The sequence below is a fragment of the Cupriavidus sp. MP-37 genome (assembly GCF_020618415.1).
Classification (GTDB): domain Bacteria; phylum Pseudomonadota; class Gammaproteobacteria; order Burkholderiales; family Burkholderiaceae; genus Cupriavidus.
The window spans coordinates 2,268,180-2,325,850 of record NZ_CP085345.1 but is presented as its reverse complement, the minus strand read 5'-3'; the positions used below and the strand labels follow the sequence as shown (position 1 = coordinate 2,325,850).

At 67.0% G+C, this 57,671-nt stretch carries 49 protein-coding genes (1 of these 49 only partly in view); 19 read left to right on the top strand and 30 right to left on the bottom strand.

Translation table 11 applies throughout. The features are described 5' to 3' along the window. The 8 genes from LIN44_RS26800 to LIN44_RS26765 all read left to right on the top strand — a co-directional run. A protein-coding gene (locus tag LIN44_RS26800) for a 2-aminoethylphosphonate--pyruvate transaminase (RefSeq protein WP_227315260.1) crosses the window boundary here: on the top strand, positions 1-1,058 show its 3' portion. The gene continues 76 nt to the left of window position 1, outside the view; the window shows 1,058 of its 1,134 coding nt (coding positions 77-1,134); the start codon falls outside the window, past its left edge; it ends in the stop codon at positions 1,056-1,058. Positions 1,059-1,353: 295 nt separating this feature from the next. After that, on the top strand, positions 1,354-2,205 hold the full coding sequence (locus LIN44_RS26795; protein ID WP_227315259.1) for an EamA family transporter: 852 nt from the start codon (positions 1,354-1,356) through the stop codon (positions 2,203-2,205). 93 nt (positions 2,206-2,298) lie between these two features. Continuing rightward, positions 2,299-4,785, top strand: a complete 2,487-nt coding sequence (locus LIN44_RS26790; RefSeq protein WP_227315258.1) for an FAD-dependent oxidoreductase — start codon at positions 2,299-2,301, stop codon at positions 4,783-4,785. A gap of 344 nt (positions 4,786-5,129) precedes the next feature. Then, complete coding sequence (locus tag LIN44_RS26785; RefSeq protein ID WP_227315257.1) at positions 5,130-7,964, top strand: xanthine dehydrogenase family protein molybdopterin-binding subunit; 2,835 nt, start codon at positions 5,130-5,132, stop codon at positions 7,962-7,964. Next, positions 7,961-8,521, top strand: coding sequence for a (2Fe-2S)-binding protein (locus tag LIN44_RS26780; RefSeq protein WP_227315256.1), 561 nt, complete (start codon positions 7,961-7,963; stop codon positions 8,519-8,521). Before LIN44_RS26785 ends, LIN44_RS26780 begins: the two co-directional genes overlap by 4 nt. Next, the gene (locus LIN44_RS26775; protein ID WP_227315255.1) at positions 8,521-9,804 is read left to right on the top strand and encodes a cytochrome c; all 1,284 of its coding nucleotides are present in this window, start codon (positions 8,521-8,523) and stop codon (positions 9,802-9,804) included. The genes LIN44_RS26780 and LIN44_RS26775 overlap by 1 nt, the downstream gene beginning before the upstream one ends. 388 nt (positions 9,805-10,192) lie before the next feature. After that, positions 10,193-11,713: an aldehyde dehydrogenase gene (gene adh / locus LIN44_RS26770; RefSeq protein WP_227315254.1), complete on the top strand. Its 1,521-nt coding sequence runs from the start codon at positions 10,193-10,195 to the stop codon at positions 11,711-11,713. A 2-nt stretch (positions 11,714-11,715) separates the two neighbouring features. Then, positions 11,716-12,117, top strand: coding sequence for a DUF779 domain-containing protein (locus tag LIN44_RS26765; RefSeq protein ID WP_227315253.1), 402 nt, complete (start codon positions 11,716-11,718; stop codon positions 12,115-12,117). Positions 12,118-12,173: 56 nt separating this feature from the next. On the opposite strand, the gene LIN44_RS26760 is transcribed toward LIN44_RS26765, so the two are convergent. After that, positions 12,174-12,416, bottom strand: a complete 243-nt coding sequence (locus LIN44_RS26760; RefSeq protein ID WP_010812795.1) for a hypothetical protein — start codon at positions 12,414-12,416, stop codon at positions 12,174-12,176. A gap of 190 nt (positions 12,417-12,606) precedes the next feature. On the opposite strand from LIN44_RS26760, the gene LIN44_RS26755 reads away from it, so the two are divergent. The 3 genes from LIN44_RS26755 to LIN44_RS26745 all read left to right on the top strand — a co-directional run bounded on the left by LIN44_RS26755 (position 12,607) and on the right by LIN44_RS26745 (position 17,061). Further along, positions 12,607-13,557 carry an alpha/beta hydrolase gene (locus LIN44_RS26755; RefSeq protein ID WP_227315252.1) on the top strand — a complete coding sequence of 317 codons (951 nt, stop codon included), beginning with the start codon at positions 12,607-12,609 and terminating at the stop codon, positions 13,555-13,557. Between the two features lie 56 nt (positions 13,558-13,613). Further along, positions 13,614-15,740, top strand: coding sequence for a penicillin-binding protein 1A (locus LIN44_RS26750; protein WP_227315251.1), 2,127 nt, complete (start codon positions 13,614-13,616; stop codon positions 15,738-15,740). A gap of 64 nt (positions 15,741-15,804) precedes the next feature. Next, positions 15,805-17,061, top strand: coding sequence for an arsenic transporter (locus tag LIN44_RS26745; RefSeq protein ID WP_227315250.1), 1,257 nt, complete (start codon positions 15,805-15,807; stop codon positions 17,059-17,061). Between the two features lie 7 nt (positions 17,062-17,068). Here the strand turns inward: LIN44_RS26745 and LIN44_RS26740 are convergent, their stop codons facing one another. Then, positions 17,069-17,260 (bottom strand): arsenite efflux pump ArsB, encoded by a 192-nt coding sequence (locus LIN44_RS26740; RefSeq protein ID WP_227315249.1) that lies wholly within the window; start codon positions 17,258-17,260, stop codon positions 17,069-17,071. Positions 17,261-17,554: 294 nt separating this feature from the next. Here LIN44_RS26740 and folE point away from each other — a divergent pair, with 294 nt between their 5' ends. Together folE and LIN44_RS26730 are read left to right on the top strand one after the other, a co-directional pair. Continuing rightward, entirely contained in the window at positions 17,555-18,301 is a 747-nt protein-coding gene (gene folE / locus LIN44_RS26735) for a GTP cyclohydrolase I (RefSeq protein ID WP_227315248.1), read from the top strand. Positions 18,302-18,339: 38 nt separating this feature from the next. Further along, positions 18,340-18,783 (top strand): BLUF domain-containing protein, encoded by a 444-nt coding sequence (locus LIN44_RS26730; protein ID WP_115713643.1) that lies wholly within the window; start codon positions 18,340-18,342, stop codon positions 18,781-18,783. Positions 18,784-18,800: 17 nt separating this feature from the next. Here the strand turns inward: LIN44_RS26730 and LIN44_RS26725 are convergent, their stop codons facing one another. Further along, on the bottom strand, positions 18,801-19,055 hold the full coding sequence (locus LIN44_RS26725; RefSeq protein ID WP_227315247.1) for a hypothetical protein: 255 nt from the start codon (positions 19,053-19,055) through the stop codon (positions 18,801-18,803). Between the two features lie 144 nt (positions 19,056-19,199). Beyond that, positions 19,200-19,364, bottom strand: coding sequence for a zinc ribbon domain-containing protein (locus tag LIN44_RS26720; protein WP_018008406.1), 165 nt, complete (start codon positions 19,362-19,364; stop codon positions 19,200-19,202). A gap of 408 nt (positions 19,365-19,772) precedes the next feature. Here LIN44_RS26720 and LIN44_RS26715 point away from each other — a divergent pair, with 408 nt between their 5' ends. The 3 genes from LIN44_RS26715 (at position 19,773) to LIN44_RS26705 (ending at position 25,406) form a co-directional block, all read left to right on the top strand. Beyond that, on the top strand, positions 19,773-20,420 hold the full coding sequence (locus tag LIN44_RS26715) for a response regulator transcription factor (RefSeq protein WP_227315246.1): 648 nt from the start codon (positions 19,773-19,775) through the stop codon (positions 20,418-20,420). Positions 20,421-20,439: 19 nt separating this feature from the next. Further along, positions 20,440-23,883: an ATP-binding protein gene (locus tag LIN44_RS26710; RefSeq protein ID WP_227315245.1), complete on the top strand. Its 3,444-nt coding sequence runs from the start codon at positions 20,440-20,442 to the stop codon at positions 23,881-23,883. Positions 23,884-24,014: 131 nt separating this feature from the next. Then, a complete protein-coding gene (locus LIN44_RS26705; protein WP_227315244.1) occupies positions 24,015-25,406 on the top strand; it encodes an MFS transporter in 1,392 nt (463 codons plus the stop codon). A 506-nt stretch (positions 25,407-25,912) separates the two neighbouring features. Here LIN44_RS26705 and LIN44_RS26700 read toward each other — a convergent pair. The 26 genes from LIN44_RS26700 to LIN44_RS26575 form a co-directional block, all read right to left on the bottom strand. After that, on the bottom strand, positions 25,913-26,890 hold the full coding sequence (locus LIN44_RS26700; protein WP_227315243.1) for a tripartite tricarboxylate transporter substrate binding protein: 978 nt from the start codon (positions 26,888-26,890) through the stop codon (positions 25,913-25,915). Between the two features lie 95 nt (positions 26,891-26,985). Beyond that, a complete protein-coding gene (locus tag LIN44_RS26695) occupies positions 26,986-27,798 on the bottom strand; it encodes an SDR family oxidoreductase (protein ID WP_227315242.1) in 813 nt (270 codons plus the stop codon). Between the two features lie 50 nt (positions 27,799-27,848). Continuing rightward, complete coding sequence (locus LIN44_RS26690) at positions 27,849-28,778, bottom strand: IclR family transcriptional regulator (protein ID WP_227315241.1); 930 nt, start codon at positions 28,776-28,778, stop codon at positions 27,849-27,851. A gap of 257 nt (positions 28,779-29,035) precedes the next feature. Next, entirely contained in the window at positions 29,036-30,145 is a 1,110-nt protein-coding gene (locus LIN44_RS26685) for a porin (RefSeq protein ID WP_227315240.1), read from the bottom strand. 51 nt (positions 30,146-30,196) lie between these two features. After that, positions 30,197-31,174, bottom strand: a complete 978-nt coding sequence (locus LIN44_RS26680; RefSeq protein WP_227315239.1) for a branched-chain amino acid ABC transporter permease — start codon at positions 31,172-31,174, stop codon at positions 30,197-30,199. Positions 31,175-31,331: 157 nt separating this feature from the next. After that, positions 31,332-32,198 carry a branched-chain amino acid ABC transporter permease gene (locus tag LIN44_RS26675; RefSeq protein WP_227315238.1) on the bottom strand — a complete coding sequence of 289 codons (867 nt, stop codon included), beginning with the start codon at positions 32,196-32,198 and terminating at the stop codon, positions 31,332-31,334. Continuing rightward, positions 32,195-32,890 carry an ABC transporter ATP-binding protein gene (locus LIN44_RS26670; RefSeq protein WP_370641703.1) on the bottom strand — a complete coding sequence of 232 codons (696 nt, stop codon included), beginning with the start codon at positions 32,888-32,890 and terminating at the stop codon, positions 32,195-32,197. Before LIN44_RS26670 ends, LIN44_RS26675 begins: the two co-directional genes overlap by 4 nt. A 14-nt stretch (positions 32,891-32,904) precedes the next feature. Then, on the bottom strand, positions 32,905-33,627 hold the full coding sequence (locus LIN44_RS26665; RefSeq protein WP_227315237.1) for an ABC transporter ATP-binding protein: 723 nt from the start codon (positions 33,625-33,627) through the stop codon (positions 32,905-32,907). 25 nt (positions 33,628-33,652) lie between these two features. Then, positions 33,653-34,942 (bottom strand): ABC transporter substrate-binding protein, encoded by a 1,290-nt coding sequence (locus LIN44_RS26660; protein WP_227315236.1) that lies wholly within the window; start codon positions 34,940-34,942, stop codon positions 33,653-33,655. A gap of 134 nt (positions 34,943-35,076) precedes the next feature. Continuing rightward, a complete protein-coding gene (locus LIN44_RS26655) occupies positions 35,077-35,406 on the bottom strand; it encodes a Rieske 2Fe-2S domain-containing protein (RefSeq protein WP_227315235.1) in 330 nt (109 codons plus the stop codon). A 9-nt stretch (positions 35,407-35,415) separates the two neighbouring features. Continuing rightward, entirely contained in the window at positions 35,416-35,727 is a 312-nt protein-coding gene (locus tag LIN44_RS26650) for a YciI family protein (RefSeq protein WP_227315234.1), read from the bottom strand. Between the two features lie 13 nt (positions 35,728-35,740). Beyond that, on the bottom strand, positions 35,741-36,604 hold the full coding sequence (locus LIN44_RS26645) for an intradiol ring-cleavage dioxygenase (RefSeq protein WP_227315233.1): 864 nt from the start codon (positions 36,602-36,604) through the stop codon (positions 35,741-35,743). Between the two features lie 34 nt (positions 36,605-36,638). Continuing rightward, positions 36,639-37,706 carry a maleylacetate reductase gene (locus LIN44_RS26640; protein WP_227315232.1) on the bottom strand — a complete coding sequence of 356 codons (1,068 nt, stop codon included), beginning with the start codon at positions 37,704-37,706 and terminating at the stop codon, positions 36,639-36,641. A gap of 8 nt (positions 37,707-37,714) precedes the next feature. After that, on the bottom strand, positions 37,715-39,178 hold the full coding sequence (locus LIN44_RS26635) for an aldehyde dehydrogenase family protein (protein ID WP_227315231.1): 1,464 nt from the start codon (positions 39,176-39,178) through the stop codon (positions 37,715-37,717). Positions 39,179-39,222: 44 nt separating this feature from the next. After that, on the bottom strand, positions 39,223-40,251 hold the full coding sequence (locus tag LIN44_RS26630) for a hydroxyquinol 1,2-dioxygenase (RefSeq protein ID WP_227315230.1): 1,029 nt from the start codon (positions 40,249-40,251) through the stop codon (positions 39,223-39,225). A 57-nt stretch (positions 40,252-40,308) separates the two neighbouring features. Next, the gene (locus LIN44_RS26625) at positions 40,309-40,794 is read right to left on the bottom strand and encodes a hydroxyquinol 1,2-dioxygenase (protein ID WP_227315229.1); all 486 of its coding nucleotides are present in this window, start codon (positions 40,792-40,794) and stop codon (positions 40,309-40,311) included. Positions 40,795-40,911: 117 nt separating this feature from the next. Next, positions 40,912-41,841, bottom strand: coding sequence for a LysR family transcriptional regulator (locus LIN44_RS26620; RefSeq protein ID WP_227315228.1), 930 nt, complete (start codon positions 41,839-41,841; stop codon positions 40,912-40,914). Between the two features lie 158 nt (positions 41,842-41,999). Continuing rightward, the gene (locus tag LIN44_RS26615; protein ID WP_227315227.1) at positions 42,000-42,932 is read right to left on the bottom strand and encodes a LysR family transcriptional regulator; all 933 of its coding nucleotides are present in this window, start codon (positions 42,930-42,932) and stop codon (positions 42,000-42,002) included. 163 nt (positions 42,933-43,095) lie between these two features. Beyond that, positions 43,096-43,539 (bottom strand): nuclear transport factor 2 family protein, encoded by a 444-nt coding sequence (locus LIN44_RS26610; RefSeq protein WP_227316436.1) that lies wholly within the window; start codon positions 43,537-43,539, stop codon positions 43,096-43,098. 91 nt (positions 43,540-43,630) lie between these two features. Further along, positions 43,631-44,032 (bottom strand): hypothetical protein, encoded by a 402-nt coding sequence (locus LIN44_RS26605; protein WP_227315226.1) that lies wholly within the window; start codon positions 44,030-44,032, stop codon positions 43,631-43,633. A 12-nt stretch (positions 44,033-44,044) separates the two neighbouring features. Beyond that, a complete protein-coding gene (locus LIN44_RS26600) occupies positions 44,045-44,704 on the bottom strand; it encodes an alpha/beta hydrolase (protein WP_227315225.1) in 660 nt (219 codons plus the stop codon). Between the two features lie 25 nt (positions 44,705-44,729). Continuing rightward, positions 44,730-46,502 carry an FAD-dependent oxidoreductase gene (locus tag LIN44_RS26595; protein ID WP_227315224.1) on the bottom strand — a complete coding sequence of 591 codons (1,773 nt, stop codon included), beginning with the start codon at positions 46,500-46,502 and terminating at the stop codon, positions 44,730-44,732. 88 nt (positions 46,503-46,590) lie between these two features. Continuing rightward, positions 46,591-47,850 carry a DUF1329 domain-containing protein gene (locus LIN44_RS26590; RefSeq protein ID WP_227315223.1) on the bottom strand — a complete coding sequence of 420 codons (1,260 nt, stop codon included), beginning with the start codon at positions 47,848-47,850 and terminating at the stop codon, positions 46,591-46,593. 26 nt (positions 47,851-47,876) lie between these two features. Further along, on the bottom strand, positions 47,877-49,526 hold the full coding sequence (locus LIN44_RS26585) for a DUF1302 family protein (RefSeq protein ID WP_227315222.1): 1,650 nt from the start codon (positions 49,524-49,526) through the stop codon (positions 47,877-47,879). A 67-nt stretch (positions 49,527-49,593) separates the two neighbouring features. Then, the gene (locus tag LIN44_RS26580) at positions 49,594-51,981 is read right to left on the bottom strand and encodes an RND family transporter (RefSeq protein ID WP_227315221.1); all 2,388 of its coding nucleotides are present in this window, start codon (positions 51,979-51,981) and stop codon (positions 49,594-49,596) included. 33 nt (positions 51,982-52,014) lie between these two features. Next, a complete protein-coding gene (locus LIN44_RS26575) occupies positions 52,015-52,980 on the bottom strand; it encodes a YCF48-related protein (RefSeq protein WP_227315220.1) in 966 nt (321 codons plus the stop codon). A gap of 556 nt (positions 52,981-53,536) precedes the next feature. On the opposite strand from LIN44_RS26575, the gene LIN44_RS26570 reads away from it, so the two are divergent. The 3 genes from LIN44_RS26570 (at position 53,537) to LIN44_RS26560 (ending at position 57,320) form a co-directional block, all read left to right on the top strand. Next, the gene (locus LIN44_RS26570; protein ID WP_227315219.1) at positions 53,537-54,499 is read left to right on the top strand and encodes a VOC family protein; all 963 of its coding nucleotides are present in this window, start codon (positions 53,537-53,539) and stop codon (positions 54,497-54,499) included. Positions 54,500-54,652: 153 nt separating this feature from the next. Next, positions 54,653-55,507, top strand: a complete 855-nt coding sequence (locus LIN44_RS26565) for a fumarylacetoacetate hydrolase family protein (protein ID WP_227315218.1) — start codon at positions 54,653-54,655, stop codon at positions 55,505-55,507. 34 nt (positions 55,508-55,541) lie between these two features. After that, a complete protein-coding gene (locus LIN44_RS26560; RefSeq protein WP_227315217.1) occupies positions 55,542-57,320 on the top strand; it encodes an FAD-dependent monooxygenase in 1,779 nt (592 codons plus the stop codon). Positions 57,321-57,671 lie beyond the last annotated feature (351 nt).

The following is a 57,671-nucleotide window of genomic DNA, read 5'->3' as shown; positions in this document are numbered from 1 at the left end:
TGCGCGACTGGGGCTCGTGGGACGCCGCCTTCAACACCATCACGCGCAGCCTGTGCGACGACCTCGTGCGCATCGTCCACGGCGAAGGCACCCACGTGTGCGTGCCGATGCAGGGCAGCGGCACCTTCTCGGTGGAGGCGGCGATCGCCAACGTGGTGCCGCGCGACGGCAAGGTGCTGGTGCCGCAGAACGGCGCCTACTGCCAGCGCATCCTGAAGATCTGCAAGGTGCTCGGGCGCGCCTGCGTGGAACTGCCGATCCCGGAAGACCAGCCCGCCAGCGCCGCGCTGATCGAGGAAGCGCTGCGCCGCGACCCGTCGATCACGCACGTGGCGCAGGTGCACTGCGAGACCGGCGCGGGCGTGCTCAACCCGCTGCAGGACATCGCGCTGCTGTGCCAGCGGCTCGGCAAGGGCCTGATCGTCGATGCCATGAGTTCGTTCGGCGCGATCGAGATCGATGCGCGCACCATGCCGTTCGACGCGCTGGTGGCGGCCACCGGCAAGTGCATCGAGGGCGTGCCGGGCATGGGCTTCGTGCTGGTGAGGAAGGACGTGCTGGAAGCCAGCCAGGGCAACAGCCACTCGCTGGCGCTGGACCTCTATGACCAGTACGTCTACATGCAGAAGACCACGCAGTGGCGCTTCACGCCGCCCACGCACGTGGTAGCCGCGTTCCGCGCCGCGCTCGACCAGTTCCTGGAAGAAGGCGGCCAGCCGGTGCGCGGCGCGCGCTATCGCCGCAACTGCGACACGCTGGTGCAGGGCATGGCGGCGCTGGGCTTCCGCGCCTTCCTGCCGGCGGCGGTGCAGGCGCCGATCATCGTCACCTTCCATGCGCCGGCGGATGCGCGCTATGACTTCAAGACCTTCTACAGCAAGGTGCGCGAGCGCGGCTACATCCTGTACCCCGGCAAGCTGACCCAGGTGGAGACCTTCCGCGTCGGCTGCATCGGCGCGATCGACGAGAACGAGATGCGCAACGTGGTGACGGCGATCGGCGAGGTGCTGCGGGAGATGGGGATCGAGATGCAGGCGCAGCTGGCGGAGGCGGCTTGATAGGCTGAGCTTTCCCCGATCGCTGGCAGCAAGCTCCCCTCTCCCGCTTGCGGGAGAGGGGAGAAAGCCAGCGGCATGACCAAGTGCCACAGGCCATTCAAATCCCGCTTGGGTACTCCCTCTCCCGCTTGCGGGAGAGGGTTGGGGTGAGGGCCAGAGCCACCACGAAGTGCAAACGCATCATGCTTGCCACACGCCCGCCCTCACCCCCGCCCCTCTCCCGCAAGCGGCGGAGGGGAGCAAACAAGCGGGCGTACGAATGCAGCGGCAGATCAAAGAACAACAACCCTCTTTCATGTCCTTCCCCCCTGATTTCCACGGCCTTGCCTTTGCCGCCGTGATGCTGTCGGCGCTGATGCATGCGTCGTGGAACGCCATCGTCAAGATCGGCGGCGACCGGCTGTCGTCGATGGCGCTGATCGATACCTTCTGCCTGCTGGTGGCGCTGCCCTTCCTGTTCCTGGTGCCCTTGCCCGCGCCGCAGGTGTGGCCGTTCCTGCTGGCGACGGTGGCGCTGGAGGTGGTCTACAAGCTGTCGCTGGTGGCCGCCTACAACCGCGGCGATTTCAGCCAGGCCTATCCGCTGATGCGCGGCTCGGCGCCGATGATGGTGACGATCCTGCTGTTGCTGAGCGGCAGCGAACGGCTGGGGCCGGGCGGCTATGCCGGCATCGCGCTGATCTGCCTGGGGCTGGTCAGCCTGGTGCACTGGCGCCGGCAGGCGCCCGACCTGCTCGGCTTCGCGCTGCTGGCGGGGGCCTGCCTGGCGGGCGGCACCGTGATCGACGGCACCGCGGTCAAGCGCCATGGCGAGGTGCTGACCTACATCGTCTGGCTACAGGCGATGTCGCATGTGTTCATGCCCGGCTATGCCTTTGCCCGCCGCGGCACGGCGCTGCTGGCGCTGCTGCGCACCGAATGGAAGCGCGCCGGCATCGGCGGCATCAACCGCGTGGGCTCGTATGCGCTGATGCTGTGGGCCATGACGCTCGCGCCGGTGGCCAAGCTGGCGGCGCTGCGCGAATCCAGCGTGATCTTCGCCGCGCTGCTGGGGCACTTCCTGTTGCGCGAGGATTTCGACCGCCGCCGCGTGCTGGCTACCGCGCTGGTGCTGGCGGGGATCGTCACGCTGCAGCTGGCGCGCTGAGCGCCGGTTGTTGCGTTTTGCGTTGTTTATTGGCGTTTTGTGGCATACCATGGCAATCATCCTCCACCGCCTTCGCCCCGCGCGCTGACCATCATGTCCCCTGCCATCCCCGCACAAACCCGCGTCGTCATCATCGGCGGCGGCATCATCGGCTGCAGCGTGGCCTACCACCTGACCAAGTCCGGCTGGAGCGACGTGGTGCTGCTCGAGCAAGGCCAGCTGTCGTGCGGCACCACCTGGCACGCCGCCGGGCTGGTCGGCCAGCTGCGTTCGCAGGAAAGCATGACCAGGCTGATCCGCTATTCCACCCAGCTCTACAGCGAGCTGGAAGCGGAAACCGGCCTCGGCACCGGCTGGAAGCAATGCGGCTCGCTGTCGGTCGCGCGCACCGCAGAGCGCATGACGCAATTGCGCCGCACCGCGGCGGTGGCGCGCGCCTACGGGGTGGAATGCGAGGTGATCTCGCCCGCGCAGGCCGGTGAACTATGGCCGGCGATGCGCACCGACGACCTGCTCGGCGCGGTCTGGCTGCCGGGCGACGGCAAGGCCAACCCGACCGACCTGACCCAGGCGCTGGCGCGCGGCGCGCGCAGCCGCGGCGCCCGCATTGCGCAGGACACCAGGATCACCGCGATCCATAGCCGCGATGGCCGCGCCACCGGCGTCAGCTGGCGCAACAAGGCCGGCGACGAGGGCCGCATCGAAGCCGAGATCGTGGTCAATTGCGCGGGACAGTGGGCGCGCCAGGTGGGGCAGATGTGCGGCGTGACCGTGCCGCTGCACTCGGCCGAGCACTACTACATCGTCACCGAGCGCATTGCCGGCGTGCGTCCCGACCTGCCTGTGATGCGCGACCCCGACGGCTTCATCTACTTCAAGGAGGAAGTCGGCGGGCTGGTGATGGGCGGTTTCGAGCCGGACGCCAAGCCCTGGGGCATGCAGGGCATCCCCGAGCCGTTCGAATTCCAGCTGCTGCCCGATGACTGGGACCAGTTCCAGATCCTGATGGAAAACGCGCTGGTGCGCGTGCCGGCGCTGGAAACCGCGCAGGTCAAGCAGTTCTACAACGGCCCGGAATCCTTCACCCCGGACAACAACTTCATCCTGGGCGAGGCGCCGGAGCTGCGCAACTTCTACGTCGGCGCAGGCTTCAACTCGATGGGCATCGCCTCGGCCGGCGGCGCCGGCATGGCGCTGGCCGAATGGATCGTCGCGGGCGAGCCGACCATGGACCTGTGGCCGGTCGATATCCGCCGCTTCGCCGGCTTCAACGGCAACCAGACCTGGCTGCACGACCGCGTCAAGGAAACGCTCGGGCTGCATTACGCGATGCCGTGGCCGAACCGTGAACTGGAGACCGCGCGACCGTTCCGCCGTTCCCCGCTGTATGCGCAGCTGCGCGATGCCGGCGCCAATTTCGGCAGCAAGATGGGCTGGGAGCGGCCCAACTTCTTCGCGCCGCCGGGGGCATCGCCACAGATCGAATACGCCTTCGGCCAGCAGAACTGGCTGCCCTGGAGCGGCGCCGAGCACCGCGCCTGCCGCGAAGGCGTAGCGCTGTTCGACATGAGTTCGTTCTCCAAGTACCTGGTCAAGGGCGCCGATGCCGAGGCGGTGCTGCAGTACGTGATGAGCAACGACGTGTCTGTGCCGCCCGGACAAACCGTCTATACCGCGATGCTCAACGAGCGCGGCACCTATGAGTCCGACCTGACCGTGACGCGGCTGGCGCATGACCAGTACCTGGTGGTGACCGGGTCGGCGCAGACCACGCGCGACTTCAGCTATATCGAGCGGCTGATCCCCGCGGACCAGCGCTGCGTGATCGTCGACGTCACCGGCCAGTACGCGGTGCTGGCAGTGATGGGGCCGCGCTCGCGCGAGCTGCTGCAAAAGGTGTCGCGCGCGGATTTCTCCAACGAGGGCTTTCCCTTCGGCAGTTCGCGCGAGATCGACCTCGGCTACGCCACCGTGCGCGCGACGCGGCTGACCTATGTGGGCGAACTGGGCTGGGAGTTGTACGTGCCGGTGGAATTCGCGGTGGGCGTGTACGAGACCCTGCATGAGGCCGGCCGCACGCTCGGCCTGGTCAACGCCGGCTACTACGCGATCGAGTCGCTGCGGCTGGAAAAGGGCTATCGCGCCTGGGGCCGCGAGCTGTCGCCGTCGGTCAACCCGTTCGAGGCGGGACTGTCGTTCGCCTGCAAGCTGGCCAGCGGCATCGACTTCCGCGGCCGTGAAGCGCTGCTGCAACTGCGCCAGGCGGGCGCGCCCACGCGGCGCATGGTGGTGGTGACGGTGGACGGCGCCAGCGACGCCATGCTGTGGGGCGGCGAGGCCGTGCTGCGCACCGGCGCCGACGGCAGCGTGCGCGCGGTGGGCTCGCTCAGTTCCGCCGCCTTCGGCCATACGCTGGGCTGCCCGGTCGGCATGGCACTGCTGGCGCGCGAGGACGGGCCGGCCGATGCGGCGTGGCTCGAAGCCGGCACCTACCACGTCGACCTCGCCGGCGCCCCGCTGCCCGCACGCGTGCACCTGCGCGCGCCCTACGATCCGGCCTCGGTGCGGCCGAAGGCCTGAACGAAGGGCCTGAACTGAAAGCCGGCCAGGAATATTCGCGCCGGCTGATAACCACTATTCAACGCCCCGCCTTGAGGTAAACCCTAGGCCACGGCGACAATCGCGGGGTCAGCGCAGCCGTTCAGCGCCAGGACCATGACAGCCATGCCCCGCCCCGATTCACCCGCGCCGCAGCCGTAGTGACTGGCGGCACGCCATGCCCTGCAGCGGCCGCCCAGCCACTACCGCCGCGGCCGCGTCCCCTGAACACCTGAACCGTATCCGCGCCAGCCCCCGGGCTGGCCCGCGGATGGCTGCCCCTTGCCGCGACATCTTGCGCAATTGCGCAATCCCCAAGGAAATCCATGCCCAGCTTCAACCCTTCACGACGCACCTTCCTCAAAGCCAGCGTCGTGGCCGGGGTGTCGGTCTATATCGCACCCATCGGCGGCAAGGCTTTCGCGGCCTTGTTCGAAGACAAGATCCTGACCCCCGTGCAGTGGGACGCCAAGGCCGGTGCCCCCAGGTTCCGCATCGACGGCGTCGCCAAGGTCACCGGCGCCAAGGTGTTTGCGCGCGATATCCGCTCGCGCGACATGCCGCACTGGCCGCAGCAGCAGTCGCACGCCTTTATCCTGCGTGCGACACATGCCGACCGCATCTATGCGGGCTTCGACCTGGGCGTGCTGGGCGACGAACTGAAGCCCGACCGCGTCGTTACCGCCGATGACCTGGCCCGCGACGGCGTCGCCTTCCCCGCCTTCTATGGCGACGACATGCTGCTGCCCGCCGGCAAGACGCCCGCTTACCTGGGCCACGCGGTGGCGATCCTGATCTACCACGACTTCGCGCGCTTCCGCTTTGCCAAGGACAAGCTCAAGTTCCGCGATGACGTGATCCGCTATGGCGCCAAGACCGGCCCGCTGGAGCGCGACCCGTGGGGCACCTTCCGCTTCGTGCGCGTGGGCGGCGCCACGCCTTATGCGGACGACGTGTTCTCTTCGCTGAAGAACGCGCCGGTGTTCCCGAGCATGATGCGCAAGCACCAGCCGGTCTGGCCGGACGGCAAGGACCACGGCCAGCTCGGCGAACAGGGCATGTACCACGCCGCGCAGATCCGCGCGCAATTGGCGAAGCCGTCCGACGACTGGCTGGTGCTCGAGCGCGAATACCACTCGCAGTCGGCCGATACCGCCGCGCTCGAGCCCGACAACGCCAACTGCTGGTACGACGCCGCCGCGCAGGCACTGCACATGGTGGTGCCGACGCAAGGCCCGAACGAGGTCGCCGAAAGCGTGGCCGAGATGCTGGCCAGGGCCAAGGGCGCGTTCCCGGTGAAGCAGGTGTTCCTGCACCCGTGCTACACCGTCGGCTACGGCTCCAAGGACCACTACAACTTCCCGTTCTATGGCCTGGTCACGGCGCTGTACGCCGACGGCAAGCCGGTGCGGCTGGCCAACGACCGCTACGAGCAGTTCCAGACCTCGATCAAGCGCCATGCCTTCCGGATGCGCTACCGCATCGCGGTGGACAGGAAGACCGGCCTGTTCCAGGCCTTCCAGGGCGATCTCGAGGCCAACGGCGGCGGGCGCTCCAACTTCTCGCCATCGGTGGCGATGGTCGGCGCCACCGCGGCGCAATCGATTTATTACTTCCCGAACAACGACCTGACCGCCGTGGCGATCGCCTCGCGCGCCATCGATGCGGGCTCGGCCCGCGGCTACGGCACGCTGCAGAGCATGGCCGCAACCGAGATGATGGTCGACGAGTTCGCCGAGCAGCTGAAGCTCGACCCGATCGAGTTCCGGCTGAAGAACGCGCTGCGCTCGGGCATGAAGAACACGCAGGGCGCGATCCCCGCCGGCGCGATCCGCGTCGACGAGGTGCTGGAGGCGGCGAAGGCCTATCCGCTGTGGACCAACCGCGCCAGCAAGAAGGCGGAGTATGAAGCCGCCAACCCCGGGCGCCGCTATGGCGTGGGCTTTGCCTGCGTGCAGAAGGATTTCGGCACGGGCGCGGAAGCGTCGTTCGCCAGGGTCGAGCTGAAGGCCGACGGCAGCATCGTGCTGCATCACTCCGGCGCCGAGATCGGCACCGGCATGTCGACCTCGCAGGCCGCCGCGGTGGCGCGCTGGCTGGGCAAGCCGGCGGGCGAGGTACGCACCTCCGTCACCGACTGGACCGACCTGCCGGTCACCACCTCGGGCGACCCTTACCTGATGAGCCAGGCCGAGCAGGACAAGCTGTCGGCCAATCCGCGCTGGTCGCCGGCCTATGCTTCGCCGGCCAGCGCCACCAACTCGGCCTACTACTTCACCCACAGCACGCGCGAAGCCGCGCGCGTGGTGTTCCTGCATGGCCTGTGGCCGGCGGCGATGGCGATCTGGAGCCAGGGCATCGGCGGCGGCCAGGCGGCCTCGCTGGTGGTGCGCGTGGAAGACGCGCGCTGGGTCGACGGCAAGCTCAGCGCCGGCGGCCTGCAGGCGCTGCCGTTCGAGCAGCTCGCGGCCAAGGCGCATGAACTCGGGCTGGTGACCGGCGCCACCGTGCACGCCTTCAACCGCTGGCAATGGAGCGAAGCCGACTTCGACATCAACGGGCAGGCCGCGCGGCTGCCGGTGGACGGATTGTCAGTGCGCTACGGCGACGGCGCCGATGCATCGCACAAGGCGCGCATGCGCACCCCGGGTGGCTGGCATGTGCTCGACCGCAAGCAGGTCTATATCGCGCCCACGCAGCGCAACAACGCCGCTGTGACCTACTACAGCGCGGTGGGCACCTTCGTCGAGCTGTCGGTGCACGAGGCCAGCGGCAAGGTGGAGATCCTGTCGCACCACTCGATCATGGAATGCGGCACGCAGCTGTCGCCGCAACTGGTGTCCGGCCAGCTGCAGGGCGGCATCGCCATGGGCATCGGCCACGCGCTGCATGAATACCTGCCGCTGTACGAAGACGGCCCCGGCAACGGCACCTGGAACTTCAACCGCTACCACCTGCCGCGCGCCAGCGACGTGGCGGTGTGGAGCCAGACCGGCACGGTGCTGCCGCCGGTCACGGAAACCGACCCGCCCAAGGGCATCGCCGAGGTGGTGATGATCCCGGTGGTGGGCGCCATCGTCAACGGCATCGCGCATGCCATCGGCCACCGCTTCACCGACCTGCCGGTGACGGCGGCCAAGATCCAGGAGGTACTGGCATGAGCATCGCCACCCAACCCATCACGCTCAACATCAACGGCAAGGACGTCGGCCCCGTCGACGTGCCCGAAGGCCTGATGATGATCGATTTCCTGCATGAATACCTGGACCTGACCGGCTCGCGCCTGGGCTGCGGCCAGGGTATCTGCCACGCCTGCGTGGTGATCCACGACAAGCCCGACGGCACCAGCGAGGAAGTGCGCAGCTGCATCACCGGCGCGCACTGGTTCCACGGCCGCAAGGTGCGCACCGTGGAAGGCCACGGCAAGCGCAACGAGCAAGGCGAGGTGGTCGAGCTGACGCCGGTGCAGCAGAAGTTCCTGGAGCATTTCAGCTTCCAGTGCGGCTACTGCACGCCGGGCTTCGTCAACGGCGCCACCATCCTGGTGGAACAGCTCAGGCGCAAGCCCGTGCCGAAGGATCAGGTCGAGGCCACCATCACCCAGGCGCTGGACGGCCACATCTGCCGCTGCACCGGCTACGTGCGCTACTACGAGGCGGTCAAGGACGTGATCACCAGCACGCCGGGCCTGGTGCAGGACAGCGGGAGCGACCAGTGATGCAGCGCACGCCCCTGATGATGGCTATGCGCGCCGCGCTGGCAGGCCTGGCCGCGGCCGCGATCATGGCCGGCTGCGGCAGCCGCACCGAAGCGATTGCGCCCGAAGCCGACCAGGCCCCCAAGGCGCAGCTGTCCCCCGCCGAGCAGATCGCGCGCGGGCGCTACCTGGTGCGCGCGGCCGACTGCGCCGCCTGCCACACCGCGCCGCAAGGCGCGCCGTTCGCCGGCGGCGTGGAGCTGGCCTCGCCGTTCGGCAAGTTCTACGGCACCAACATCACGCCGGACAAGACCCACGGCATCGGCAACTGGAGCGCGGACGACTTCTACAAGGCGCTGCATGACGGCAAGGCCCCGGGCAAGCAGCTCTACCCGGCGATGCCGTACACCTCGTACCGCGGCCTGTCGCGCGCGGATTCGAATGCCATGTACGCCTACCTGATGCAGGTGAAGCCGGCCGCGGTGGCCAACCGCCCGCACGACCTGCAGTTCCCGTACAACCTGCGCTTTGCGCTGGCGGGCTGGAACCTGCTGTTCCTCGAGGACAAGCTGCCCGATGCCTCCACCGGCAATTCGGCGTCGTGGCAGCGCGGCCGCTACCTGTCCAACGCGCTGGGCCACTGCGCCGAGTGCCACACGCCGCGCGCGGCGTTCGGCCGGCTGGACCTGTCGAAGCCGCTGGCCGGCTCCGCGCTGGCGCGCGTCGGCGCGCCGGACATCACGCCCGCCGGGCTGGCCGCACGCGGCTGGACCGCCGCCGACCTGCAGCAGTTCTTCGCCACCGGCATCGCGCCGCAAGGCTCGGCCTTCGGCGAGATGTACCCGGTGGTGCATTTGAGCAGCCAGTACCTGAACCAGGCCGACCTGGCGGCGATGAGCACCTACCTGCTGGGCGACCAGCCGCCCGCGCCGCAGCCGGTGAAGGCGGTCAATGCCGATGCCGCACAACTGACTCCCGGCCGCCGCCACTACGTCGCCGTCTGCGCCGGCTGCCATGGCCGCGAGGGCGAAGGCAAGCCGCACGTGGCGGTGTCGATGGCCGGCAATTCGACGGTGCGCAACACCGATGCGCGCAACCTGATCGTGTCGATGCTCGATGGCATCCAGGCGCAGCGCTTTCCCGGCATGGAGGCGATGCAGGAGATGCCGGGCTTTGCCGACCGCATGAGCGACGAGGAGCTGGCGCAGCTGGCCAACTACCTGCGTGCGACGTGGGGTGGGCAGCCGGCTGATGTGAAGCCGGGCGATGTGAAGGCGCTGCGCGCGGCGGGGCCGGGGCATTAAAACGCCCGCCGGTTTGCTCCCCTCTCCCGCTTGCGGGAGAGGGGCCGGGGGAGAGGGCAGGCGCTGGCATACCGGCGCGCTGCACTTCGTTGACGCTCCGGCCCTCTCCCCCACCCCTCTCCCACTTCGCGGGAGAGGGGAGCGATTGCGCATGGCGGTAGCCATGGTTAGCGCTACCGCATAGCAGCGGCCGTACAGCAGCTGTTCCAATCTGGAACAACCACTGTCACGCGCTTGCACACCTGCGGCACGATTTCCCGGCCAATCCCCGCTTCGTCCCGCTTTTCCATCCTCCCGCTTCCCCCGGCACACCTCTTGCGACCTGCTCCGTTGCGCACGGCCCCAACGCCGTGGCGACACCACACAGATCACTCGAACGGAGCGAGACATGGACATGGCGGAAATCGCCCAGCTGGGCGTCAGCAACCCCTACAAGCAGCAGTACGACAACTACATCGGCGGCCAGTGGGTGCCGCCCGCCGGCGGCGAGTACTTCGAGTCGATCACGCCGATCACCGGCAAGCCGTTCACGCGCGTGCCGCGCTCGAACCAGCAGGACGTCGACGCCGCGCTGGATGCCGCGCATGCCGCCAGGGCCGCGTGGGCGCGCACCTCGACCACCGAGCGCGCCAACATCCTGAACCGCATCGCCGACCGCATCGAGGCCAACCTGAAGCTGCTGGCGGTGGCCGAGAGCATCGACAACGGCAAGCCGGTGCGCGAGACCACCGCCGCCGACCTGCCGCTGGCGGTGGACCACTTCCGCTACTTCGCGGGCTGCATCCGCGCGCAGGAAGGCGGCATTTCCGAGATCGACGGCGACACCATCGCCTACCACTTCCATGAGCCGCTGGGCGTGGTCGGCCAGATCATCCCGTGGAACTTCCCGCTGCTGATGGCCACCTGGAAGCTGGCCCCCGCGCTGGCCGCCGGCAACTGCGTGGTGCTGAAACCCGCCGAGCAGACGCCCGCTTCGATCCTGGTGCTGATGGAGGTGATCGGCGACCTGCTGCCTCCCGGCGTGGTCAACGTGATCAACGGCTTCGGCCTGGAAGCGGGCAAGCCGCTGGCATCGAGCCCGCGCATCAGCAAGGTCGCGTTCACCGGCGAGACCACCACCGGCCGGCTGATCATGCAGTACGCCTCGCAGAACCTGATCCCGGTGACGCTGGAACTGGGCGGCAAGTCGCCCAACATCTTCTTCGAAGACGTGCTTGCCGCCGACGATGCCTTCTTCGACAAGGCGCTGGAAGGCTTTGCCATGTTCGCGCTGAACCAGGGCGAGGTCTGCACCTGCCCGTCGCGCGCGCTGATCCAGGAATCGATCTACGACCGCTTCATGGAGCGCGCGCTCAAGCGCGTCGCCGCGATCCGCCAGGGCCATCCGCTCGACACCGGCACCATGATCGGCGCGCAGGCGTCGGCCGAACAGCTGGAAAAGATCCTGTCGTACATCGACCTGGGCCGCAAGGAAGGCGCGCAGTGCCTGGCCGGGGGCGAGCGCAACGCGCTGGAAGGCGACCTGGCGGGTGGCTACTACGTCAAGCCGACGGTCTTCGCCGGCCACAACAAGATGCGCATCTTCCAGGAAGAGATCTTCGGCCCGGTGGTCTCGGTCACCACCTTCAAGGATGAGGACGAGGCGCTGGCCATCGCCAACGACACGCTCTATGGCCTGGGCGCCGGGGTCTGGACCCGCGACGGCGCGCGCGCGTTCCGCATGGGCCGCGGCATCCAGGCCGGGCGCGTGTGGACCAACTGCTACCACGCCTACCCGGCCCATGCCGCGTTCGGCGGCTACAAGCAGTCGGGCATCGGCCGCGAGAACCATCGCATGATGCTCGACCATTACCAGCAGACCAAGAACCTGCTGGTCAGCTACAGCCCCAACGCGCTCGGGTTCTTCTGACCATGGCGGGCCCGACTTCCGCGCCGGCAACAGCGCCGGTCGCGCGCGTGGTGGCAACGCCGGCCGCGCTCGCGCTGATCGCCGAGCTGGCCACGCGGCACGGCCCGCTGATGTTCCACCAGTCCGGCGGCTGCTGCGACGGCAGCGCGCCGATGTGCTATCCCGCCGGCGAGTTGCTGGTGGGCCCGGGCGATGTCTGCCTGGGCCAGATCGGCGGCGCCGCGTTCTACATGACGCGCGCGCAGTTCGAGTACTGGCGCCACACGCGGCTGGTGATCGACGTGGTGCCGGGCGCGGGCGGGATGTTCTCGCTGGAGGGACGCACGGGCAGGCGTTTCCTGACGCGCTCGGAGCTGTTCAGCGACGCGGAAGCCGCGTGGCTGGCGCAACAGCCGGAGCCGTGATGCCATATGCGGCAATGGCGTGCGGGCAGCCGATGCCCGCACGCCATCGCCGCGACTCAGCGTTTCTCGTCGAGCAGGTCGTTCAGGATTTCGTCGAAGGTCGCCTGGGCGTCCTCCAGCGCCTGCAGCGCCGCGTCGAAGGTCTGCAGCGCCAGTTTCGACGGCTTGCCGCTGCCCTGCGGCGGATAGTGGGCCTGCAGCGCCGTGAAGGCGACCTGCACCTGGCGCGTGGCGGCGACCACGCGTTCCATCGCCTGCGCCTCTTCGGCGCGGTACTGCTCGTGCTTCTGTTCGCTCATGCCGGTTGGCTCCCTGAAGGCGCGTCGTCTCGGTGGGGTGCGCGCGCCTGAATGAGGCATATCGTACAAGAACTGCGCCGGCCGGCTTGCGCCGCGGCCACGCCGCCGGCAAAAATAAGGTAGGCTGCGCGGCTGGGCGGCAAGGCCGGCGCACACGCGCCACGCCTGGCCGCGGCCACCGACGAATGCCATGCCATTGACCACCCGCCGCGCGCTGGCGGCCGCGCTGATGACCGCCAGCGGCTTCGCCTGCTACTGGACCTACCTGACGCTGAACCAGGACCGGCTGCTGTTCGACGCGCGCCGGCGCCCGCCGCGCGACCTGCCCGACGGCATCATCGGCTATTCGCACCGGATCCCCGGCGGCGTGGTGCGCGGCTACATCTACCACGCGCCCGGCGACACCGTGCGCGACCTGCTGTTCTACCTGCCGGGGCGCGGCGAAGATGTGCTGGAAACGCTGCAATACGCGCGCTGGCTGCCTGCCGGCATGGGCTTTGCCACCTACGACTACCGCGGCCTGGGCCACTCCGACGGACGCCCGTCCGAGGGCGCCGCGGTGGCCGATGCCAGCCAGTTCCTGCTGCACGTGCGGCGCGTGTTCCCCGACACCCGCGTGCACGTGGTGGGGCGCAGCCTGGGCACCGGCGTGGCGATCCAGCTGGCCGACCTGCAGGATTTCGAGAGCCTGCAGCTGATCACCCCCTATGACTCGCTGCTCGAACTGGTGCGCAAGCGCTTTCCGCTGGTGCCGCTGCGCCAGCTGATGCGCCACCACTTCGACTCGATCTCGCATTGCAAAAAGGTCGTGCAGAGCACCAAGGTGCTGCTCGCCGCCACCGACGAAGTGGTGCCGCACGCCTGCTCGGAACGGCTGATGGCGGCCTGGCCCGGTCCGGTCGCGTTGCAGACCGTGCCGGATACCGATCACTTCACCATCATCGAACGCGAGCAGACCTGGCTGTCGCTGTGTGAGTTCGCCCGCCAGCACAGCCAGGCGCGCCTGCGCGTGGCGGCGGTCCAGCCTGAGCCACCGCCGGCACAGCCGGCACCCCCGCCGGCATTGCCGGGCGCCGCCGCGCCGCAACCCGTCGACCATGACGAGCTGGGCAATCCGCTGCCGCTGGCAGCCAGCCGCTGAGCCGGCCGCTGGTCCGACCGCTGTTCCGACCGATGGCAGCGGGTAAAATGCGGGCCATGAAAAAATTCGCAGTCAAGGCAGGCGGCGCCGCGCTGGCACTGGTTGCCGCCGGTGCCTTGCTGGCCGGTTTTGCGGCCGTGGTCAGCCTGCGGCAGCTTCCCCCCGTCGACGCGCTGCGCGACTACCGGCCCGATGTGCCGCTGCGCATCTACACCAGCGACAACGTCCAGATCGGTGAATTCGGCAGCGAGCACCGCGAGTTCATTCCCTTCGAGCAGATGCCGCGGCGCATGGTGCAGGCGCTGCTCGCGGCCGAGGACGACCAGTTCTACGAGCACCAGGGCATCGACATTCCCGGCGTGTTCCGCGCCGCGCTGGCCAACCTCGGCCAGGGCTACGCCCAGGGCGCTTCCACCATCACCATGCAGGTGGCGCGCGCCTTCTACCTGTCGCGCGAGAAGACGCTGGCGCGCAAATGGTATGAGATGCTGCTGGCCTGGCGCATCGACCACGCGCTGCCCAAGGACCGCATTCTCGAGCTGTACATGAACCAGGTCTACCTGGGCGAGCATGCCTATGGCTTCGGCAGCGCCGCGCATGCGTACTTCGGCAAGCCGCTGGCGTCGCTGTCGCTGGCCGAGACCGCGATGCTGGCGGGCCTGCCCAAGGCGCCTTCCGCGGTGAACCCGGTGGTCAATTTCGCGCGCGCCAAGCGGCGCCAGGAATATGTGCTGGGACGCATGCTGGCGCTGGGCATGATCAGCCAGGACGACTACCGCGAAGCGCGCGCCGCGCACCTGGCCATCAGCGACGACAGCCCCGGCCGCTTTGCCGGCCATGCCGAGCATGTGGCCGAACTGGCGCGCCAGCTGGCGCGCGAGCGCTTCGGCGACGAGGCCTACACGCGCGGCCTGAACGTCTACACCACGGTGTCGTCGGTGCGCCAGACCCTGGCCTACGATGCCGTGCATGGCGGGCTGGAAAGCTATGCGCGCCGCCACCGCAAGTTCGTCAAGAACCTGTCGCAGGGCCCGCAGGCGGCGCTGGTCTCGCTCGACACCGGCACCGGCGCGATCGAGGCCATGGTCGGTGGCGCCGACTTCGCCGCCAGCCGCTTCAACCACGCCACCCAGGCGCTGCGCCAGCCCGGCTCGACCTTCAAGCCCTTTATCTACGCCGCGGCGCTCGAGCGCGGCGTGTCGCCCGGCACGCTGATCAACGACGCGCCGCTGCCCAATGGATCGCGCTGGCAGCCGTCGAACGACGACGGCCGCTTCGCCGGCCCCATCACCGTGCGCCAGGCGCTGGCCGAATCGCGCAACCTGCCCGCGATCCGCACGCTGCAGGCGATCGGCATCCCCTATGCGGTCGAATTCGCCAGCCGCTTCGGCTTCTCGCCCCGGCGCTTGCCCCGCTACCTGCCGCTGGCGCTGGGCAGCGGCACCACCTCGCCGCTGCGGCTGGCCGCGGCCTACGGCGTGTTCGCCAACGGCGGCCACCGCATCGACCCCTACCTGATCGCCCGCATCACCGACAGCGACGGCAACGTGCTCTTCACCGCCGAGCAGGAGGCCGGGGACCACCCCGCACCGCCATCCGTGATCAGCGCGCGCAACGCGTTCGTGATGCACAGCCTGCTGCGCAGCGTGGTCGACGCCGGCACCGGCGCCGGCGTGCGCCGCTACCTGCGCCGCGACGACGTGGCCGGCAAGACCGGCACCACCAACGACTCGGTCGACGGCTGGTTTGCCGGCTATGCCGGCGGCGTGGTCACGGTGGCGTGGATGGGCTATGACGACAACCGCAGCCTGGGCGAGCACGAATTCGGCGCGACCACCGCGCTGCCGGTGTGGGCCGCGTACATGGAGGGCCGCCTGGCCGGCGTGCCGGAGGCCGACCCGCAGGCGCCCGCCGGCGTGGTGCAGGCCGGCGGCGACTGGATGTACGCAGAGAACGCCGACGGCAGCCATGGCATCGCCTCGATCGGCTTCCCGCCGCCGGCGCCGGCCACGCCCGCAGCGCCTGCGCCAGCCGGCCCGCCACCGACCGATCCGGTCGCCAACAACCTCGGCGGGCCGTCCGCGACGGCGCCGGACGCGCCCGCCCCGGCCGCGCCGACCCCTGTTACCAGCCAGCCGCCAGGCGCCGCCATGCCGGCGGCGGCGGCCGACGCGCCGCTGTAGACTTGCCGCTTCAACGCGCTTCAACAACGCTTCAACGCGCTTCAACACTTTCCTGCCACATCCGATGTTTTCCAGCCACAGCCCGCTGCTGATCTGGTCGGTCGCCGCGCTGACCACCGTCGGCGTCCTGTTCCGCCCGTTCCGCCTGCCGGAAGCCTTCTGGGCTGCCAGCGGCGCCCTGCTGCTATGCGCCACCGGCCTGATGGCGCTGCCCGAGGCATTCGCCGCGGTGCTGCGCGGCTACGACGTGTACCTGTTCCTGGCCGGCATGATGCTGATCTCGGAACTGGCCCGCAAGACCGGCCTGTTCGACCACGTTGCCGCGCTGGCGGTGCGGCAGGCGCGCGGCTCGGCGACGCGGCTGTTTCTGCTGGTCTACGGCTTCGGCACCCTGGTGACGGCCTTTATGTCCAACGACGCCACCGCCGTGGTGCTGACGCCCGCGGTGCTGGCCGCCACCCGCGCCGCGCGCGTGCGCCAGCCGCTGCCCTACCTGTACGCCTGCGCCTTTATCGCCAACGCCGCCAGCTTCGTGCTGCCGATCTCCAACCCGGCCAACCTGGTGATCTTCGGCGAGCGCATGCCGCCGCTGGCCGGCTGGCTGGCGAGTTTCGCGCTGCCGTCGCTGGCCGCGATCGTGGCCACGCTGGCGGCGCTGTGGTGGACCCAGCGCGCGGCGCTGGCCGAAGCCATTGCCGATGACGTGCCGGTGCCGCCGCTGTCGCGGCAGGCATGGCTGAGCGCGCTGGGGATCGTGCTGACCGGGCTGGTGCTGCTGGTGGCCTCGGTGCGCGGCAACGCGCTGGGCTGGCCCACCTGCGCCGCGGGCGTGGCCACGCTGCTGCTGGTTTGCGCCACCCGCCGCGAACTGCTGTGGCCGGCGCTGCGCGAGGTGTCATGGGGCGTGCTGCCGATGGTGGCCGGCCTGTTCGTGCTGGTGGCGGCGCTGGAGCAGACCGTGGTGATCCGCCATCTTGCCGACGCCGTCGCGGCGGCCTCGCGCGACGGCGGCGCACTGGCGCTGCTGGGCGTGGGCGCGGTAGTGGCGCTGGCCGGCAATGTCGTCAACAACCTGCCGGCCGGACTGATCTCGGCGTCGGCGCTGGCGGCCGGGCAGGCCTCGCACGCGGTCAGCGGCGCGGTGCTGGTCGGCATCGACCTTGGGCCCAACCTGTCGGTCACCGGCTCGCTTGCCACGCTGCTGTGGCTCACCGCGCTGCGGCGCGAGGGGCATATGGTCAGCGCCGGCCAGTTCCTGCGCGTGGGTGCCGTGGTGATGCCGGCGGCAATGCTGCCGGCGCTGGCGCTGCTGTTGCTATAGGCGCTAGTCAGCCGCTGGCGCGCACGCCGGCCGCGGGGTTGCGCGGCGCCGGCGACAGTGGCCGGCGCAGCCCGGCCACACCGTGGCGCACGGCGCTGGCATGGTGTTCCGCGACGCCGGTCTCCACCGGCGTGGCCGGTACCGGCACTGTCACCACATGGAGCAACATCAGGCTGCTGCACGGAAAGGCGATCGGCATGATGAGGAGGATCCCGACAAGGCGTCAGGCCGCGCATGGCAGCGGCCGGGGTGCCGGCAGCCTGCAACGGGCTGCCTGGCGTTGTTCAGACATTATGTGGGCTTGTCGGCGCCGTGCGTGGCGGGCTTGAGCGATGTCACGAACTCTTCATCGAAAGCGCTTCGGTTGTGGCGTATCCGGCCCACCGCAACCCGCTTTTCCGGCGGCCACGCGGTTGTGAGGCCACCGCATCTGCCATATAGTGAATCCGGCACACCCGCTGCGCCGCCATTCACGCCATCACCAAGCCCATCCATGACCAGCAAGGACGCCGTGCACCGCGCACAGGACAGCCACGCCGGCGAAGGTGCCAGCCATCCCGCCGGCAGCGTCTCGGCCCGCATCCGCGCGCGGCTGGAAGCCGCGCAGGAGCGCTTCCACGCCAACGACAATATCGCCCGCTACATCGAGCCCGGCGAAATGGAACAACTGCAGGCCGAAGTCCAGGCCCGGCTGCAGGACGTGCTGCGGGCCCTGGTGATCGACGTCGACAACGACCACAACACCCAGGAAACCGCGCGCCGCGTGGCCAAGATGTACCTGAAGGAAATCTTTGCCGGCCGCTATGCCAAGGCCCCGCCGGTGACGGAATTCCCCAACGTCGGCCAGCTCAACGAACTGATGATCGTGGGCCCGCTGCGCGTGCGCAGCGCCTGCTCGCACCACCTGTGCCCCATCATCGGCAAGCTGTGGATCGGGGTGATGCCGAACCAGCATTCCAATTTGATCGGGCTGTCCAAGTACGCGCGCCTGGCCGAATGGATCATGTGCCGGCCGCAGATCCAGGAAGAGGCGGTGGCGCAGGTGGCCGACCTGCTGCAGGAAAAGATGAGTCCCGACGGCCTCGCCATCGTGATGGAGGCCGAGCACTTCTGCATGCACTGGCGCGGCGTGCGCGACACCGACGCCAAGATGACCAACAGCGTGATGCGCGGCTCGTTTCTGAAGGACGACAGCCTGCGCCGCGAATTCCTCACGCTGCTGAACCACAACCGCGGCTAGCCGCCCGGGCCCCGCCGCCACCACGGAGCGCCACGACCATGCTAGTCCGCCTGCTCTATGCCAGCCGTGCCCGCCAGGCCATCGATGCCGCGCTGCTCGACGCCATCCTGGCCACCAGCCTGGAACGCAATCCGCGCCACGGCATCACCGGGGTGCTGTGCCATGGCAACGGCATCTTCCTGCAGGCGCTGGAAGGCGACAGGCAGGAGGTGTCGCAGCTGTTCCAGTCGATTGCGCGCGACCCGCGCCACCACGACGTGACCCTGCTGCATTTCGAGGAAACCTGCACGCGTGACTTTGCCGGCTGGGCCATGGGGCAGGTCAATGCGGCGCGGCTCAACACCGCCACCCTGCTCAAGTTCTCGGCGCGCGCCGAGCTGGACCCCTACCGCACCGGCGGCGCGGCCTCGCTGGCGCTGCTCAAGGAGCTGATCGCCGGCGCATCGGTGGTGTCGCGCACCGGCGAGCGCGGACGGCACTGAGCCGCGCCGGCACACCGCTAGACCGTGACCGGCCCGTACAGGCCGCACTCCAGGTCGCTCTCGAACTCTTCCATCCAGGGGGTTCCGGCGCCGGCCTCATAGACGCTGGTCTTGTCGGTGCCGACCCGGCGTACGCTGACGCGCCGCGCGCCGTCGCCGTCGCGCTCGTCGCTGATGTCGAACATCTCCGCCGCCAGCCCGACATGCCTGCATGCGTCCAGGACCTGCTGCTGCTCGTCGGCGGGAAATTCAGTGAACGGTCTCGTTGCCATGGCATCCTCCGTCAAGGTTGAGATCGCCGCTTGCGCGCAGCGCGAACGCGCGTGGCACTGAAGGCGCCACGCATGAAGCAGGACGCGCCCCGGCATCCGGCCGGCGGCGCGTCCGCATCCTGCTGGGATCTTGTTGTTCGGGACTCAGCTCTTGCGCTGGGTCACCGCCACGAACGGGGCCGGCGCGTGCTGGACGGACTGGCTGCCGCAATTCGGGCACGGTGGATGGGCAGAGGCGTGTTCCGCGAGATGTTCGGTTTTTTCGAACACGTGGCCGCACTTCTCGCAGCGGTATTGATAGACAGGCATGGCGTTCCCCCACGCGGTGCACACGCCGCGGGGCGCGTGTCAGCTTCATTCTAGGACAGCGGTCCGGTCCGCCAAGCGCCAAAATTCCGCGCCGCCGGCGAAGTCACCGGCGATGTCGCGGCAGCGGCACTTTGCCGTGCATTGATCTCCCGCAATGGGTGTATCGCCAGACAAGCGGCGGGAACCTGCGCAAACCCGGGTCAAGCCGGCGCGGCATGGCGCCGATCATCCAGACATGTCATGGCATTGGCCGGATCCAGCCACTTTCGCGCGCCGCCGGGTTCGACGAACTAGCGGAATTCCGATTCAGCGAGACTCGGAATCTGGCCAGAATCCGAGTCTTGTGATGACGCCACCGCACGGCGCCACCGGCACCAAACCGGTTGCCGTCCCACCCGGAGATTGCCCATGAACGACCGAATCCTGCGCGTTGCCCTGGCCGACGACCATCCACTGGCAGTGGCCGCGCTGCGCGACTGCCTGCAGCGCAGCGCGCGCGTCCGGATCAGCGGCGAATGCCGCAACGGCACCGAGCTGCTGGGTACGCTGGCGCGCGATCCCGCCGATATCGCCATCACCGATTTCTGCATGGGCCACGCCGATGCCTCGCTGGACGGCTTCAACCTGCTCAGCCGCCTGGCGCGGCGCCATCCCGCGACGCGCGTGGTGGTAATCAGCGCCCGCGCCAACGCCGCCATCGTGCGCCGCGCCATGAAGCTGGGCGTACGCGGTTTCGTCAGCAAGGAAGACCCGCTCGAGGAAGTGGTGCGCGCGTGCGCCCACGCTGCGTTCGGCCGGGGCTGCTTCTGCTCGCCCGCGGTGCAGGCAGCGCTGCAGCGCGCGGCACTGGCCGGCACGCCCGCCCGCGAGCCGACCCAGCGCGAGCTCGAGGTCATCCGCCTCTATGCGCAGGGCGCGCAGCTGACCGAGATCGCCGCCAAGCTGGGCCGCTCGGTCAGCACCATCTCCAGCCAGAAGACCGTGGCCATGCGCAAGCTGGGGGTGCATACCAACACCGGCCTGATCCGCTACGCCTATGAAAGCGGGTTGATCTGACCTTCACCGGCGCGCGACCATGCAGCAAGCCCTCGACAGCACCCGCGACACCCTGGCCAGCACCTTCGATGCGCTGGCCGACCACGCCCGCCGCCAGCAACACCTGTACTCGGCGACCATCGCGGCGCTGGTCGCCATCGTGCTGGGCGCCGGCACGCTGCTGGCAGGGCTGGCGGCGGACCAGCACCTCGATTACCGCCGCAGCCAGGTTGCGCACTATGTCGGCACGGTGTCGCAGCGGCTGCAGAACGAAGCGTCGTTCGTGCGCCGGACCGCGCTGGGCATCCGCTACCATCTTTCCGCCCCCGGCGCCCCGGCCGCCTCCGCTGTCCCGTCGCGCGACCCCGGCCTCGACGCCTTGCGCCGCACCGGCGCGGCCGGCGTCCATGTCGAGGCCGTGCGCAAGGACTACCATCTGCTGGCCGCCGACGCCACGCGCCAGGCATGGGGCGCGGACCTGCCGGCGCAGTTCGCGCGGCTGCGGCAGATCGCCCTGGCGGCGGTGGCCACGCAGCACGCCTTTGACCTCGACCATGGCGCCTATGCGGTCTCGCTGGACGAGGACAGCGCGGTGGTGATCCGCCACGCCGACGCCGGCGCGCGCGCACCGCAGGCGCTCGATCCGGCGCTCGGCCCGGCGCTGATCCCGCGCCTGCGCACGCAGCTGACCCGCGCGCTGCAGGAGCGCACCGGCCACGTCGTACCGGCGCGGGACCAGCCGGTCTGGCTGGGGCCGCTGCGCGATCCGGTGGATGGCACGCCCATCATGGTCCTGGCCGGCGCCGCCTATGCGGGCGACGCACCCACCATGCTGGTGGCCGCCTGCGTGCCGGTGCAGGCGTTCCTGGCCGGCTTGCCGCGGCCACCGGACCACGCCGGCCTGGCGCTGCTCAATCACGCGGACCGCCTGATCGACGCGTGGCCGCATGCCGGCACGCTCACCTCGGCCAACGCGCGCGACCTCGCCGCGCGGGTCCGCGGCCTGCCGCACAACGCGCTGCGGCTGACGCGCTCGGGGGTCGTGCTGGTGCAGCCGTTGCAGGCCGGCTTCGGCCTGCTGGTCTACCACCTGCCATACCGGCTGCTGGGCAACGCGCTGGCGGCCGAACTGGCGGTGATCGGCGGTGCCATGCTGCTGCTGACCGGCGCCATCGTGCTCGCCGCGCGCTACTGGAGCCGGCACCTGCTGCGGCGCTCGCATGCCGAAGCCCGCCGCGCGCTGGAAAGCGAGCGGATGAACCAGGTGCTGGTCAGCGCCACGCCGGTTGGCCTGTGCATCGTGCGCCAGCGCGACTACGCCGTGCTGGCGTGCAATCCGCTGGCCGCATCGCTGCTGCCCGCGCGGCCGCACCAACCCCTGCCCGCCGCGGTGGCCGAGGCGCTGGGCCGGCCGCCGTGCGACGCCGGCGGCGGGCCCGCTTCCGTCTCCAGCGTCATCGTCGCGGCCCCTGAGCCTTCCGGCGCTGACGCAGCGGCACCACGCTTCCTCCAGCTCACCTATGCCCCGGCGCGCTACCGCGATGAAGCCGTGCTGTTCTGCGCGGTCCAGGACTGCACCGCGCAAGAGGCGCTGCAGCGGCAGCTGCGCGCCGCCCAGCAGGCCACCGAAGCGATGCTGCGGGTGCGCTCGACCTTCTTTGCCGCGATGAGCCACGAGATCCGCACGCCCTTGCACGCGCTGCTCGGCAACCTGGAACTGCTGGCGCGCAGCAGCGGCATGGCGCCGCACGCGGCGCGGCTGCGCGCGCTCGAGACCGCGGCCGGGTCACTGCGCCGCATCGTCAACGATGTGCTGGACTTCTCCAAGATCGATGCGGGCCAGCTGGCGCTGGTCAATGCGCCGTTCCGTCCGGTCGAGGCCCTGGAAAGCCTGGCGCTGGCCTATGCGCCCATGGTGGCGGGCCGCCCGATCCGCTTCTGCCTGCAGCTGTCGCCATCGCTCGACACGGAAGTCGTGGGCGATCAGGCGCGGCTGGTGCAGGTCTTCAACAACCTGCTGAACAACGCCTTCAAGTTCACCGCCAGCGGCCGCATCACGCTGAGCGGCGAACTGCAGGCCGATGCGCAGGACACGCTGCGGCTGGTCTGCCGCGTCAGCGATTCCGGCATCGGCATGGCGCCGGCACTGGCGGCGCGCGTGTTCCAGCCGTTCGTGCAGGGCGATGCCGCCGCCGATAGCCGCTATGGCGGCACCGGGCTGGGGCTGTCGATCTGCGCCAGGCTGTGCGAGCTGATGGGCGGCAGCATCGTCGTGGAAAGCGTGCCGGAGGTGGGCAGCGTGTTCACGGTATCGGTGCCGCTGGCGCCGGCCGATGCGGGCAGGCAGGCGCTTATCTCGTCCAGGGCATTCAGCGTGGCGCGCAGCGGCCATATCCTGGTGCTGTCGCAGGACCCACGCACCGGCGCCGCGATCGAAGCGTGGCTCAGGACCGCGGGCTGGCGCACCGAGGGAGCGGATTCCCTTCCCGCGGCACAGGGCAGCGTGCAGCGCAACGCGCCTGCCGCCGTGGTCGCGACCGAAGACTTTGCGCCGGCGGCGCTGGATGCGCTGCGCCACGCCGCGTCGCTTGCGGTTGCGGTGGTGTGGCTGACGGCGGACGGCCCACATTGCCCGCGGCAGCACGGCCCCGGCATGGTGGAAACCTCGGCGTTCAGCCATCGCGCGCTGCTCGACGCCGTGGCGGCCGTTACCGGAGAGCCGCAGGAGGCGACGATGCCTGTTCCCTGCGCCGCAACGCCTGCGCTGCCCGCGCCCGCGGCATTGCCGATGACGATCCTTGTAGCCGAGGACAATCCGCTGAACCAGTCCCTGATCGCCGAGCAATTGCAGGCGCTCGGCTGCCACCCCATCGTCACGGGCAACGGCACGCAGGCACTGGCGGTGCTGGAGCGCACGCGTGTCGACGCGCTGCTGACCGATCTCCATATGCCGGGAATGGACGGCCAGGCCCTGCTGCGCGCCGTGCAGGCCCGGCAGCCCGGCCTGCCGGTGGTAGCCTTCAGCGCGCTGGCATGCAGCGATCCCGAGCAGGACTGGCGCCGGCGCGGCTTTGCCGGCTACCTCGCCAAGCCCGCGTCGCTGCAGGACCTGCAAGCCTGCCTGCGCGAGCTGCCGCTACCCGCCCCCCATGCCGGGCCATTGGCGCACCAGGACGAGCCGGCCGCCGCCGTGGAGGCCACGCGCCGCCGTTATGAAGGCATGCTGCGCCGACAACTGCGGCAAGACCTGCCGGCGCTGTCGCGCATCGTTGCGCAGCAGGACCTTGCCGGCCTGCGGCACTGGGTGCATGCCGCGGCAGGCGCCTTCATGATCGTGCGGCGCCAGTCCATCGTCAGGGAATGCCGGGCGCTGGAAGCCGTGTGCGAAGCGGCGCCTGCCTGGATCCCGGCCATGACCGAAGCCGCCAACACCCTCTACACGCGGCTGCAGCGCTACGCGCTGGGCACCGCCACCGTACCCTAGCCGCTGCGCATTACCACAATCGGCGGATTTGCGGGCAGCCCCACGCGCGACCATAATGGCAACGCCGCGCCGTGGCCCGCCTGGCCGGGCTTGTCCGATCCGGGCGCGGCATTGTCTCCAATGTCTCCCCCATGCAGCCAGAACAAGGCCTTCCCCAGCCCCAGCGAACCTGGGCGATCCTGACCGTTTTCTTCGGCCTGATCATGGCCGTGCTCGACGGCTCGATCGCCAATATCGCGCTGCCGTCGATCTCGCGCGAACTGCAGGCCGATCCCGCCAGTACCATCTGGGTCGTCAACGCCTACCAGCTGACGGTAACCGTGTGCCTGCTGCCGCTGTCGTCGCTGGGAGACATCCTGGGCTACAAGCGGGTCTACCGGGCGGGGCTTGCCACGTTCCTGGTGGGTTCACTGCTGTGCGCGCTGGCGGTGAACCTGCCGATGCTGGTGGCCGCGCGCGTGCTGCAGGGCATCGGCGGCGCCGGCATCATGAGCGTCAACACGGCGCTGGTGCGCTTTATCTACCCGCCCACGCGCCTGGGCCGCGGCATCGGCCTCAACGCCCTGGTGGTGGGCGTGACCATTGCGGTGGGGCCGTCGCTGGGCGCGCTGATCCTGGCGGTGGCGAGCTGGCCCTGGCTGTTCGCGGTCAACGTGCCGGTGGCCATCGCCGCGCTGGCGCTGAGCCGCACCGCGCTGCCAGATACGCCGCCGCAGCCGCGCGGTTTCGATTACCCCAGCGCGCTGCTGTCGGCGCTGGTGTTCGGCATGTTTATCCTGAGCGTCGATGGCCTGGGCCACGCCGGCTGGCGCCTGACCGGCTGCGCCGGCGTGGCGCTGGCGGTGGGGCTGGGCTGGCTGCTGGTGCGGCGCCAGCGCGGGCGCGCCGCGCCGCTGGTGCCGGTGGACCTGTTCGCCAGCCGCGCCTTTACGCTGGCAGTGGGCACGTCGTTCTGCTCGTTCATGACGCAGATGCTGTCCTTCGTCGCGCTGCCGTTCTATCTCGAATACCAGCTCGGCCGCTCGCTGCAGGAGACCGGCCTGCTGATCACGCCGTGGCCGCTGATGGTGGCGGTGATGGCGGCAGTCTCGGGCCGGCTGTCGGACCGCTATCCGGCCAGCATCCTCGCCGGCATCGGCCTGGCCATGCTCGGCGGCGGACTGGTCGGCCTGGCCACGCTGGGCCCCGATGCCGGCAGCTTCGACATCGCCTGGCGCATGGCCATGTGCGGCACCGGCTTCGGCTTCTTCCAGTCCCCCAACAACCGCGCCATGATCGGCGCCACCCCACCGGAACGCAGCGGCGGCGCCAGCGGCGCGCAGGCCACCACGCGGCTGCTGGGACAGACCACCGGCACGGCGCTGGTGGCGCTGCTGTTCAGCCTGTCGCCGGCCGGCGCGGCGCGCATGGCGTTGTATGTGGCGGCGGCGGTGGCGGCGGTGGGGGCGATGATCAGTTTGAGCCGGTTGCGCGATCCCGGTGGAGAGACGGTAGTGCGGGGGGCGGTGGAGCCGGATGCGTGAGCATTCGGGGTGCATGCGAACGCCAGCAGCACTGTTGACTATCTGATGCCGCTTGGGTGCTCTGTGGGGGTGAGGGCAGGCGTGTGCAATAGCGACGGCCTTCACTTCGTTGAGGCTCCCGCCCTCACCCCAGCCCTCTCCCGCAAGCGGGAGAGGGAGCAAACAAGCGGGAGTTGCAAGGCTCGAAGCAATGATGCCGCCGCGGGTTTTCTCCCCTCTCCCGCTTGCGGGCGAGGGGCCGGGGGAGAGGGCCGGCCGTGGCAATAGCGACGGCCGTCACTTCGTTGAGGCTCCCGCCCTCTCCCCAGCCCTCTCCCGCAAGCGGGAGAGGGAGTACACAAGCGGGAGTTGCACGGCTCGAAGCACTAATGCCGCTGCCGGTTTGCTCCCCTCTCCCGCTTGCGGGAGAGGGAGTACGCAAACGGGAGTTGGAAGGATCGAGGCAATGATGCCGCCGCGCGCTTGCCCAAGCGGGAATGGAAAGACGCCGGTGGCAACGAACGAATCTACTCCGCCTTCGCCCCCGACTCCTTCACCACCCTCGCCCACTTAGCGATTTCCTGCCGTTGGTACGCGGCCAGCTTTTCCGGCGTGCCCAGCACCGGATCCAGTCCCAGCGTCTTCAGCTTCGCCTGTACTTCGGGCAGCGTAAAGATGCGGTTGAGCTCCGTGTTCAGCTTGCCCACCACCTCCTTCGGCGTATGCGCCGGCGCGAACACCGCGAACCACGAATCGGCCTCGAAGCCCGGCAAGCCCTGCTCGGCCAGCGTCGGGATATCTGGCGCCGACGCCGAGCGCTTGGCACTGGTGATGCCCAGCGCGCGCAGCTTGCCCTCGCGCACCACGGGCAGGGCCGACGGCAGGTTGTCGAACATCATGGTGATATGGCCGCCGAGCAGGTCGGGGATGGCCATGGCGCGGCCCTTGTAAGGGACATGCGTGATCTTGATGCCCGCCATCGCATTGAACATTTCCCCCGCCACATGGGGCGAGGTGCCGATGCCCGGCGTGCCGAAGGTCAGGCCGCCCGGCTTGGCCTTGGCCAGCGCGATCAGCTCCGCCACGTTCTTCGCCGGCACGCCGGGATTGACCACCAGCACGTTGGGCGTCGAGGCGATCAGGATCACCGGCGCAAAGTCCTTGACCATGTCGTACGGCATCTTGCTGTACAGCGCGCCGTTGATCGAATGCGTGCCGACGGTGCCGAGCGCCAGCGTATAGCCGTCCGGCGGCGCGTGGGCCACGGCCTCGGCGCCGATATTGCCGCCCGCGCCCGGCTTGTTGTCGACCACCACGGGCTGGCCCCAGGCGGGCGAGATCTTCTCCGAGACGATGCGCGCCAGCGTGTCCGGCGCGCCCCCGGTAGGGAAGCCGACCACGATGCGGATGGGCTTGGCGGGATAGCCCTGTGCCTGCGCGGCGATGGGGCTGGCCAGGATGGATGCGGCAAGCACTGCCGCCGCGGCAACGGTACCGAAACGCATGGGATGCTCCTCCGGTCGCGCGCGGCTGCGTGGCCGCGCGCATTGTGAAGGCGGCGGCAATGCCGCCGCCGGAACCTGCCAGACGGCCCGCTGCCTCAGACCGCGATGCCGCCGAACTCCTGCATCACCTTGTCGTGCAGGCGGCGCATGCCGCGCAGCCAGCGGTCATAGTCCTGGCCCTTGCGGCGATAGTACTCAAGCACTTCGGGGTGCGGCAAGATCAGGAAGCGCTCGTCGGCCACGCCCTCCAGCGTCACCGCGGCCACATGCTCGGCGGTGACTGAGCCTTCCTGCAGGAAGCCCTTGCGCTCGCCGTTCTCGCCGAACAGCATATTGGTCTGCACGCCCTGCGGGCAGATGCAGCTGACCTTGATGCCGCGGTCGCCGTAGGTGATCGACAGCCACTCGGCAAAGCCGATGGCGGCATGCTTGGTCACCGCGTAAGGCGCCGAGCCGATCTGCGACAGCAGGCCCGCGGCCGACACCGTGTTGACGAAGTAGCCGTCGCCGCGCTCCAGCATCTGCGGCAGCACCGCCTTTGCCGCATGGATGTGCGCCATCACGTTGATGTCCCAGATGCGCTGCCAGTCGCCGGCGCTGGCGTCCAGGCCCTTGCGCAGGATGATGCCGGCGTTGGAGCAGAAAATGTCGACCTGGCCGAAGCGCTGCGTGGCCGCATCGGCCAATGCCTGCACCGCGGCCGCGTCGGCCACGTCGACCGGCTGGGCAAACACCTGGCATGCGGGCGCGGCGGCCTGGACCTCGGCCGCCACCGTGGCAGCGCCGGCCGCATTCAGGTCAGCCACGGCCACGCCGCGCGCGCCGGCCTGCGCAAAGGCCAGCGCCAGCGCGCGGCCGATGCCGGTGGCCGCGCCGGTCACCACGACGGTCTTGTTGCGTACTTCCATGGGTGGTCTCCTCGTTGAATTCGAATGCCGGCGTCCGCAGGCCGCACGATTCAGGCCCGCTTCGCCGCGCCGGGCTCGGGCCCGGGTTCCGGCTGCGCCGAAGCAAAGCGCGCAGTCGCGCGCGCGCCGCCGGGCTGCCACAGCCGCGCCTGCAGGGTCTGCGCCAGCTCGCGCACGCGCGGACCCAGGTTGGCTTCCAGGATCTCCGGCGACAGCCGCGCCGCGGCGCCGCCGATATTCAGCGCCAGCACTTCACTGCTGCCCGCCAGCCGCAGCGGGGCCGCGGCGCCGCTGACAGTACGGTCCCATTCGGCATGCGCCACGCAGAAGCCACGGCGCGCATGGTCGCGCAGCGCGCGTTCCACGCCGGCGCGCACGGCCGGCCAGCGCGCGCCGTAGTGCCGCGCCAGCTCCGCCAGCGCCGCCTCGCGGTGATCCGCATCCAGGCCGGCCAGCCACGCGCGCCCGATCGCCGAAGTTGCCATCGGCAGCCGCGCGCCCGGCGTCAGCCGGATCACCAGCGCGCCGCGCGGCTGGCAGCTTTCCAGGTAAACCATGGCATGGCGGTCCGGCATGGCCAGCGCCACCGTGCAATCGGTCGCGAACGCCAGCGACTGCATCAGCGGCTGCGCGACCTCGCGGATGCCGGCGCCACCGACGTAACGGTGCCCGAGCACCATCGCGCCCTGCCCCAGCCGGTATTTTTCCGTCGCCTCGATATAGGTCAGGTAGCCCAGCGTGGCCAGCGTATAGGTCAGCCGCGACACCGTCGGTCGCGGAATGCCCGTGCGCCGCGACAGCTCGGCATTGCCCAGGTAATCGTCCTGCGGCCCGAACGCCCGCAACAGCTCCATGCCGCGCGCCAGCGCCGTGACGAAGTTGCGGTCATCGGCGCAGCCATTGCCCGCCGGCGCGTCGGCCGGCACCAGGATGTGCGCGGCATCGGGCGGCGGCGTGGGAATGGTGGTGGTGCGTTTCATGGGCAGCGATCGGGGCGAGCACACTAGCTTGCAGCAAAGGCGGCTGGCCGGGGGCGCTATGTAGGGAAAGCATGTGCCATAGAAACGGTGTTTATGGACAACAGCCGACCGCTTGGTGCGGGCGCCGGTCACACCTCTCGCGCGCCAGATTCGTCACTTAACGGATTACCTGGCCTGGCACAGAATCGCTGCATTGACTTCGGGTGGCAGCGGAAGCGCACACGCCAGGCCTGGACTCGTAACCTGGCTCTTCAACGCTAAAACTTGACTAGCAGGCCGATCCGCGCCAGGGTCTGAGACCGGTTGCTAGCCGCACCATCTGGCTGCAACAAGCCATTGATCCACGCACGCGTGACGGGTCCATCTCCACTGGCCCGCTGGTAGATGCCTTCGACATATGCCGTGGTGCGCTTTGAAAAATGGTATTGCAGCGCCGCGGCGACCTGGTGGGCCTTGTTGTTCTGCAGCACGTCATTACCCTGCATGTAGGCATAGTCCAGTCCAGCCGCCCAGGGCCCCGAGATATTCCACAGCGCCCCTGTCTTGTACACATTGATCCTGGCACCCGTGGCCGTGTTCCTCGTGTTGGTGTAGAGCAGCATGGCCAGCACCGACGGGAACTGGTAGTGCGCCCCTACGCCAACGTTGCGGATGCTGTCGTGGCCATTGCCGAGTTGCGGGTATTTGACATCCACGTAGGCCGCGCCGAGCCCAAGCGGGCCGTTCTCGTAGTTCGCGCCGAAGCTCATGGTAGCGTTTGACGACACCGATCCCGGCGTCTCGCCGAAACCATACAGCGCGCCGAAGCTGAAGTGGCTGATCTGGGGCGAGCGGTACTTGATCGAATTGGCAACGCGCGTGGCGCCCGCCATGCGGTCGAAGTCGAACGAGCCGGTCGGGTTGTTCGGCACCCCCAGTGCCGAGAAGGGACCTTGCCGGAAATCGTAGAGGCCGCCGAACAGGAAGGCGCCGTCAAAGCGCCGGACAGTCAGCGACTCGAACATGAAGTCATACTGGTTGCCCACGGTCAGCGTGCCGAACTTCTCGCTGGCCAAGCCGACCAGCGCGGTACGGTTGAAAATCTGCCCCGCACCGGGAATGGTGCTGCCGTCGCTCAGCTCGAACTGCGAGGTCAGCTCGAACAGCGCCCTGGTGCCGCCGCCAAGGTCTTCGGTGCCCTTGAAGGTCAGCAGGTTGGGCGCAAGCACGCCGCTGTCGAGCAACGTGGCAGCGCCGCCGTGCTGATTGTTGACGTAGGTGATGCCCCCGTCGATCACGCCCGAGAGTGTGACGTTGCTCTGCGCGCTTGCCAGCGCAGGCAGTATGGCGGCGACCAGGCACGCTGGCAGTGCCATCGATGTTTTCATGTTTCCTCCGGATAATATTTTGGTTCTGATTTTTGCTGGTGCCGTGCCGCGCTACGAGGCGACCTCGCGCGCGGACGGCGGCTGCGGCGTGCCATGGATCAATGCCGTGTCGGCCACGCCTTCATGCGGCGCGGTAGGGTGCGCCGGACCCGGGTCCGCGTACACCACCCGCCTTCCTACCGGAAACAACTGCAGGCCAAAGCGCTTCGACACATAGCCCCAGATGCCCTGGGGGAAGTACAGCGCAACGACGATGGCCACGACGCCCAGCCCGATCAGGTACCAGGTGCCGTAGTCCGACAGGAACTTGTTCAGGACGAAGAAAATCAACGCGCCGATGATGGGACCCTCGAGCGTGCCGATGCCGCCGATCAGCACGATGAAAATGCCGAATGCCGTCCAGTTGACCGAGAACGCGGCATCGGGCGAGATCCGCAGGTTGCCCAGAAAGTAAAGTGCACCGGCGAACGCGGTGCCGCCTGCCGAGACCAGGTACACGGTGAGCCGGGCGCGCCGCACATCCACGCCCTGGCTGGCGGCAGCCACGGCGTTGTCGCGCATTGCGGTAAGAGCAAGGCCGGGCCGGGCGCGCAGGAATGCATAGAGCAAGGCAATGCCACCCACCACCGCGGCCAGCGCCAGCCACAGCGTCAGCGCCTCGCGCGTTGCGCGTGGGATACCCTGCAGCGCCGTCAGGCTGGTGCCCGAGCCGCCGCCCAGTGCCGACACATTGGCCATGCCCAGCCGGAACACTTCGGCGATGACCCAAGTGCCTACTGCGAAATACCCGCCCTCCAGCCGGAACGCGATGCGCGACACCGGCAGCGCCACAAGCACCGCGATGCCGGCGCCGAGGGGTACTGCCAGGAACGGTGACACGCCACACACATTGGCCAGCACCAGCATGGCATAGCCGCCGATGCCGAAAAACGCCTGCTGGCCGATCGAAACCATGCCGCCGTACCCCGCCAGCAGATTCCACATCAAGGCAAAGAGCAGGTAGGACGCCATCTGGGTGAAGTCGCGCATGGTATCGCGGCCGGCCCAGTATGGCGCGCTGGCGACGGCGAGCGCCGCCAGCAGCAGAACCAGAAGCGCAACCCTGCTTGCGCGTGAGCCTCGTTGCACCGTGAACGCGTGCCCTGCCGTCATTGCAGTCTTCACAGGATTTGTCATCTCGGTACCTCTATGCGGTCTTGGGCATGAAGCCTTGGGGCCTGGCGACAAGCACCGCGAGGAACATCACGTGTCCCAGCCAGATGCCCCAACCAGGGTCGAAGTAAAAGCCGGCCTGCTGGGCCACGCCGAGCGCCATGCCGCCGAGAAAGGTGCCCCAGAACGAGCCCATGCCGCCGATGATCACGGCCTCGAAGGCATAGAGCAGCAAGCCGGGGCCGTCCGATGGCGATACCGATGTGCGCAGCGCGTAGAGCGCCGCCGCCACCGCCACCAGCACAAAGGCAATGGCCATTGCCAGCGCATAGGTGCGGCGATGCGAGACGCCCATGAGCTGCACCGTCTCGCGGTCGTCCGAGGTGGCGCGAAACGCGCGCCCGAGCGCGGTGCGCCCGAACAGCCATTGCAATGCCAGCGTGATGGCAACTGTGGCAGCGAGCGTCAGCAGCGGCAGGTAACCCACACTGATGCCGCCCGCCAACAGCAGGCTCTGCGACTCGAAGCCGCCGCTGGCGACCGAACGCGGATCGGCCGTGAACAACTCCTGCAGCACGTTCTGGATTACGATCGACAGCCCGAAGGTCACCATCAGCGACGGCAGCGGATCGCGGCTGCTGACACGATTCAGCACCGTGTACTGGAGGACGTAGCCGGCAATGAACGCGATCACCACCAGCAGCACGACGGCCACTGCCAGCGGCAGCTTAGCGATAGCGGTCAGCGCAAACAGCAGGAAGGCCAGCAGCACGATGAAATCGCCGTGGGCGATATTGGTCAGCCGCATCACGCCGAACACCAGCGACTGGCCCATGGCGAAGAGCGCGTAGAGCGAGCCGAGCAGCACGCCCTGGATAACGATATTGAGGATCGTGTTCATGCCTCGACTCCGAAATATGCCTGTGCGATGGCTTCGTCCGACACGTCTGCGGATGCGCCGGCGAGCGAAACCCGTCCCTCCTGGAAGCAGTAGAAGCGCGATGACACCTGCCGGGCGAGCCGCACGTCCTGCTCGACGATGATGGCGCTCATGCCGCCGGCAACAATGGCGGGCAGCGCCGCGTAGATCTCGCGCACGATCACCGGCGCCAGACCTAGCGAAAGCTCGTCGCACATCAACAGGGCGGGGTTGCTCATCAGCGCACGGCCGATCGCGACCATCTGCTGCTGCCCGCCCGACAGTGCGATGGCGGCGTGATGCCGGCGCTCGCGCAGCGCGGGAAACAGGTCGAGCACCGTGTCCAGGTTCCAGCGCCCCGGCCGTCCGCTCCAGGCGCCAATGAGCAGGTTCTCCTCGACCGTCAGGCTGCTGAACAACCGTCGCCCCTCGGGCACCAGCGCGATACCCTGGCCGACGATCTGCGCGGCAGGCATGCCCGCCATCGGTACGCCCTTGTAAAGAACCTGGCCGGCCGTCGGCCGCAGCAAGCCGGCAACGGTCTTCAGGAAGGTGGACTTGCCGGCGCCGTTGGCACCGATCAGCGCGACGACCTCGCCGGCGCCCACCTCGACATCGATGCCGAACAACGCCTGGAAGTCGCCATAGCCGGCGGCCAGGCGCGTGGTCTGCAACAGTGGCTGCATGGTCATGCCTCCAGTCCGAGATAGACGCGGCGGACTTCGGCGTTCTCCAGCACCGTGGCCGGCGCGCCCTCCGCAATCTTGCTGCCGAAGTTGATCACCAGCAGGCGGTCGGCCACGGCCAGCAGCGCATGCATGACATGCTCGATCCAGACGATGGTGATGCCGCTGGCTTTGACTTGCCGGATTTCCTCGATCAACGCATGGGTCTCGGCCTCGGTCAGCCCGCCCGCGATTTCGTCCAGCAGCAGCAACCTGGGTTGCGTGGCCAGTGCGCGCGCCAGTTCCAGCCGCTTGCGGTCCAGCAGCGTGAGGCCGCCGGCCAGCTGGTTGGCCTTCTTGCGGAGGCCGGTGCGGGCCAGCACCTGCACGCACAGGTCGTAGGCTTCCTGTTCCCGGCGGGCGCCGCCGAAGGTAGCGCCCACCAGCAGGTTTTCGAACACCGTCATGCCGCCGAAGGGCCGCGGCACCTGGTAGGAGCGGCCGATGCCGGCGACGCAACGGCGGTGCGGCGGCAAGTGGGCGATATCGGTGCCCTCGAACGAGACCTTGCCCGAGTCCGGGCGGATGTCGCCGCTGATCAGGTTGAACAGCGTGGTCTTGCCGGCGCCGTTCGGCCCAAGGATGCCGTAGGTCTCGCCCGGCTTGACGGCAAAGCTGATGTCGTCGGTGACCGTCAGCGCGCCAAAGCGCTTGGATACCCGCTCCAGTTCCAGAACGAAGCTCATGATGCTCTCTCCATGCCGCACCGCATCAGCCAATGAGCTTGAGCGGGGCGCCGACCGGCACGGCAGGCGCGAACTGGTTGTTGACGATCACCAGGTCGAACTTGTGCTTCTGGCCCTTCATCCACTGGCCGCCGGCCAGCGGGGTCTTGGCCACGTTCTTCACCGGTCCCGTCCCCCAAGCCACGTTGCCAACGATGGTGTCGAGCCGGGTCGTGGCCAGCGCGTCGCGCACCGCGACATTGGAATCGATGTCCTTGGTGCGCTTGAGGACGTCCACGGCAATCTCGAACAGCGCATGGGCGAAGCCGAGCGGCTGCGTCCATTGCTTGTTTGTGGCCTGCTCGTAGGCGGCGGCAAGCTGCTGCGCCGACTGTCCCGTCAGCGAGGACTTGAACGGATGCGAGGGCGACCACCACACCTCCGTGGACAGTCCGTCGCCCAGGTCGCCCAGCGCTTCGATCGCCCCGGGGAACAACAGCGCCTTGCCAATCGAAATGACCTTGGGACGGAATCCCTGCTGGCGCGCCTGCACCAGGAAGTTCCTGGCATCCGGCGGAATCACCACGCCCGTGACGATCTGCGCGCCGGCCTGGCGGAATGCCGCGATCTGCGCGGAGAAATCCTGCGTCATGCTCTGGAAGCGGCCCGGATCCCTGAGCGCGAAGCCCTTCTGGGACAGCACCGGCGGAAAGCCGAGCTTGCCATCGCCCCAGGCATTGCCGTCGCCGTCATTCGGGAACAGTGCGCCGACCGACTTGTTGGTCTGCACCGATTGCCACATCGCGGTATAGACGCCGATCACATCCTCCAGGCCCCAGAAGAAGTGATAGGTAAAATTGAAGCCCTTCCGCGGATCACCCTTGCGCCCGAAGAACCACGGTTGCCATGGCACGACCGTCGACACGCATGGCGTCTCGTTCAGCTCGCACGCGTCGCACACGGGGTTGGCGGTTTCCGGCGTTCCGGAAACCAGCATGATGTCCACCTTGTCCTTCAGGATCAGGTCGCTTGCCACTTCGCCCGCGCGGTTCGGGTTGGACTGGCTGTCCTTGACCACGATGCTGACGGGGAAGCGCTTGCCTCGGATAACGATGCCGTCCTTCAACGCGGCCTGCATCTGCTGGATGGTAAAGCGGTCAGCCTCGCCGAACGGTGCCAGCGGCCCGGTCTGCGGCGAGACAAAGCCGATCTTCAGCGTGCGGCTGCCGGCCGCGCGTGCCTGCGGCGATAGCCACGTGGTGGTGGCGGCCAACGCCCCGCCAGCCGCCAGTTGAACCAGCGTACGGCGCCTGCCGTTGAATGAGTTCTCGGCCATGGTGTCCTGTCTCCTGTCGTTGTTGTGGAAAAAGCGCTCCCCGCGACACTGGTAAAACCGGTGCCGTCCTGCGAGGCGTCTCGCCTCTTGCTGCCTGTCAATGAATTGCGGTGGTCGCTGGACCTGCTATGCGGTCAGGGGGACCAGCATCGGATTTCACCGTCCACGATCTGCACCGGAACGGACGTCAACGCTGCGCCGGCGCACGGTCCTTCGATGCATTGGCCGTCCTCGAAACGGAACAGGGCGCTGTGGTGCGCGCACATCAGCACCTGTTGGTCATAGGTAAGCACGTCACCGGGCTCGTAGTCCAGGCATACCGAAAAATGCGGACAGCGGTTGATGTAGGCCCATGCCCGCTGCCCGCGGCGTACGACCACCACATCCCCGGAATGGCCGGTGCTTGCCACGCAGGCACCGCCGTCCGGCACCGCATCCAGTCTGCAGAGCAAAACGGATTCCATTGCGCCCTCCTAGACCCTGCGTTCCGGGTTGCCCAGGCTCCAGTCCCATGGGCGGATCTCGATGCGTTCGAACAGCCCGGCGTGCATGTACGGATCGCCGTGCAAAAAGCGCTCCACGTCCTCGATATGCTCGGCCTCGATGACGAGGAGCGTGCCGTTCATGGCATCGCCCGACGCGTCCAGTGTCGGACCGCCGAGTCGAACAAATACACTGTGGCGGTCAGCGCTGTGCAAGTAAGCCCGGTGTGCCGGGCGCACCCGCTCGCGTATGGCGCGCATGCCGGGCTTGTCGGTGGCGAAGATGGCGTAGTAGCGTGACATGGGCTCCCCGCAGTTACCGTGACGCGAGCACGAAGTCATAGCGCGCTTCGCGGAACGCGCCCTCGATGCCAAAGCGGCTGGCGAGCTCGTGTGCGGCCGGGCGCTCCTCATAGGCAACTTGCAGCGATGGCTTGACGCCAAACACGGCATCCGAATCGAGGTACGGGTCACCCTGGTTGAACAGATGCGTGACCAGCTTGCGGTGCCCGGGCGCATCGATCATGAAATGCAGGTGCGCGGGCCGCCACGGATGGCGGCCGGTGGCGTTCAACATGCGCCCCACCGGTCCATCGGTCGGCACCGGGTAGCTGACCGGCACAATGGTGCGGATCGCGTAGTAGCCGTCCGCGTCGGTGCGATATCGTCCACGCAGGTTGCCCTCGGGCTGCTCAGTGTCCTGCCCGGAATACATGCCGTTGCTGGCGGTCTGCCAGATGTCGAGCACGGCACCGGCCACAGGCGTGCCGTCGGTGGAGCGGACGTAGCCATGCACCAGCGCGGGGGTGCCGGCGGTTTCGGCCATGCTTTCTCCGCATCCGCGCTCCGGCATGCCCGGGATGTAGAACGGCCCGAACACGGTGGTGTCAGTCGCGCCGCTGGCGCGGTGGTTGATCGCATCGACCAGCATCGATACACCGAGCGTGTCGGAGAGCAGGATGAATTCCTGTCGCACCAGGCCGTCGCACATCTTGCCGGTTTCGGTCAGGAAGCGGATGGCGGCAAACCATTCTTCCTCGGTGGGCTCGACCTCGCGCACATAGGCGTGCAGGTGACGCACCAGAGCCTGCATCAGGGTCTTCAGGCGCGCGTCGGGCGTATTGGCGAGGCGCGCGACCACCTGCTCGGTGATATCGGCCTCGGTATGCCTTGTCTCCATGGCGGTGTTCCTTTGGTTTTGGTGCCGGCGCCGCTCAGGCCGGGGTTTCGCCACGCCACGCGCGTCCAAGCAGTGCGAGGATCGCTGCGCGCTCCACCGGCGCCGGGTTGTCGTAGGGGTTGGCACAGGCCAGCGTGGCGGCCTCCGCCAGACCTGCGTCCGGCATGCCCAGGGCCGACAGGCCTGACGGAATGCCCAGCGCCTGGTTGAGTCGGTATAGCAAGGGGCCGGCATCCGCCGCCTGCCCGCCCCCCAGCGCGCGCGCGACGCGCTGCAGCGCCTGCGGCGCGGCCCGGTGGTTGTAGTGCGCGGTGTGCGGCAGCATCACGGCGTGCGTTTGCGCATGCGGCAGATTGAAGGTGCCGCCCAGCGTATGGCAGAGCTTGTGGTGCAGTGCCATGCCGACGTTGCCCAGGCATACACCGGCAAGCCAGGCGCCGTACAGGGCCTGCCCGCGTGCCGTGATGTCGTTCGGGCGCCGCACCACCGCCGGCAACGCCTGCGCGAGCGCGCGGATGGATTCGTCAGCCATCAGGCTGATGATCGGGTTCGCATCCTTCGCGTACAGTGCTTCGACCGCATGGGCCATGGCATTCATGCCGGAAGCGGCCGATATCTCCGCGGGCAGCGTCAGCGTGAGTTCCGCGTCGTAAACCACCGTGCGCGGCAGGACTCGCGCATCGCGCCCGGTGGTCTTGAGCCGTCCTTCGGTAAGACCGTAGACAGGCGTGACTTCCGACCCCGCATACGTGGTGGGAACGGCGATGATGGGCTGCGCGGATTCCAGTGCAATGGCCTTGCCCAGCCCGATGGTGGAACCGCCGCCGACGGCTACGTAGCAATCCGCGCCGAGCCGTGCCGCCGCTGCACGCGCGGCGCGGGCAACCTCGACCGGCACATGCATCACCGCCTCGGCATGCACGCCGGCGGCGCGGTCGCCCAGCAGCCCGGCCACACGCTCGCCCAGGCCGCGCTGTTCGGGCGTGGTCAGCACCAGCGCTCGCCGGGCGCCGAGTCGCGCCACCTCATCCGGCAACTGCGCCAACGCCCCCGCGCCGAACACGACGCGCGACGGCGCGGACTGGTAGACAAAACCCTGCATGGTGTCCCTTAGCGCTTGAAGTGCGGCGGCACGGTCGCGTCAACATTGACCCACACCGAGCGTGCCTCGGTGTAGTCGTGCATGGCTTCGAAGCCCATTTCCCGACCATAGCCTGACTGGCCAATGCCGCCGAAGGGGCTGCCCGGATTCACCCGCTTGTAGCAGTTGATCCAGCACATGCCGGCATCGATGCTGTTGGCCATCTTGTGGGCACGGCTCAGGTCGCGCGTCCACAGGCCGCTGCCCAGGCCATACTCGGTCGCGTTGGCGATGGCGAGCGCCTCCTCGTCGCTGCCGAAGCGCAGCACGGTGACGAAGGGACCGAAAACTTCCTCCTGCGCCACGCGGTCGTGCGGCTTCGCTTCGACGATAGTCGGCTCGACGTAATAGCCCTTCTCCAGCCCGGCCAGCACCGGCGCCTTGCCGCCAGTGAGCACCCGGCCGCCCTGCTCCTTCGCCACGCCGGCATAGGACAGCACCTTGTCGCGATGCTGCGCCGAGGTCAGCGGTCCCATTTCGGTTTCCGGGTCGAGCGGGTTGCCCAGGCGGATCGAAGCCGCCAATGCGCCAAAGCGCTCAAGGAAGGCATCGGCGATCCGCTCATGCAGCACCAGGCGCGAACCGGCAATGCAGGCCTGTCCCTGGTTATGGAAGATGGCCCACGCAGCGCCATTGATGGCTGCGTCCAGGTCGGCATCGTCAAACACGATGTTGGCGCCCTTGCCGCCGAGTTCAAGCTGAACGCGCTTGAGATTGCCCTTCGAGGCCTCGACGATACGCCGTCCCGTAGCGGTCGAACCGGTAAAGGCGATCTTGCCCACGCCAGGGTGCTCGGCGAGACGCTGTCCGGCAGTATGCCCATAGCCAGGCACCATGTTGACCACGCCAGGCGGGAAGCCGACTTCGGCCATCAGCTCGGCAATGCGCAGAGACGACAGCGGCGTCAGTTCCGACGGCTTGATCACCACGGTATTGCCGGCCGCCAGCGCCGGACCCATCTTCCAGCTGGTGAACATCAGCGGGAAGTTCCACGGCACGATCTGCCCCACCACACCGATGGGCGCGCGTTGCACGTAATTGAGGAAGCCCGCTTCCACGGGGATGACCGATCCCTGCAGCTTGTCTGCCATGCCGCCGAAGTAGCGGAAGCAGGCGGCCGTGCGCGGCACGTCCAGCGCACGGGAATCACGGATGGGGTGTCCGGTGTCCAGCGATTCCAGCTGCGCCAGTTCCTCGGTGTGGGCTTCGATGGCATCGGCCAGCTTCAGCAACAGGCGTCCACGCTCGGCGGCTGCCATACGTGACCAGAGCGGGAAGGCGCGGCGCGCGGCTTCCACCGCCGCGTCGACGTCGGCCGCCTCGGCCGCGGCAATGGCGGTAATGCGGCTGCCGTCGTGGGGGTTCAGCACGTCGATCGTGCCACCGCCGAGCGCGTCGACAAAGCGGCCGTTGATGAAGAGTTTGTTCTGCATGATGCGAAGGGATTGGTGGTGTCGTTTGCCAGGTGTGTCGCGGGTCAGAAGTCCACCGGGTACGGCTTCAGCTCCCCGCTTTCATAGCGCTTGGGCAGGTTCGGCGTGGCGTTCTCCCACACCAGCAGCATCGAGCGCTTGGTCGAATAGCCCTGATGCCGGATATCGGCCGGCATGGCGCAGATGTCGCCGGCACGCATCGTGATGCGCGCACGTGGAGCGCCGGTGTTCTTGTCGCCGATGTCCCAGATGATCTCGTCCGACAGTTGCAGGAACCATTCGACGCGGTCATTGCCGTGGAAGACTGGCAGGATGTATTCCTCGGTGGTGGGGCAGAACAAGCTATGGCCGCACACCGATGTCACGGACGGATTCCACGTCACGTCCGAGCGCGACAGGTACTTGAACAGGTTGAACGCATGGAGCTGGCCTTCGAACCCGGGCTCGCAATGCACCGTGGGTTCGTCTTGCGGTACGTCCAGGAAAGCCCGGTTGACGGGCAGCTCATCGCGCAGCGGCGAGTCATCGGGAAGGCCGGGCATGCGGCGCGTGGCAATGCGCGTGCGCTCGATCGCCTGGCCATTGTCACCGTGCTTGTTGCCAAAAGCGGACCCGGTTTCTTCCGGCGCGGCAAAAGGATCGAAGCCCTCATTGGTCCAGTCATGCAGGATGGCCTTGAAGGTCGCCATGATCAGCGGCGTATCGAAGGTCTCGGTGTAATCGACGCCCGCATCCTTCATGACCCCGTTGAATGCGCCGGCGTAGACATCGACCTTGCCATAGTGGTTGCGCGTGCCGAATACATGATCGAAATTCACCCAGCCGTAGAAGAAGCCCCACGCCACGTCGCGCATCATGGCGCGCAGGAAGGCGTCGGCCGGGATGGCGTGGGTGCGGGTCTGGCCGCGCGACGGCCATTGGATGGTGGCGAAATAGCCGTCACGCGTAAATCGGAAGGCACCCAGCGTGAAGGTGCGATAGCCGGTGACGGGGTCGGGCGCGCTGGCCTGGACCTTGTCGGCGGCGAAGCCCTTGGCGGTTCCGGGCTTGTCTGCGAGGTCGAGCATTGCCATGATGTGGCTCCTGGAATAATGACGGGTGCGTTGGCGAGTTTGCGGGCGGGAAGCAGATCAGTGCAGGCAGATGTCCGCCCATTTCTGGACGGAAAGCGCGCCGAGCTTGCCTTGCAATAGCAGCGTGCAGGCCTCGGCGGTGCTGAACCGGTAGGCGCAGCCGGCGGGCAGCAGGCTCTGATGGCCCTGACGCAGCACCACGTAGCCCATCGTGGGGCCGGCGGGCTCCGCAAGCACGGCGCCATCGGCTTGCACAAGCGACTGGTCCAGCGCGACGAAATCGACGCGCACTTCGCCATCCATGGCAATCACGAACTCGTCATGCGCACAAGCGAACCACGGCGACTCGCCTTCGGCGCGCACGGTCTCGACTACATACTCCAGGTTCTTGCCGACTACGACACGCTCATACGGCGCGGACTTCGACGCCACCTCGAACACATTGGAAAAGACGTAGTGACGGGCCTCGCCCTGGGTGACTTCGATGTTGCCCTTGCTGTAATGGGCAAGGGATCCGAAATGGGTCTTGAAGGTGGGATTCATGCGTTTTGTCTCCTGCAGTCGTGGTTCATTCGTTGCGACTACGATAGTTGCTATCGCATCGCCACAACAATGGCCGGGACGGCGAATGCGACCTTCGGGGTTACCGAATAATCCGCCTCAGCTGACCCAGCCGCGCGCGAGCAGCGGCACGTCCCAGGCAGGATCCCCTGCCATGCGTTCAACCAGGAAATCCACCAGCAAGCGCACCTTGACGGCCTGACGCTGCGTGGCGGGATAGACCGCGGCGAAGGAAAAGGGCGCCAGCGTGTAGTCGGTGAGCACCGGCACCAGCCGACCGCTTTGAAGGTATTCGCTGGCGACGAGCGTCGGCAGGCAGACAATGCAGGCACCCGAGACCGCATAGTCGCGCAGCAGGTGCACCGAGTTGGAACGCACCTGGCCTGGCAGCTCCAGCGTCACCGATTCCTCCCCGCGTGTGAAGACCCAGCGATTGCGCGATGGATAACCAGCGTAAAGCGCCGTGGTATGGCTCGCCAGGTCGGCCGGTACCAGCGGCGTGCCACGCCGCTCCAGGTAATCCGGCGTGGCGCAGAACAGGCGCCGGACCGGAAACAGGCGTTTCTCGATCAGCGCACCGGAGATCGGCGGGAAGATCTGGAACGCCACGTCGAAGCCCTCTTCGACCGGATCGACGACACGGTCATTGACGATGATGTCGAGCTGGATGCCGGGATAGCGCTGCGTGAACTCATGCAGCAACGGTCCGAAATGTCCGATGGCATAGCCGGGCAGCATCTGGATGCGCAGCCTGCCCGTTGGCGTGCCCTTGAGGTCGCGCATCTGGTCGGTCAGGCTATTGAGTTGCGACACCGCCTCGGCGCAATCCTTGTAATAGGCTTCTCCGATCTCGGAAAGCCGCACATGCCTGGTGCTGCGGTGAAAGAGCGGCGTGCCGATAAACTTTTCCAGTTGCTGGACCCTGCTGGTCACGATGGACCCGGCCACGCCAAGCTGGCGCGCCGCTTCGGCGAAGCTGCTGGCTTCCGCCACGCGCACGAAGGCCTCGATGGCGAGGAAGTGGTTCATATTGTCTCCGTTGGCGGCGCAGCCGCCTTGTCGGAACCCGTTCCGCGCGCAGGCAATGGCCAACCGGCGCGGGAATGCGCGTTCCTTATTCGTGATTTCCGAATGGTAGGGCGCGGTTTTGCGCCCATTGATCCGAAAATCCGCGCAAACCGATCGGATCAGCCGATGTTGCGCGGTGCCGTGCGGAGGCCTTGATGTGCGGAGTAGGTTCTGGCCGCCTTGGCCAGGACGTCGCCGAGATGGCGGGTGGCGGGACCCGAGAGGTCGGGCTGGCTGTGGATCAGGAAAAGCGGCACGTGCCGGATGCGCCCCTCGCGCAGTGGCAGGGGGAGCAGCGCGCCGGCGCGCGCGCCATCTGTCACCAGGTGCTCCGGCAGCCAGGCAAAGCCAAGGCCGCCCGCCACCAGCATGCGCATGGCTTCCATATGGCTGACGGTCCAGCGCAGTGTGGCGCCAAGCCAGCCGTCGTCGCGCGGATTGGCCGGGCCGGAGTCGCGCAGCACTACCTGCATTTCGCGGCTCAGGTCTTCGGCGGTCAGCTCGCGGCCAAGCTGGTGCAGCGGATGCGCGGGATGCGCGACGGCGACGAACGGAATGTCCAGCAGGCGCTCGCCGAAGTGTCCGGTCGGTATGCGGGTGCCGATCGCCAGGCCGGCCTGCCGCTGCAACAACGCTTGGTCAGCGCCAGACAGCACCACTTCAGTGATATGCACGCGCGTCTGGGGCGCAAGCTGCGCGAATGCCTTTAGCGCCGACAACAGCAGGTCCGCGGGCAGGGCGGCGTCCACCGCCAGGCGTACCTCGGCTTCCCAGCCTTTCTGCAGGTTTTCGGCGAGCTGTTCGAGGCGGTAGGCATCGCCCAGCAGTTCATTGGCACGCGCCAGCAGCGCCGCGCCGTTCTCGGTCAGACGCGCCTTGCGGCCTTCCATCGAGAACAGCTCCACGCCCAGTTGCTCCTGCAGGCGTGCGACCATGTAGCTGATCGACGACTGGCTGCGGTGCAGCGCTTCGGCAGCCTGGGCATAGCTGCCGTGCTCGACGATGGCCTGCACCACGCGCCATTGTTCGAGCGTGGTCCGTGGCATGCTCATGGCATGCCAGCCTTGGTGCCAGGCGCTGCCGTCATGGTGGGGGCTCCTCTGTGGGATGGCCCGCTGATGGGCCGTTCGACAGGACAGAGGTTACTGCGGATGCGTCTTAGCGGCAACCGGGGTAAGGGCGGCTGGCCCCGGTTTGCTCCGCTCCGGTCTTCCGTCAGGCGCGTTGGCGGTTGCGCAGCCACGGGTACCGTTCCGTATCGGCCCCTTCGTAATCCGGATCCAGGTAGATATACAGCCGGTGGATCTTGAAATCGCGAATCTCGAACACATCGCACCACCGCCCCGCGTGGGTCACGCCGGCACGCCATTCGACGCCGGCACGCGTGCGTCCGTGCGTGGTGGATTCGACCACGACCTTGTCGCCTTGTTGAATCACGTTGGCGTAGGTGTAGTCGTGGCTGATGTAATCGAACAGTGCAATCAGGTCGGAGAACAGCTCACGGATCTTGTCCTTGCCGGCGGCGACCCCCCATTTGGGAAAGTACACTTCCGCGTGCACATCAAACAGGTCTAGTACATCCTGCGCCCGGTCGAGCCGTTTTAGGTACTCCAGCGCGATAGCCTTGCGTTGCTCGTCAGTCATTGCCCGGATTTCCATGGTTGTCTCCTGTTGAGGTTTCCAGCGTGCCTGGCGCTGGAGGTTGATAACGGTTATGGCGGCGTATGCGGCGTCCCCGTGCCGCTGCCGCTCAGTCATTCAGCGCTCCGCCCGCGATCCACTGACGGATCGCTCCGATCTGCGCGGGATCGAGCCGTGCGCCCGGAGGCATGGTCACGCCCTGCCCACCGACTTCGAGGTGCGCGCCCTCGAGCTTGCGCAGCAGGTAACTGCGCTCAGGCGCCGACGGGGCGACACGCAGCATCGCGCTCTGCGTCGACCTCACACCGACCAGATTGGTATGGACAACCTTGGGGAGCAGGTCGAGGCCTGCGGGCGAATTCACCCCCTGGTGACAGGCGGCGCAGTTCTGCACCAGCATGGGCTTGATATCCCGGGCAAAGCTGACGCCTTCACTGTGGCACGGTGCACTCAAGACTGCCGACAGCACACCGGCGACCAGCGCCACGCAAGGGATGCCGAATGCCTTCATTCCTTCCTCCTGTCATGAGAGCGAGCGCGACAGCCGCGCCGCCAGTTGCGCGTCCAGGTTTGCCGCCTGCACGTCGTTGGCACCAGCGAACCAGGCAACCTCGACGGATGCCCTGCGCCGCACAAGCTCTTCGGCAGTGGTTTCGGCCAGCGCGCGATCAACGGGGCCGGACGGATCAAGGAACAGCGTTACCTGTACCTGATGCATGGCACGCCACGCGGGCTGCCAGCCCTTGATGCGTGGCCAATATCCGCCCAGCGCGATGACGTGCCTGAAGCGTTCCGGCCATACCGCCGCCAGCACCAGTCCAAGCACCGCGCCCTGACCGAAGCCGACAACATCGATCCGCTCAGGCAGGCGCGATCCTGTGCCGGCCCCTTCGCCGGCTCGTTCCGCGCAGAACCGCTCCAGCTGCCACAGTGCGTCGCCAAAGCCGATCGGCTCGACGGCCGGAAACGACAGGTCCTGGTACCAGGTATAGCGCTGTCCGTCCGGCGTCCAGGCAGACCAGCGTCCGGACTTCGGCGCGACGATCGTTGCCTGTGGAGCAGTTCGAGCAAGCAGCAGCAAAAGCTGGCGTTGGTCGGCGCCGGCCCCATGCAGGGCCAGTACCTGCGGCCGCCGCGGATCCGTGCCAGGTTCATAGTGGTACTCAAGCGTGGAGCGGCGCATGTTCGTCTCTTGTCAAACCAGCGCCTCACACGGCATGGGGCGCAGCACGGCTCGCATGTAGGCCGGCGAGGTAGCCGAACGTCATGCCACTACCCAGGGTGCACCCGCCAGCCCAGTACGTGTTGTGCGCGGGGCTCGCAATACAGTTGCCCGCGCCGTAAAGTCCGGGAATCGGCCGGTCGTCGCTACGCAATACTTCTGCCCGCGCATTGATCACGGGTCCGCCGTTGGTATCCAGTGTGCCGGGTGCCAGGATGACACAGTAATACGGGCCTTTTTCCTGCAACGGATACAGCAGCGGGTTCGTTCCCGCCACGTCGCCCCAACGCGTGCCCTTGCGCGGCATACCGAAGATCGGGCGGTAATCCAGATCGTAGGCAAACTCACCTCGCTGGAAGTCCGCGTCGCGTCCGGTTCGTGCGAAGGCATTGAAACGCGCGATCGTTTGTTCCAGCTCCCGCGCGAAGGTAGGAGCGAGCTGGATGCCACCGGTATGAGGGGACAACGCGGCCAGGCGTGCGTCGATGGCCGCGGCAAGTTCGGCCGGCGTATTGCCGGAGAGCACATAGGGCGCACCGGTCGGTTGCAACGGCAACGGATGGTTGCCACCGTACAGCTCGGCAGCGCGCTGGTCATAGATCATGAACGTCAGCAGGTTCGGATACTCCGCCTTGTTCGCGTCATAGTCATGATGCGTACGGGCGCGGTCATGGTAGTTGCGCTTCTCATTGAACACGCGTCGGCCGTACTTGTTGACGACAATCATGCTGTCGCCTGGCGGCTGCCAGACGTCGTTGGGCACGCTGAGGTACTGCAGCGCTTCTTCCAACACGATCTCGGCCCGCCAGGCACCGCCCATGTTGCCGAGCTTGGCGCCCACGCCGGCGGCGATGGCGATGAAATCTCCGGTGCAGGTAGGCACCCCGCAGCCGCCGAAAACCGGGCCGGTCTGATAGAGGTTCAACAATTCCCGGTTATAGGAATACCCGCCGGTTGCGAAGATGACGCCACGATGGGCACGCACGGCAACCGCCCCCTCGTCGCTATCGGCCACGACGCCGACGACTTCGCCGCTCGCATTGGTCACCAGGCTGGTCACGCGATGGCTGGTCAGTACCGGGATGCCAAGCTGGTCAATCCTTGCCTTGAGCTGCCCCATCAGTTCACTGCCGAAGCCGAGGGTGCCGTCCGCCTTCAGCGCGCCCAGGCCCCTCCCCCGCGGAGCCTTGTTCTCGGCGCCATGCTCGAAGTAGTCAGGCAGGTCGTCCGCTTCCGATTCCGGCAGGATATGGAACCTGCCGACTCGCAGCGCACCGCTCGACCGCATCAGGTCGACCATGGCCGTGCCATGGTCGTAGTACGCGCCGATCAGGTCATAAACCGATTGCGAGACACCGAGCGTCGCTGAAGCGGGGTTATAGAGATGCGGGTAGGAATACCGGATGCAGTAAGCCAGAAAATCCGGTTTGGCATCCTCCATGCCTTTTGCCCGCATCCGGAAGTTGTTGGCAATCCAGAACATGCCCGCGGATTTGGCAGAAGTACCGCCAATCACGGGCGATTTCTCCAGCATCATCACACTCGCACCCTGACTACGCGCGGTCAGCGCGGCTACGGCAGCGGAAGCTCCGCTGCCGGCCACCACGACGTCCGCCTGATGGCGCCAGGACACCTTTGCCGTGCCCGCAACGGCGTCGCTAGCCAGCACACCCAGCGCGGTAGCAGTCGCACCCGCGCCGCCGGCGCGAAGAAAGTCTCGCCGCGAGACGCGCGATGTCGAGTCGTCCAGTTTACGCATTGTGTTCTCGGGTCCTTCGGTTCGGAATAAAAGCCGCCGCGCCGCGTCGGATATCGCTGCACCGAGTGGTGGCGCGGCAGACACAGGACTAGCGCGCGATCGTTTCGAGCGCGCTCAGCGAAACATCGCTTTCCTTGATGGACTTCTCGTTCAGCTTGTAATCGCGGAACAGGAAGATCGATGCATGCCTGGCCTTGAAATCGATGGTGTCGCCCTGCACCGACGAGACGTAGCGGATGCCGTCCTGCGCCACCGTCGGGCGCATATGGAAGTTGAAGAACTTCCAGAACTCGCCCTTCTTGTCATAGGCCTCGCCCATATACAGGCGGGGATATTTGACATCCATATAGACGATCTTCTTGCTGTACGGATGCTCGGCCGGCGGCGTCGCCTCGATCACCCAGACCTCGCGTGGCTGCCATTTTTGCACCGGATTCCAGTAAGGCGCTTCCTTCAGGTCGACGGTGGGCCACTCGTCAGGCGAGCCCTTCTTTGCAGGGTTGTGGCCGAGCCTGGCATCGGAACTGGCCAGGATCCAGCGGCGGCCGACCAGCTTGATTTTCCGGTACCAGGAAGGCCGTGCGTTCCAGATGTAGATGTCGTCGTTGAGCTGGTCGAGCCCCCCGATCGGATCCATCCACGCGCCACCGGAGAGGCGCCGCGTACGACGGGCCGATCGGATATACGCCCAGCTGTCTTCGAGTTTGGCGTTGTCGTAGCGGATGGTGAAGGTGCCCAGGCCCCGGATATCCTCGGGCGCGGTCGCGACGAACAGCGTCTTGGTCAGGGTGCTGCCATCGCCGGACACAGGGCTTTCGCCGCCCAGGCGGCCCTTCAGGTAATACCGCATGAATAGCCAGTCCTGCGTTTGCTCCAATCCCTTGTCGCCGCTGATCAGCAAATAGGTGGCCTTGTTGTTGGCGATGTCCCCTTCCGGCGATGCGTAATAAAAGTTCCAGATCAGCTTCTCGCCCGCATCCGGGTCATTCGCCGCGACCTCCGGAAACGGAATGCCGGCGACCCAGTCCGAGACCTCCCTTGTCTTGGCATCGTACTTCACCTGCCCGGCATACTTCTTCGTCGCCTCGATGTAGCGCGGGTCCAGCGCCACAGGCTTGGCGTGGGAAAGCGGAAGCTTGAGGTTCCAGTTCCGGATCTGCCACTCCAGCTTCTCGGTCAGCAGGCTGGCAATCGTGTGGCCCTGAAACGTGTCGTTCTTGACCTTGTCGAGATTGGCTTTCTCGATCACAGTGCCCTCGGGCAACTCGGCCGCAAGCGCAACGCCACATGCCATCGTGGCTGCCATCGCCAGGACTGCCGCCTGAAGTCCCTTCATGCGATTTTTCATCACCTGTCTCCTTTGCTTATCGTGGTTCAGAACTGATAGGTCGCCCGCAGCATGAACTGGCTGTTGCGTGCGAAGTCGCCGAGGGTGTGGGTCGAACTCTCGACCTGGCCCGGCTTCCTGGTGTGCTTGGGGAAGAAGAGATTGGCCTCGGCCAGCAAGCGCCAGTGATTGCCGATCTGGAACGAGACGCTGGGAATCACGAACGCATCGCCGTTGGTGACATCCATACCGACGGCCAGGCCGGGATTGAGCCGGCTGTTGAGGTAATTCAGCTGGATGAACGAGGTGATCAGCGTGGTGTGCTCGCGCAGACGGGCGCCGAAGCCAACCTGCTCGACGATGTCGTCGGAGCGCTTGTAGCCTGGCAGCCAGGTGTCGAATACCTGGACCGAGAAGAACGACGCCTGGTTCGTGCCCAACCACTCCATCAGCCGCAATTGCTTGTCGAAACGCAGCGTGGTCAACACGGCATCCTTGCGGATGATCCCGCCAAAGCCGGGCAGCGCCCCGTTCATGAAGTTGCTGCCGACGTTGTAGGCAACGTTGCGCTGGTAAGCGACCTCGCCGGTCACGACCGCATCCAGGCCGGGGATCTGGCCGCTGACGCTGACGTCGTACACATCCATCTTGGGAAAGATGAAATCGCCAAGCCCGCCAGTCGGCGCCTTCTGGTACGGCGCAAAGGCGGAGTTCACCACCGGGTCCGGCTTATAGGTCTTCAGGTAAGAAACGGCGTAGTTGACCGGTCCCGCGAGGCCGGTCCAGCGCAGGCCCCCAGTCGGATTGTGGGTATCTCCCGCCGGATGGCGGCGGTCGTAGTTCAGGAAGCCCGGTGCGAGGAAATCGACGCCCTTGTACGGCTGTGCGGCCCAGCGGCCGCCGTAGAGGTCATAGCTGTTGCCGATATCGCGTTCGCGATCGATGCCGGGGCGCAGGACCAGTTGCAGCGAGCCATCGGCCTCCGGCACATCGATCTTGGCGTTGATCAGCCAGAGCGGCTTTCTGAGTTCGTCGTTATCGCTTTCCAGAAACGAACGCCAGCGGTAGTCAAAGCCGTGGATCAGGTCCGTCGGGTGGAAGAAATCGGTCTCGCCCCACACCACCTGCTGTTTGCCGAGGCGCAGATGCACGCGCTCCGTCGGATCCATGTCGACATAGAGTTCACGAAGCTCCGCCTTGTCGTACTGCTTCATCAGGTTGCTGCCCGGACCGCCCGGAGAGTTCCTGCGATTGGCCTCCTCGAGGTCGCGCTGGTACGAGGTATTGACCTCTTTGTCGGCGCGCCCTATGGCCTTCCACTTCAGCGGCCCGGTCGTTGCCTCGGCATTCAGTGACAGCGACCCGCGCAGCATCTGAAGGGAGCCCGCGCTGCGTTGCGGGATCTCCGGATGATCCTCCAGGTTCCAGGAGGCCCAGGTCCGCGCATAACCGCCGAAGCGGAAACCGTGAACGAATCCGCGCTCGTCATCCACCGGCGTGGCCGGCTCGCCCCCCGCCGCGGACGCCTGTGCGATCGTGCTGGCGGTAGGCGCCGGTTCCGGCGCTTCGGTGTTCACCGCCATGGCAGCCGCCGGGGCGAGGCCAATGCCCAGGCCCAGCAATAGGGCGGGAATGCTCTTCATCGCGGGCACGGCGTGTCCCGGCCGCCGCACGGGCAGCCTTCCTCCTTGCATCATGGTGTCTCCTCCACTGTTGGTTTTTTATTGCGCGGGACATGCCCCCGGGGCATGTCCGCGGACAGCGTCATGCAGCCTGCTTCAAGGGTGCTTCGGGCACGAGCGCGGCCCGGACGGGCGACACCGAGCCCACGATGAAGCGCGGCCGGAATACGTAGACCATCGCCGGCATCAGGAAGAGCGCGCTGATGGCGGAGATGCAGAGCCAGAGCGCCATGAGGATGCCCATGTCCGCCTGGAACCGGAGGGAAGAGGTGCACCAGAGCACGACGCTGACGGTCAGCGTCAGGGCAGTGATCAGCACGCCCTTGCCCGCGGTAGCGAGGGAGTTGACGATGGCGCGCACCAAATCGTCGTCATGCTCCAGTTCTTCTCGGATGCCATCGACGATATAGAACGCATAGTCCACGCCGAGGCCGATGCCAAGCGCGGCAACCGGCAGCGTGCTGAGGTTCATGCCGATGCCCTTCCATGCCATGTAGCTGAACGTGACGGTGTTGGAGAGCACCACCGGCACCATGAAGAACAGTCCGGCCATGGTGGAGCGATACGCCACCGCGCAGCAGATGATCAGCACCAGCAATGCCAGCGCGATGCTTTCGATCTGGCCCGCCAGGATCACTTCGTTGACGGCGGCGAGCACGCCCACGAGCCCGCCGGCGAGCTGATACTGCACCTTGTCCAGCGGATGCTCGGCGATGAAAGTCTTCAGGCGCTCGATCGCCGTCCGGATGCTTTCGCCGCGATGGTCGCGGAAGAAGAAGGTGACCGAAGCATTGCGGGCCTGCGCGTCCATCAGCCGGGTCATGTCGCCGGGGTCCGAACCCGAGGCCAGCATGTAGAGCAGCTCGCCGTTCTCCTGCGCCGTGCCACCCAGATCCTGGTAACGCGGGTTGCCTTCGCGCAGCACCCGCTTGACCGCGGGAATGACATCGGCCACCGACACGCTTCCGCCGATTTCCGGCTGCGCCGCCATATACCGCTGCATCTCGCTCATGGTCCGCAACACCTCGGGGTCTTTGATGGCACCGGGCTGAGTGCCCGACACCACGGCATACATTCGGTCGGCGCCCTGGAACTGCCGGTTGACCGCGGCCGCATCGCGGTTGTAAACCGCGTCCGGCCACAGAATGGGCGAGCCCGGCTCGGCGTCGCCGACGGTCAGGTTGAATGCATAGAGGCCGGATGCGACGAACAGCAACGCGGCGCCGGCCAGCACGGCGTAGCGAGCTTTCGATGTCACGACGCGCACGGCGCACGACAGGATGCCGCGCAGGACGGGCGACACGTCGATCGGATGCGCATGGCCCTGGGGACGCCGGATCCACGACAGCAGCACCGGCGTCATCACGCAGGCCGTCACCGCAATCGTCATCACCCATACCGAGCCGATGATGGACACCTTGTGCATCAGCGGGATGGGCGTGAGAACGACCACGATCATGCAGCCTGCATCCGCCAGCACGCCGAGCATGCCGGGCTTGAACAGCTGGAGCATCGCCGCCCGCGCCGCGGCTACAGTGGTCGGCGCGCCGGCAGCTAGCTCGTCATCGAAGCGCGATACCAGCTGCACCGAATGCGAGATCGCCCGCGCGGTAATCAGGAACGCAATCACGATCACCAGCGGATCCAGGTTGTAGCCGATCAAGCTGGCCGAACCCAGCGCCCAGATGGCACTGGTCAGTCCGGCCAGCAGCGGCAGCAAGGTCCCGCGCCAGGTGCGCGCCGCGATGAACAGCAACGCGACCAGGCAGGCCACGGTGACCAGGAAGATATTCAGCGTCTCCGGCAGGTAGTGATTCACCCAGCCGTACAGGATCGGCTCACCGACCACGCGCACCACCACGCCGTCGCCGCGCTGCGCGTCGGCGATCTTCATGACCTGCGGGAAGATCTTGCGGTAGTCGGCCGCGCCTTCATAGAAGTCCACCGTGATCAGCGTCGACTTCAGGTCTTTCGATACGTAGGCGCCATAGACCAGCGGATTGTTCAGCACGGCTTCGCGCAGCGCCGCCAGGCCAGCCGGCGTGTCGGGCACGTCCGGCCACATGAGCGGGCGCATCTCGATGGCATCGGTCGAGCCCCGGATTTCCTTGAGCTTCTTCGACGCCAGCGAAACGATCTGGAACTGGTTGACGCCGTCGACCTGCTGCAACGCGGTGGTGATCGTCCTGACCTTGCCCAGCAGTACAGGATCGAAGATGTCGCCCTGCTCGGCCTCCAGCATGATGCTGACCATGTTGGAGCTTCCGAATGCCTGCCGGAACTCGTTGTGTACCTTGATGTAGGCGTGGCTTTGTGGCAGCAGGTCGTCGAACACCGTGCGGATGCTGACGCGCGCGGCGAACCCTGCCATTACCACGGTCAGCAGCACGAAGATCGCCACCACGTACCCGCGCCGTCGCAGGCAGAGATCGACAAAACGTTCAAGCTGATTGGAAAATAATTTGTTCACCGCCTCCTCCTTGGCTGTCGGAACCCGCGGGTCTCACAGCGCCTGCTTGTTGGTCACCAGCGGCTGCGTGCCGCTGAAGTAGTAATGGGTGTCGTCCGCCACCACCCTGGTGTGCCAGGTGCGGTCACCGGGCGCCGCCCGCGTAGCGCGCCAGGACTGTCCCGACGTATCGCCCAGCAGAACTACGCCCTTGTCGCCGGTGGCGAGCCAGCGACTGCCGTCCCAGATGACGTCGAACAGATGCTCGTCCGTGGCTCGGGTTTCGACGCGCCAGTGCTGGCCGCCGTCGCTGGTGGTCAAGACCGTGCCGCCAAGGCCCACGGTGACCCCATGCCGCTTATCGCGAAAGGCCACGGCGGTCAGGCTTGCTTTGGCAGGGGTGTCCTGCGCCTGCCAGGTCCCGCCCTCGTCTGTCGAATGTTCGATGCGGCCGAACTCGCCAACGCGCCACGCGTGCTGTCCAAGCACGGCAATGTCGTTCCACGCGACGTCTTCTTGCGCACCGACACGCGTCCAGCTCGCACCATAGTCAAGCGTGCGCAACGTGGCACCGCCCTCGCCGACGGCCCATGCCTGGCCGTTCGACATCCCCTTGACGCGCACGAGCTTGTTTGCAATGCGCGACCGCGGCGCCTCCACCTGGCGCCAGTTCGCGCCTCCGTCCTGCGTCACGACCACGACACCCTCGTCGCCAACCGCCACCGCCCGTAGTGCATCCCACGCGACGACATCCTGAAGATTCGCGGTCACATTGGAAACCTGCGGCTGCCATGTCCTTGCAGCATCCCGGCTGTGAAGGACCCTGCCATGCGCACCGACCAGCCAGACGGTGTTCGCCTGACCGCGGGTAATGCCAAAGAACATGTCGCCGCGCTGGAACAGCGGGGGCGGAAGGTTGACCCCGGAGGGCTTGGGCTTGATAAACAGGCCGGCATATAGGAGGCCACCGATCACCATCAATGGCAGGCCGGAAATCAATGTCTTGAAGATTTGCTTCATGCGTGACTCTCTGTGCTGCGCAATGGATCAATTGGCCGTAACGCGGCCGTGCAACGATGTCGGAGCATGTGGCGATGCGCGTTACCGTCATTCCTTCTACCCGCCGCCATTGAGCGGCATCGGTGTACCCGATTGGACGATTGCCCATGCTGCCAACGCTCGCCGAGAAATATATATATAAACCCGTTTTTATATCTATTTATTTTTAACATCGTTAACCCTAGGAATATATATTTTCAAACAATGAAGACATGGCGCCGGCGGTGAAATAGCGTGAAGTTGCACAACAATCGCGCCTGCGCAGCAGGCCAGCGACGGCGTCTGCCGTGCGCCATCCGGACCTTGCTCTGGACCTCGCCTCGTATCGCCCTGCCGCCAGAGTGACGATTGAGGTCGTTGATGTGACAACATCATAGTCAAATGTTGTTTTTATATATTTTTTGATCTAGTATAGGTTTTACGCGCAACGGCTACGTCATCGTCGTGTGGCCGGACGCCGTACGCACAGGGCTCGCCATGAAGCCTGATCAGCATGAGAACAACCTGGAGACAAAAGATGGAGAGCAGCCAGGCCGGCAACCGGCCACTTCCTGACGTACAGCCGGCAGCGGCTCGCTACGCGGTACATTCCATCGACTACTTCACCTTGGAGGTGCCTGATCTTGCGGTCGCGGAACACTTCTTGCTGTCTTTTGGACTGACCGTGCAGCGCAAGGAGGACTGCCTCGACGTATTTGCCGCCGACCGCCATCGCTGGGCCCGGTTCTACGAAGGCGAAAGCAAGCGACTCGCCTATCTCAGCTTCAATTGTTTCGAGGCAGACCTCGCGGGCATCCGGCAACAGCTTGCGGCTTGTGGGGCGACCATCGTCGATGACGCGCGCTTCGGCAGTCACGAAGGCGTGTGGTTCTTCGACCCTGACGGCAACCTCATCCAGATCAAGCCAGGACCGAAGACGTCTCCGAGCGGCAAGTCGGTGATGCGCATGGAAAGTACGCCTGCGGGCGTACGCGGCTCAGCGATGCGCAGCCAGGTGCCACAGATCCGGCCGCGCCGCCTTTCCCACGTGCTGATGTTCTCGCCTGACGTGAGCAGGGCACTGAACTTCTATCGCGATGCCATCGGCCTGCGCCTTTCCGACCGCTCCGGTGACCTGATCGCCTTCACCCATGCGCCCCACGGTAGCGACCACCATCTGCTGGCGCTGGTCAAGAGTTCGGCAAAAGGCTGGCACCACTCCGCATGGGACGTCGACAGCGTCAATGAAGTCGGCCAGGGCGCCAGCCAGATGGCCGCAGCGGGCTATGCCGCTGGCTGGGGGACTGGCCGCCATGTGCTCGGGTCCAACTATTTCTTCTATGTGCGCGATCCCTGGGGCTCGTTCTTCGAGTATTCGGCCGACATCGACTATATCGCCGCCGGGCAAACCTGGCCCGCCGGCGATTTCCCCCCGGAGGACTCCTTGTACCAGTGGGGTCCCGATGTTCCTGCAGATTTCGTGCGCAACACCGAAGCCTGATACGCCGGGCAAGCAGCGCCACTAACGCGGCGGCTGCAAGCGCAGGACGCGAGTTCGTGGTTCGCTCGTCTCGCACCTGAATATATACGTTTCTATTTATTTATATCTTTTAGCCGTTCCAGACAACGGCATTGATCCACATGGGAGTTCGATATGAAATTGGCAACGTTACGACTTGATGGACAGCAATGCGTAGGCATCGTGTCCGACCAGGGACTTGCGGTCCTGCCCCGGTCGGCAGGCATCGATGCCGGAGCGCTGATTGCCGCGGGGCTGAGCCCCGAGCAATGGCGCAACCTGGCGGCAGAGGCGACGCTCGTGCCGGCCTCGGCGGAGGTCAGCTACCTGCCGCCAGTCACCAATCCGCGCAAGATTCTTTGTGTCGGCCTCAACTATGCCGACCACACCAAGGAATCGCCGTACGAACAGCCAGATTATCCGACGCTGTTCCTGCGCGTGCCAACGAGCATGGTGGGACACGGGGGCGCCATCGTGAGACCACAGGCGAGCGACTCGCTGGACTTCGAGGGCGAGCTCGCCGTCATTATCGGCAAGGGTGGCAAGCATATCGCGCGCGAGAATGCCCTCGCCCACGTGTTCGGGTACTCGATCTTCAACGACGGCTCGGTCCGTGAGTACCAGTTCAAGTCGCCGCAATGGACGGTAGGGAAGAACTTCGATGCCACGGGTGGTTTCGGCCCGATCCTCGTGACCGCCGACGAACTGCCTGCGGGTGCCGCTGGCCTGCGCCTGGAGACCCGGCTCAATGGGCAGGTGGTCCAGTCCGCCAACACTTCCGACATGCTGCATGACGTGCCGTCGCTGATCTCGATCATCAGCGAGGCGATCACGCTGGAACCCGGCGACGTCATCGTGGCCGGCACGCCATCCGGTATCGGCTGGGCGCGCAGCCCGCGGCTGCTGATGCGCCATGGCGATCTCTGCGAAGTCAGCATCGAAGGGATTGGCACGCTGTCGAACCCGATCGTCGACGAGGCGACGCGCTAAGGCGACCATCAACACAGATCGAGAGGAGACAAAGTTGAAAACCATTGAAGTACCCGTTCTGGTCGTCGGCGCAGGTCCGTCTGGACTGACTGCCACTGCCTTGCTTGCGACCTATGGCATTCGCACCTTAACCGTTACGAAATACGCGGGCACGGCAAATTCGCCGCGTGCGCACATCACCAACCAGCGCACGATGGAAGTGCTGCGCGACCTGGGAATCGAGGAGCGCGTGCGCCAGCTCGCGACGCCCAATGCGCTGATGAGCAACAACATCTGGGCCACCAGCTTTGCCGGTACCGAGATCGCGCGGCTGCAGACCTGGGGTAGTTCAGAGCAGCGCAAGGCCGACTATGCGCTGGCGAGTCCCTCCGAGATGTGCAATGCGCCACAGCATCTGCTGGAACCCGAAATCCTGGCGTGCGCGCGCGAGCGCGGCGCGGAGTTCATGTTCAACACGGAACTGACGCAGATCACCCAGGACGATGCCGAAGTCACGGCCATCCTGAAGGACCGCCTCACCGACGAGGCCATCCGCGTCAAGGCGCGCTACGTGATCGGCGCCGACGGCGGTGCGAGCACCGTGGTGCCGCAGTGCGGTTTCGAGATGGACGGAAAGATGGGCCTCGGTGCAGCGGTCAATTGCTGGCTCGAAGTCGATCTCGCCAAATACTGCGAGCACCGTCCCGGCGTGCTGTATTGGATGACGCAGCCGGGCAACGACTACTGGGTCGGCAGCGGCACCTACATCTGCGTGCGCCCCTGGAACGAGTGGGTGCTTCTGTTCATGTACGACCCGGCGCAGGGTGAGCCCGACCTCAGCGAGGACGCAGTGATCCGCCGCGCCCGCGCCACCATCGGCGACGACGCGTTGCCGATCAAGGTCAAGGCGGTCAGCAAATGGCAGATCAATCACGTAGCGGCGCGAACGATGCGCAAGGGCCGGGTCTTCATCGCCGGCGACGCCGCCCATCGCCATCCTCCGGCGAACGGCCTGGGCACCAACACCTCGATCCAGGACGCGTTCAACCTGGCGTGGAAGCTGGCGTACGTGATCCGCGGCGATGCCGACGATACCTTGCTCGACACTTACTCGGCGGAGCGCCAGCCGGTGGCCCGCCAGGTCGTCGACCGTGCCATGAAATCGGTACAGGACATGCTGCCGATCGCCAAGGCGCTGGGCTTTGGCCCGGGCCAGAGCGAGGCGGAAGGCTGGGCCAATGTCGATGAGCTGTTCAGCGACACCGAGACCGGCCGCGCGCGGCGACGTGCCCTGCAGGATGCGGTCGAGCTGCAGAACTACCAGTTCAATTGCCATGGCGTCGAGCTCGGACAGGTCTACCAGTCGTCGGCCGTGGTGCCCGATGGCCTGCCCCGCGAGCCCGCCGCCAGGGATCCCGAACTCTATTACCACCCGAGCTCGTCGCCGGGAGGGGTGGTGCCTCACGCCTGGCTGGAGCGTCTCAAGGCGCGTGTGTCGACCCTGGACCTGGTAGGCCATGGCCGCTTCACGCTGCTGACGGGCATCGGGGGGCAGGCCTGGAAGGACATCGCGGCCCGGCTCTCGGACCGCCTGGGTGTCGGCATCGACGTCGTCAGCATCGGCGGCCCCAACTGCGATGCCCACGACGTCTATGGCACCTGGAGCCGACTGCGCGGCATCTCCGACGCGGGCGCAATCCTGGTACGGCCGGACCGCTTCGTCAGCTGGCGCCGGCAAGCGCTGGACGCGGAAGCGGAACAGTCGCTGTCCGATGCCATGCACGCCATCCTGGGCCGCGCACCCGATGCCAGCGGCTGCCGTCGCGCCGCCTGACGCCGGCCAACGCGCGTAAGGCCTGACGGCGGCAGCCGCTGGCCGCGGGCTTTATCACACCGTCAGCCAATGGCGCCGGGCATGCCTGGCGCCAGGGGAGCACGCGCCTGAATTAGAGACACATAACAAGGCGCAAACATGGAGGAAGACATGAACCACGTGAACGCATCGCGGCCGGTGCGGCTGCCGTGGTTGCACCGATCGCCTTCCGTCTCCATGGTGGTTATTTCGCGATCGGCACCTGGGCCCTTGCCGGGCACTTGACCGTTGGTTCGGCCAGTATGGTACCGGCTACCGGATCGGCCTGGGTGCTGCCGCCATATTGGTCACGCTGCTCTTTCCGCAAGAACT

What these genes read in the sequence shown, in the direction of transcription:
- LIN44_RS26795 (WP_227315259.1), top strand. Translation starts at nt 1,354, where the DNA reads ATGTCCTTCCCCCCTGATTTCCACGGCCTTGCCTTTGCCGCCGTGATG.
- LIN44_RS26705 (WP_227315244.1), top strand. Translation starts at nt 24,015, where the DNA reads ATGCAGCCAGAACAAGGCCTTCCCCAGCCCCAGCGAACCTGGGCGATC.
- LIN44_RS26695 (WP_227315242.1), bottom strand. Translation starts at nt 27,798, where the DNA reads ATGGAAGTACGCAACAAGACCGTCGTGGTGACCGGCGCGGCCACCGGC.
- LIN44_RS26665 (WP_227315237.1), bottom strand. Translation starts at nt 33,627, where the DNA reads ATGAGCTTCGTTCTGGAACTGGAGCGGGTATCCAAGCGCTTTGGCGCG.
- LIN44_RS26645 (WP_227315233.1), bottom strand. Translation starts at nt 36,604, where the DNA reads ATGGAGACAAGGCATACCGAGGCCGATATCACCGAGCAGGTGGTCGCG.
- LIN44_RS26715 (WP_227315246.1), top strand. Translation starts at nt 19,773, where the DNA reads ATGAACGACCGAATCCTGCGCGTTGCCCTGGCCGACGACCATCCACTG.
- LIN44_RS26675 (WP_227315238.1), bottom strand. Translation starts at nt 32,198, where the DNA reads ATGAACACGATCCTCAATATCGTTATCCAGGGCGTGCTGCTCGGCTCG.
- adh (WP_227315254.1), top strand. Translation starts at nt 10,193, where the DNA reads ATGGACATGGCGGAAATCGCCCAGCTGGGCGTCAGCAACCCCTACAAG.
- LIN44_RS26650 (WP_227315234.1), bottom strand. Translation starts at nt 35,727, where the DNA reads ATGTCACGCTACTACGCCATCTTCGCCACCGACAAGCCCGGCATGCGC.
- LIN44_RS26710 (WP_227315245.1), top strand. Translation starts at nt 20,440, where the DNA reads ATGCAGCAAGCCCTCGACAGCACCCGCGACACCCTGGCCAGCACCTTC.
- LIN44_RS26750 (WP_227315251.1), top strand. Translation starts at nt 13,614, where the DNA reads ATGAAAAAATTCGCAGTCAAGGCAGGCGGCGCCGCGCTGGCACTGGTT.
- LIN44_RS26575 (WP_227315220.1), bottom strand. Translation starts at nt 52,980, where the DNA reads ATGAAGCAAATCTTCAAGACATTGATTTCCGGCCTGCCATTGATGGTG.
- LIN44_RS26790 (WP_227315258.1), top strand. Translation starts at nt 2,299, where the DNA reads ATGTCCCCTGCCATCCCCGCACAAACCCGCGTCGTCATCATCGGCGGC.
- LIN44_RS26680 (WP_227315239.1), bottom strand. Translation starts at nt 31,174, where the DNA reads ATGCGCGACTTCACCCAGATGGCGTCCTACCTGCTCTTTGCCTTGATG.
- folE (WP_227315248.1), top strand. Translation starts at nt 17,555, where the DNA reads ATGACCAGCAAGGACGCCGTGCACCGCGCACAGGACAGCCACGCCGGC.
- LIN44_RS26600 (WP_227315225.1), bottom strand. Translation starts at nt 44,704, where the DNA reads ATGCGCCGCTCCACGCTTGAGTACCACTATGAACCTGGCACGGATCCG.
- LIN44_RS26700 (WP_227315243.1), bottom strand. Translation starts at nt 26,890, where the DNA reads ATGCGTTTCGGTACCGTTGCCGCGGCGGCAGTGCTTGCCGCATCCATC.
- LIN44_RS26755 (WP_227315252.1), top strand. Translation starts at nt 12,607, where the DNA reads ATGCCATTGACCACCCGCCGCGCGCTGGCGGCCGCGCTGATGACCGCC.
- LIN44_RS26775 (WP_227315255.1), top strand. Translation starts at nt 8,521, where the DNA reads ATGCAGCGCACGCCCCTGATGATGGCTATGCGCGCCGCGCTGGCAGGC.
- LIN44_RS26740 (WP_227315249.1), bottom strand. Translation starts at nt 17,260, where the DNA reads ATGCCGATCGCCTTTCCGTGCAGCAGCCTGATGTTGCTCCATGTGGTG.
- LIN44_RS26725 (WP_227315247.1), bottom strand. Translation starts at nt 19,055, where the DNA reads ATGGCAACGAGACCGTTCACTGAATTTCCCGCCGACGAGCAGCAGCAG.
- LIN44_RS26785 (WP_227315257.1), top strand. Translation starts at nt 5,130, where the DNA reads ATGCCCAGCTTCAACCCTTCACGACGCACCTTCCTCAAAGCCAGCGTC.
- LIN44_RS26780 (WP_227315256.1), top strand. Translation starts at nt 7,961, where the DNA reads ATGAGCATCGCCACCCAACCCATCACGCTCAACATCAACGGCAAGGAC.
- LIN44_RS26745 (WP_227315250.1), top strand. Translation starts at nt 15,805, where the DNA reads ATGTTTTCCAGCCACAGCCCGCTGCTGATCTGGTCGGTCGCCGCGCTG.
- LIN44_RS26625 (WP_227315229.1), bottom strand. Translation starts at nt 40,794, where the DNA reads ATGAATCCCACCTTCAAGACCCATTTCGGATCCCTTGCCCATTACAGC.
- LIN44_RS26655 (WP_227315235.1), bottom strand. Translation starts at nt 35,406, where the DNA reads ATGGAATCCGTTTTGCTCTGCAGACTGGATGCGGTGCCGGACGGCGGT.
- LIN44_RS26660 (WP_227315236.1), bottom strand. Translation starts at nt 34,942, where the DNA reads ATGGCCGAGAACTCATTCAACGGCAGGCGCCGTACGCTGGTTCAACTG.
- LIN44_RS26570 (WP_227315219.1), top strand. Translation starts at nt 53,537, where the DNA reads ATGGAGAGCAGCCAGGCCGGCAACCGGCCACTTCCTGACGTACAGCCG.
- LIN44_RS26730 (WP_115713643.1), top strand. Translation starts at nt 18,340, where the DNA reads ATGCTAGTCCGCCTGCTCTATGCCAGCCGTGCCCGCCAGGCCATCGAT.
- LIN44_RS26615 (WP_227315227.1), bottom strand. Translation starts at nt 42,932, where the DNA reads ATGAGCATGCCACGGACCACGCTCGAACAATGGCGCGTGGTGCAGGCC.
- LIN44_RS26685 (WP_227315240.1), bottom strand. Translation starts at nt 30,145, where the DNA reads ATGAAAACATCGATGGCACTGCCAGCGTGCCTGGTCGCCGCCATACTG.
- LIN44_RS26690 (WP_227315241.1), bottom strand. Translation starts at nt 28,778, where the DNA reads ATGAAACGCACCACCACCATTCCCACGCCGCCGCCCGATGCCGCGCAC.
- LIN44_RS26595 (WP_227315224.1), bottom strand. Translation starts at nt 46,502, where the DNA reads ATGCGTAAACTGGACGACTCGACATCGCGCGTCTCGCGGCGAGACTTT.
- LIN44_RS26630 (WP_227315230.1), bottom strand. Translation starts at nt 40,251, where the DNA reads ATGGCAATGCTCGACCTCGCAGACAAGCCCGGAACCGCCAAGGGCTTC.
- LIN44_RS26565 (WP_227315218.1), top strand. Translation starts at nt 54,653, where the DNA reads ATGAAATTGGCAACGTTACGACTTGATGGACAGCAATGCGTAGGCATC.
- LIN44_RS26760 (WP_010812795.1), bottom strand. Translation starts at nt 12,416, where the DNA reads ATGAGCGAACAGAAGCACGAGCAGTACCGCGCCGAAGAGGCGCAGGCG.
- LIN44_RS26585 (WP_227315222.1), bottom strand. Translation starts at nt 49,526, where the DNA reads ATGATGCAAGGAGGAAGGCTGCCCGTGCGGCGGCCGGGACACGCCGTG.
- LIN44_RS26605 (WP_227315226.1), bottom strand. Translation starts at nt 44,032, where the DNA reads ATGAAGGCATTCGGCATCCCTTGCGTGGCGCTGGTCGCCGGTGTGCTG.
- LIN44_RS26765 (WP_227315253.1), top strand. Translation starts at nt 11,716, where the DNA reads ATGGCGGGCCCGACTTCCGCGCCGGCAACAGCGCCGGTCGCGCGCGTG.
- LIN44_RS26620 (WP_227315228.1), bottom strand. Translation starts at nt 41,841, where the DNA reads ATGAACCACTTCCTCGCCATCGAGGCCTTCGTGCGCGTGGCGGAAGCC.
- LIN44_RS26610 (WP_227316436.1), bottom strand. Translation starts at nt 43,539, where the DNA reads ATGGAAATCCGGGCAATGACTGACGAGCAACGCAAGGCTATCGCGCTG.
- LIN44_RS26590 (WP_227315223.1), bottom strand. Translation starts at nt 47,850, where the DNA reads ATGAAAAATCGCATGAAGGGACTTCAGGCGGCAGTCCTGGCGATGGCA.
- LIN44_RS26640 (WP_227315232.1), bottom strand. Translation starts at nt 37,706, where the DNA reads ATGCAGGGTTTTGTCTACCAGTCCGCGCCGTCGCGCGTCGTGTTCGGC.
- LIN44_RS26635 (WP_227315231.1), bottom strand. Translation starts at nt 39,178, where the DNA reads ATGCAGAACAAACTCTTCATCAACGGCCGCTTTGTCGACGCGCTCGGC.
- LIN44_RS26720 (WP_018008406.1), bottom strand. Translation starts at nt 19,364, where the DNA reads ATGCCTGTCTATCAATACCGCTGCGAGAAGTGCGGCCACGTGTTCGAA.